52 protein-coding genes (2 of these 52 cut by a window edge) are annotated in these 57,671 nt (G+C 56.7%); 32 read left to right on the top strand and 20 right to left on the bottom strand.

Annotated features, from left to right (window positions below; all coding sequences use genetic code 11):
- On the top strand, positions 1-814 hold the 3' portion of the coding sequence (locus Q4D85_RS00800) for a 4-(cytidine 5'-diphospho)-2-C-methyl-D-erythritol kinase (RefSeq protein ID WP_303197543.1). It extends 92 nt beyond the left edge of the window; the window shows 814 of its 906 coding nt (coding positions 93-906); its start codon lies off the left edge, out of view; its stop codon occupies positions 812-814.
- A 116-nt stretch (positions 815-930) separates the two neighbouring features.
- On the opposite strand, the gene Q4D85_RS00795 is transcribed toward Q4D85_RS00800, so the two are convergent.
- Complete coding sequence (locus Q4D85_RS00795; protein ID WP_303197542.1) at positions 931-1,602, bottom strand: transposase family protein; 672 nt, start codon at positions 1,600-1,602, stop codon at positions 931-933.
- A 461-nt stretch (positions 1,603-2,063) separates the two neighbouring features.
- Between Q4D85_RS00795 and Q4D85_RS14500 the strand changes: the two genes are divergently transcribed.
- The 9 genes from Q4D85_RS14500 (at position 2,064) to ppk2 (ending at position 10,757) form a co-directional block, all read left to right on the top strand.
- On the top strand, positions 2,064-2,345 hold the full coding sequence (locus tag Q4D85_RS14500; protein WP_368502222.1) for a lactococcin 972 family bacteriocin: 282 nt from the start codon (positions 2,064-2,066) through the stop codon (positions 2,343-2,345).
- A gap of 94 nt (positions 2,346-2,439) precedes the next feature.
- Positions 2,440-4,440 (top strand): hypothetical protein, encoded by a 2,001-nt coding sequence (locus tag Q4D85_RS00790; protein WP_303197541.1) that lies wholly within the window; start codon positions 2,440-2,442, stop codon positions 4,438-4,440.
- Positions 4,437-5,078, top strand: coding sequence for an ABC transporter ATP-binding protein (locus tag Q4D85_RS00785; protein ID WP_303197540.1), 642 nt, complete (start codon positions 4,437-4,439; stop codon positions 5,076-5,078). Before Q4D85_RS00790 ends, Q4D85_RS00785 begins: the two co-directional genes overlap by 4 nt.
- Positions 5,079-5,575: 497 nt before the next feature.
- Positions 5,576-7,357 (top strand): ABC-F family ATP-binding cassette domain-containing protein, encoded by a 1,782-nt coding sequence (locus Q4D85_RS00780; protein ID WP_303197539.1) that lies wholly within the window; start codon positions 5,576-5,578, stop codon positions 7,355-7,357.
- 21 nt (positions 7,358-7,378) lie between these two features.
- Positions 7,379-7,705 (top strand): putative quinol monooxygenase, encoded by a 327-nt coding sequence (locus Q4D85_RS00775; RefSeq protein ID WP_303197538.1) that lies wholly within the window; start codon positions 7,379-7,381, stop codon positions 7,703-7,705.
- Positions 7,706-7,771: 66 nt separating this feature from the next.
- Complete coding sequence (locus tag Q4D85_RS00770) at positions 7,772-8,164, top strand: hypothetical protein (protein ID WP_303197537.1); 393 nt, start codon at positions 7,772-7,774, stop codon at positions 8,162-8,164.
- Between the two features lie 17 nt (positions 8,165-8,181).
- Positions 8,182-8,688, top strand: a complete 507-nt coding sequence (locus Q4D85_RS00765; protein WP_303197536.1) for an RNA polymerase sigma factor — start codon at positions 8,182-8,184, stop codon at positions 8,686-8,688.
- A complete protein-coding gene (locus Q4D85_RS00760; protein WP_303197535.1) occupies positions 8,681-9,841 on the top strand; it encodes a hypothetical protein in 1,161 nt (386 codons plus the stop codon). Before Q4D85_RS00765 ends, Q4D85_RS00760 begins: the two co-directional genes overlap by 8 nt.
- Before the next feature lie 49 nt (positions 9,842-9,890).
- Positions 9,891-10,757, top strand: a complete 867-nt coding sequence (gene ppk2, locus Q4D85_RS00755) for a polyphosphate kinase 2 (protein ID WP_303197533.1) — start codon at positions 9,891-9,893, stop codon at positions 10,755-10,757.
- Between the two features lie 45 nt (positions 10,758-10,802).
- Here the strand turns inward: ppk2 and Q4D85_RS00750 are convergent, their stop codons facing one another.
- Entirely contained in the window at positions 10,803-11,606 is an 804-nt protein-coding gene (locus Q4D85_RS00750; RefSeq protein WP_303197531.1) for an HAD family hydrolase, read from the bottom strand.
- 121 nt (positions 11,607-11,727) lie between these two features.
- On the opposite strand from Q4D85_RS00750, the gene Q4D85_RS00745 reads away from it, so the two are divergent.
- Positions 11,728-12,777 carry an enoyl-CoA hydratase/isomerase family protein gene (locus Q4D85_RS00745; RefSeq protein ID WP_303197530.1) on the top strand — a complete coding sequence of 350 codons (1,050 nt, stop codon included), beginning with the start codon at positions 11,728-11,730 and terminating at the stop codon, positions 12,775-12,777.
- On the opposite strand, the gene Q4D85_RS00740 is transcribed toward Q4D85_RS00745, so the two are convergent.
- The 5 genes from Q4D85_RS00740 to Q4D85_RS00720 form a co-directional block, all read right to left on the bottom strand.
- A complete protein-coding gene (locus tag Q4D85_RS00740; protein WP_303197529.1) occupies positions 12,766-13,746 on the bottom strand; it encodes a DUF6882 domain-containing protein in 981 nt (326 codons plus the stop codon). The two genes, Q4D85_RS00745 and Q4D85_RS00740, sit on opposite strands and share 12 nt — an antisense overlap.
- 113 nt (positions 13,747-13,859) lie before the next feature.
- Entirely contained in the window at positions 13,860-14,441 is a 582-nt protein-coding gene (locus tag Q4D85_RS00735) for a TetR/AcrR family transcriptional regulator (protein ID WP_303197528.1), read from the bottom strand.
- Between the two features lie 198 nt (positions 14,442-14,639).
- Positions 14,640-15,275 carry a hypothetical protein gene (locus Q4D85_RS00730; protein ID WP_303197527.1) on the bottom strand — a complete coding sequence of 212 codons (636 nt, stop codon included), beginning with the start codon at positions 15,273-15,275 and terminating at the stop codon, positions 14,640-14,642.
- 19 nt (positions 15,276-15,294) lie between these two features.
- On the bottom strand, positions 15,295-15,945 hold the full coding sequence (locus Q4D85_RS00725) for a hypothetical protein (RefSeq protein ID WP_303197525.1): 651 nt from the start codon (positions 15,943-15,945) through the stop codon (positions 15,295-15,297).
- Positions 15,946-16,053: 108 nt separating this feature from the next.
- Positions 16,054-17,484, bottom strand: coding sequence for a glyceraldehyde-3-phosphate dehydrogenase (locus Q4D85_RS00720; RefSeq protein ID WP_303197524.1), 1,431 nt, complete (start codon positions 17,482-17,484; stop codon positions 16,054-16,056).
- A gap of 488 nt (positions 17,485-17,972) precedes the next feature.
- Here Q4D85_RS00720 and Q4D85_RS00715 point away from each other — a divergent pair, with 488 nt between their 5' ends.
- The 6 genes from Q4D85_RS00715 (at position 17,973) to Q4D85_RS00690 (ending at position 24,293) form a co-directional block, all read left to right on the top strand.
- Positions 17,973-18,626, top strand: coding sequence for a GAP family protein (locus Q4D85_RS00715; RefSeq protein WP_303197523.1), 654 nt, complete (start codon positions 17,973-17,975; stop codon positions 18,624-18,626).
- A gap of 96 nt (positions 18,627-18,722) precedes the next feature.
- The gene (locus Q4D85_RS00710) at positions 18,723-19,898 is read left to right on the top strand and encodes an acetyl-CoA C-acyltransferase (RefSeq protein WP_303197522.1); all 1,176 of its coding nucleotides are present in this window, start codon (positions 18,723-18,725) and stop codon (positions 19,896-19,898) included.
- Between the two features lie 117 nt (positions 19,899-20,015).
- Complete coding sequence (locus tag Q4D85_RS00705) at positions 20,016-21,521, top strand: CoA-acylating methylmalonate-semialdehyde dehydrogenase (RefSeq protein ID WP_303197520.1); 1,506 nt, start codon at positions 20,016-20,018, stop codon at positions 21,519-21,521.
- Positions 21,518-22,561: an enoyl-CoA hydratase/isomerase family protein gene (locus Q4D85_RS00700; RefSeq protein WP_303197519.1), complete on the top strand. Its 1,044-nt coding sequence runs from the start codon at positions 21,518-21,520 to the stop codon at positions 22,559-22,561. The genes Q4D85_RS00705 and Q4D85_RS00700 overlap by 4 nt, the downstream gene beginning before the upstream one ends.
- A 41-nt stretch (positions 22,562-22,602) precedes the next feature.
- Complete coding sequence (gene mmsB / locus Q4D85_RS00695; protein WP_303197517.1) at positions 22,603-23,499, top strand: 3-hydroxyisobutyrate dehydrogenase; 897 nt, start codon at positions 22,603-22,605, stop codon at positions 23,497-23,499.
- A 17-nt stretch (positions 23,500-23,516) separates the two neighbouring features.
- Positions 23,517-24,293, top strand: a complete 777-nt coding sequence (locus tag Q4D85_RS00690) for an enoyl-CoA hydratase (RefSeq protein ID WP_303197515.1) — start codon at positions 23,517-23,519, stop codon at positions 24,291-24,293.
- A gap of 82 nt (positions 24,294-24,375) precedes the next feature.
- On the opposite strand, the gene Q4D85_RS00685 is transcribed toward Q4D85_RS00690, so the two are convergent.
- From Q4D85_RS00685 to Q4D85_RS00670, 4 genes are all read right to left on the bottom strand, one after another.
- On the bottom strand, positions 24,376-25,635 hold the full coding sequence (locus Q4D85_RS00685; protein ID WP_303197513.1) for an MFS transporter: 1,260 nt from the start codon (positions 25,633-25,635) through the stop codon (positions 24,376-24,378).
- 1 nt (position 25,636) lies between these two features.
- Entirely contained in the window at positions 25,637-26,146 is a 510-nt protein-coding gene (locus tag Q4D85_RS00680) for a MarR family winged helix-turn-helix transcriptional regulator (protein ID WP_303197512.1), read from the bottom strand.
- Between the two features lie 159 nt (positions 26,147-26,305).
- Positions 26,306-28,048: an AMP-binding protein gene (locus Q4D85_RS00675; RefSeq protein ID WP_303197511.1), complete on the bottom strand. Its 1,743-nt coding sequence runs from the start codon at positions 28,046-28,048 to the stop codon at positions 26,306-26,308.
- Positions 28,049-28,303: 255 nt separating this feature from the next.
- Positions 28,304-28,921: a TetR/AcrR family transcriptional regulator gene (locus Q4D85_RS00670; protein ID WP_303197510.1), complete on the bottom strand. Its 618-nt coding sequence runs from the start codon at positions 28,919-28,921 to the stop codon at positions 28,304-28,306.
- 257 nt (positions 28,922-29,178) lie between these two features.
- Here Q4D85_RS00670 and Q4D85_RS00665 point away from each other — a divergent pair, with 257 nt between their 5' ends.
- A complete protein-coding gene (locus tag Q4D85_RS00665; RefSeq protein ID WP_303197508.1) occupies positions 29,179-30,387 on the top strand; it encodes an acyl-CoA dehydrogenase family protein in 1,209 nt (402 codons plus the stop codon).
- 19 nt (positions 30,388-30,406) lie between these two features.
- Positions 30,407-31,183, top strand: a complete 777-nt coding sequence (locus Q4D85_RS00660; RefSeq protein ID WP_303197506.1) for an SDR family NAD(P)-dependent oxidoreductase — start codon at positions 30,407-30,409, stop codon at positions 31,181-31,183.
- A 48-nt stretch (positions 31,184-31,231) separates the two neighbouring features.
- On the opposite strand, the gene Q4D85_RS00655 is transcribed toward Q4D85_RS00660, so the two are convergent.
- Complete coding sequence (locus tag Q4D85_RS00655) at positions 31,232-31,459, bottom strand: hypothetical protein (protein ID WP_303197505.1); 228 nt, start codon at positions 31,457-31,459, stop codon at positions 31,232-31,234.
- Positions 31,460-31,613: 154 nt separating this feature from the next.
- On the opposite strand from Q4D85_RS00655, the gene Q4D85_RS00650 reads away from it, so the two are divergent.
- Complete coding sequence (locus Q4D85_RS00650) at positions 31,614-31,898, top strand: hypothetical protein (protein WP_303197504.1); 285 nt, start codon at positions 31,614-31,616, stop codon at positions 31,896-31,898.
- 28 nt (positions 31,899-31,926) lie between these two features.
- Here the strand turns inward: Q4D85_RS00650 and Q4D85_RS00645 are convergent, their stop codons facing one another.
- Both Q4D85_RS00645 and Q4D85_RS00640 read right to left on the bottom strand, forming a co-directional pair.
- The gene (locus Q4D85_RS00645; RefSeq protein ID WP_303197503.1) at positions 31,927-33,090 is read right to left on the bottom strand and encodes an acetoin utilization protein AcuC; all 1,164 of its coding nucleotides are present in this window, start codon (positions 33,088-33,090) and stop codon (positions 31,927-31,929) included.
- A 119-nt stretch (positions 33,091-33,209) separates the two neighbouring features.
- The gene (locus Q4D85_RS00640) at positions 33,210-35,852 is read right to left on the bottom strand and encodes a GNAT family N-acetyltransferase (RefSeq protein ID WP_303197502.1); all 2,643 of its coding nucleotides are present in this window, start codon (positions 35,850-35,852) and stop codon (positions 33,210-33,212) included.
- A gap of 242 nt (positions 35,853-36,094) precedes the next feature.
- Here Q4D85_RS00640 and Q4D85_RS00635 point away from each other — a divergent pair, with 242 nt between their 5' ends.
- Together Q4D85_RS00635 and Q4D85_RS00630 are read left to right on the top strand one after the other, a co-directional pair.
- Positions 36,095-36,622: a hypothetical protein gene (locus tag Q4D85_RS00635; RefSeq protein WP_303197501.1), complete on the top strand. Its 528-nt coding sequence runs from the start codon at positions 36,095-36,097 to the stop codon at positions 36,620-36,622.
- A gap of 348 nt (positions 36,623-36,970) precedes the next feature.
- Positions 36,971-37,906, top strand: coding sequence for a hypothetical protein (locus Q4D85_RS00630; protein WP_303197500.1), 936 nt, complete (start codon positions 36,971-36,973; stop codon positions 37,904-37,906).
- Positions 37,907-38,069: 163 nt separating this feature from the next.
- On the opposite strand, the gene Q4D85_RS00625 is transcribed toward Q4D85_RS00630, so the two are convergent.
- Positions 38,070-39,701, bottom strand: coding sequence for a peptide chain release factor 3 (locus Q4D85_RS00625; RefSeq protein WP_303197498.1), 1,632 nt, complete (start codon positions 39,699-39,701; stop codon positions 38,070-38,072).
- A gap of 187 nt (positions 39,702-39,888) precedes the next feature.
- Complete coding sequence (locus Q4D85_RS00620) at positions 39,889-40,737, bottom strand: SDR family NAD(P)-dependent oxidoreductase (protein ID WP_303197496.1); 849 nt, start codon at positions 40,735-40,737, stop codon at positions 39,889-39,891.
- A 358-nt stretch (positions 40,738-41,095) separates the two neighbouring features.
- Between Q4D85_RS00620 and Q4D85_RS00615 the strand changes: the two genes are divergently transcribed.
- The 8 genes from Q4D85_RS00615 (at position 41,096) to Q4D85_RS00580 (ending at position 52,344) form a co-directional block, all read left to right on the top strand.
- A complete protein-coding gene (locus Q4D85_RS00615; protein ID WP_303197494.1) occupies positions 41,096-43,516 on the top strand; it encodes a choice-of-anchor M domain-containing protein in 2,421 nt (806 codons plus the stop codon).
- 61 nt (positions 43,517-43,577) lie between these two features.
- Positions 43,578-44,384: a choice-of-anchor M domain-containing protein gene (locus Q4D85_RS00610; protein ID WP_303197493.1), complete on the top strand. Its 807-nt coding sequence runs from the start codon at positions 43,578-43,580 to the stop codon at positions 44,382-44,384.
- 83 nt (positions 44,385-44,467) lie between these two features.
- Entirely contained in the window at positions 44,468-46,309 is a 1,842-nt protein-coding gene (locus Q4D85_RS00605; RefSeq protein ID WP_303197491.1) for a TIGR03773 family transporter-associated surface protein, read from the top strand.
- Positions 46,306-47,904 carry an anchored repeat ABC transporter, substrate-binding protein gene (locus Q4D85_RS00600; RefSeq protein ID WP_303197490.1) on the top strand — a complete coding sequence of 533 codons (1,599 nt, stop codon included), beginning with the start codon at positions 46,306-46,308 and terminating at the stop codon, positions 47,902-47,904. Before Q4D85_RS00605 ends, Q4D85_RS00600 begins: the two co-directional genes overlap by 4 nt.
- 110 nt (positions 47,905-48,014) lie before the next feature.
- On the top strand, positions 48,015-48,959 hold the full coding sequence (locus tag Q4D85_RS00595; RefSeq protein ID WP_303197489.1) for a choice-of-anchor M domain-containing protein: 945 nt from the start codon (positions 48,015-48,017) through the stop codon (positions 48,957-48,959).
- 68 nt (positions 48,960-49,027) lie between these two features.
- A complete protein-coding gene (locus Q4D85_RS00590) occupies positions 49,028-49,774 on the top strand; it encodes an anchored repeat-type ABC transporter ATP-binding subunit (RefSeq protein WP_303197692.1) in 747 nt (248 codons plus the stop codon).
- The gene (locus tag Q4D85_RS00585; protein ID WP_303197487.1) at positions 49,767-50,660 is read left to right on the top strand and encodes an anchored repeat-type ABC transporter permease subunit; all 894 of its coding nucleotides are present in this window, start codon (positions 49,767-49,769) and stop codon (positions 50,658-50,660) included. Before Q4D85_RS00590 ends, Q4D85_RS00585 begins: the two co-directional genes overlap by 8 nt.
- Positions 50,644-52,344: a choice-of-anchor M domain-containing protein gene (locus tag Q4D85_RS00580; RefSeq protein ID WP_303197486.1), complete on the top strand. Its 1,701-nt coding sequence runs from the start codon at positions 50,644-50,646 to the stop codon at positions 52,342-52,344. Before Q4D85_RS00585 ends, Q4D85_RS00580 begins: the two co-directional genes overlap by 17 nt.
- 57 nt (positions 52,345-52,401) lie before the next feature.
- On the opposite strand, the gene pth (Q4D85_RS00575) is transcribed toward Q4D85_RS00580, so the two are convergent.
- Positions 52,402-53,034 carry an aminoacyl-tRNA hydrolase gene (pth, locus tag Q4D85_RS00575; RefSeq protein WP_303197484.1) on the bottom strand — a complete coding sequence of 211 codons (633 nt, stop codon included), beginning with the start codon at positions 53,032-53,034 and terminating at the stop codon, positions 52,402-52,404.
- 122 nt (positions 53,035-53,156) lie between these two features.
- Here pth (Q4D85_RS00575) and Q4D85_RS00570 point away from each other — a divergent pair, with 122 nt between their 5' ends.
- Together Q4D85_RS00570 and Q4D85_RS00565 are read left to right on the top strand one after the other, a co-directional pair.
- Positions 53,157-54,218 (top strand): nitronate monooxygenase, encoded by a 1,062-nt coding sequence (locus Q4D85_RS00570; protein ID WP_303197483.1) that lies wholly within the window; start codon positions 53,157-53,159, stop codon positions 54,216-54,218.
- 78 nt (positions 54,219-54,296) lie between these two features.
- The gene (locus tag Q4D85_RS00565) at positions 54,297-54,626 is read left to right on the top strand and encodes a hypothetical protein (RefSeq protein ID WP_303197482.1); all 330 of its coding nucleotides are present in this window, start codon (positions 54,297-54,299) and stop codon (positions 54,624-54,626) included.
- On the opposite strand, the gene pth (Q4D85_RS00560) is transcribed toward Q4D85_RS00565, so the two are convergent.
- The 3 genes from pth (Q4D85_RS00560) to Q4D85_RS00550 all read right to left on the bottom strand — a co-directional run.
- The gene (pth, locus tag Q4D85_RS00560; protein WP_303197691.1) at positions 54,607-55,185 is read right to left on the bottom strand and encodes an aminoacyl-tRNA hydrolase; all 579 of its coding nucleotides are present in this window, start codon (positions 55,183-55,185) and stop codon (positions 54,607-54,609) included. The genes Q4D85_RS00565 and pth (Q4D85_RS00560) overlap by 20 nt on opposite strands.
- Positions 55,186-55,277: 92 nt before the next feature.
- Complete coding sequence (locus Q4D85_RS00555; protein ID WP_303197481.1) at positions 55,278-55,904, bottom strand: 50S ribosomal protein L25/general stress protein Ctc; 627 nt, start codon at positions 55,902-55,904, stop codon at positions 55,278-55,280.
- A 236-nt stretch (positions 55,905-56,140) separates the two neighbouring features.
- Positions 56,141-57,671: the 3' portion of a cation acetate symporter gene (locus Q4D85_RS00550; protein WP_303197689.1), read on the bottom strand. Its footprint extends 92 nt past the window's final position; only the last 1,531 of its 1,623 coding nucleotides appear in the window; its start codon lies beyond the right edge, outside the window; its stop codon occupies positions 56,141-56,143.

Here is a 57,671-nt window from a genome sequence, read left to right as displayed (position 1 = left end):
CCTGGTGACGATCTTTCAATCTGTTGATCGACACGACGTAGTCACTTTAGAGGTTATGGACGGCTTGCCAGGTGAAATCCTGGAATTAACCTGCGCCACTCGTGGCGTTCCCACCGATGAAACCAATTTAGCGTGGCGAGCGGTGGCTGCTGTTTTTGCCGCTGCGCCGGATCCGGCGGCGCTGCCTGCAGTATGCATCGACATTACGAAAAAGATTCCTACCGCGGGTGGCATGGCGGGCGGCAGTGCTGACGCGGCTGCCGCGTTGCTTGCGGCAAACCACCTGATCGGCGCCCCGCTGACAAAGGAAGAGCTATTAAAACTTGCTGCTGATTTGGGTAGCGATGTGCCATTTACTCTGCTTGGTGGTACTGCGATCGGTACCGGGCGCGGCGAAAACCTCACCACGGTGTTAAACCGTGCCACCTTGCACTGGGTATTGGCGTTTTCCTCAGCTGGTTTAAGCACCCCCGATGTCTTCCGTACCTTGGATACTCTAGGTCATACCCCGCACCTAGATTCCACCGAATTGCAACAGGCACTGGCTGCAGGTAATCCAGAAACCATCGCGGGACTACTTCATAACGATTTACAGCCCGCTGCAATCAGTCTGCAACCAGAAATTCGCACGACGCTGCGGCTGGGCGAAGAAGCGGGTGCGTTGGCTGGCATCGTGTCAGGATCGGGTCCTACCTGCGCGTTTTTATGCGCCGATGCGCAATCAGCTCAGGAGGTAGCCGCAGAATTATCGCTGCATAGTGCCGTGGCGGTGACAACCAGCCCGGCTAAGGGTGCTTATTTGGAAGAGTATTAACTAGGAATTTTATTGGGTATGTGCATATAAATATTTATCAGTTGTGTCGTGGTTCTGGTGGGCGGAAACGGATAAAGTTGTTTTTCTTCGTTGATAGACATGTCAGTGAGGTTTTCTCACCAGAGCTTCTTGTGGTTGAGGCGTAGGACAACAAGTGCGGTTTTTGCGATGGCTGTAATCATCTTCGGGCATAGGGTTACACGGCGTAGGGCTTTGAGTTGTTTGAGCATGGCGTTTGCTCGTTCTGCTGGTGCCCGCAAGCCGTTTAGACGACGGTTGTATTCGTATTCTTCATCTGTCAGATTCTTCCCTTTGATTGGTGTATATACGTTTTGACCTGCGCCGATATAACCCTTATCGGCAAGGATGCGGATATCGACATTGTTTATCTCATCAAGGACGTGCTCGCGAGCTGCGGTGATGTCGTGTGTTGAGCCAGGAGATACTGGGGATACCCATAACGGGTACCCGCTATCATCTGTCAGTACCTGTACGTTGCCGCCAAACGCTTTGTGCTTGCCGGAATACCACAGGTCATGGCGGTTTTTTGGGTTTTTTACTGCTGCGCGATTAGTTCGGATGAGTGTTCCATCAAGGCAGACGAAGAGATTATTGTTGTCTTCGGCATATCGTAAAGCGTCTATCAGGGTGGGGGATTTGGCAGAAACAACGTCCAGTGCCTCATGGATATAGCGGTAGCCTGTAGCTTGTGAAACGTCTGCATCGCGAGCAATGGCAGCGATACTGGTTGCATCATAAAGCCAGCGTAGAAGCATGATCGTCTGCATCCAGCAGGTTGCAGCCCGCTGATGCGGGCGAAGGTCATGGCGCTTCCGATGAGTTTGAAGCCAAGCGCTGATGGTACGGACAGTAGAAGTTGGGACGAAAAAGTGTGGCACAATAGCAAAGCACGCGGTGTTCCTTTCAGTTTGATTTTCCTGTAACAAAAACCATTCTGAACCTAGAATCCCGCGTGCTTTGCTATGACACACCCACAAAACCCCCAAAACCACAGGTCAACGTTTCATACGCATTTTCCTGGTGAGAAAACCTCAGTAATAAATCTCTGTCTGACTTTGTTCCGGTGCGCTTGGATTTGGTGGCTTTATGCAATGCTGCAATATATAAAAATATTCATATTTTTTAGTGAGAAAATTTCACAAAAAATCACTTGAGCTATTGACTATGATTTACATTTAGGTAGAATGAGATTCGCTACATTCCTCCGATTTTGAAAGGATGCAGAGAAATGAAGCGAACCTTATCCATTGTAGCAGCCACTGCTGCTACCTTGTCAATTATGTCAGCTGCGCCCGCTATGGCAATCCCTGCAAGTGGCGGAGATTGGGTGTATGGATCAAATAATAGCCGTGTTTGGTCTAACTACTGGCACCCCAGTGTGTGGCATGCTAGCTCGGTGCAAGGACTGTGGCGTGGAGACTCCGGTTGTCAGCCACCGCATGCGTGGGCTAATTCTAGTGCACCAGGAAGATGGTGGGCTGCTGACCATTCCTACTACCGTTTCTGCTAATAATGTGGAGTTAGACTCCTCATGACATCAGGATTGTTAACCCTGGGCAACTGCCCAGGGTTAACAATCCTAAATATTAAAGTAGGGCATTTGCATGACTTCGCAACTATATAATCACAAACTGTTTCGGCTCATCTGCATAGCGGCGGTGGTGTGCTTTAGCGTCATTTCTGCTTTTTGGTCGTGCTTATTAGCATTTAGCAATGCCACCCCGCGCACTACTGCGGCGCTACAAATCGCTTCCGTTGATGCGGAAACGTCATCCGCTGAGATTTTTGCGGCTCTTCAACAACTTAGTGATGAGCACGGATACGATATTTCCGTGTTGGCGGCGCAGGATCTTGGCGGTGAATTCGCGCTTTATACTACCAACGGGCAATCTAGCTATGACGGAATTTGGCCTGGCCAGACGATGGCCGCATTACCGATTGACCAGCTGCCCGCGCACGACCCTCGGGTGACCTATGTTGTGGAAGGCGCTTCAGAGTTTCACCAGTTGGTGCGGGATGAACTTACATCCTTAGGGGCCACAGTTCAGTTTATTCACAATCAAGAGTGGAGCTTTTTACTTGGTGGTGACCTGGGCAAGTTTCTAGCACTTGGCGTGGGGACTGTGATTTGTGCTGCCTTCTTCTTGGCGTTTGCGCATGCCAAGGGCAGCGGTATTGCACGGCTGCACGGGCATGGAATCGCCCGAATCGTGCTTGGGATTTTTGCCCCAATTCTGGTAGCAACAGTGATAGTGCTTGCCGTTTCAACCGGGATTATTGGCATCTGGCGTGGTTTTGACATTGGCTATCAATTCGGACGTTACGTTCTGGTTTTTAGTTGTGTGTTGCTTAGCGCAATAGCGCTCACCCTCGTTCTTAGCATGGGATTGCTCTCCCTAACCCCGATCACGCCGCTGCTCAAAGGCCGACTTAAAGCTGGTCCCGTTTTGGGGTTTGCCGCAGTTCTTAGAATCCTGATGGTGGGGATTTGCCTGTCGTGGGCTTCGCTGGCGATCGCCTATAACACGGAATACCGGTTGCAAACGGAAGATTTCAAGGCCTGGCAGCAGCACCCTACAAGCTACAAAACCTATGTGAATGGGGCTCTTGACGCCGACACTGTGCGCGACGCTGTTGCCCCCATTTCCCAGCAGCTTCGTGCGATGTCGTCGGCTGGCGAATTGTACTATCACAATTTTCAAGTGAAACAGGCAAGAGGAGAAAATCAGTTATCTGCCGTTGATCTCAGTGCCGACGACGTATTTGATTCCATCACGTATAACCGCACTACGGCGGTAAAATCGCTTCCCACCGAGATCCTGTCCGCGATAGACACACACCCGGCTGATTCCATCGTCGTCATAGCACCACCGACGCAACCGCAGGCATTGGAAGATGTTCGCGCACATATCCCCTTGTGTGATGAACAACCCTCCGTGTGCGTCATGGAGACTGCTAACCAGGACTATAACGCTTTTAGCTGGCAAGCTGGGGAAGGTGTTTACCAGCCGCGAGCAGTGTTGATCTCACCAGTGGTGATAGTGGTTCCCGATGATCTTCGGGGGATCTCCGATTACAATGTCAGCGCCGGGTTGACCAATAATTCCATTAGCTTCCAATCGCTTGCGCAGCTCAAGCAGTTCACCGCCAGTGACGAACTACTGAAGAATCATTTCTACCAAGCAGTACCATTGGTTCAGAAATGGAAAGAAAACCACGATGATCTGGCAATTTCTCGGTCCATGAGCTTCGTCGGACTGATGTCAAGTCTGGTATTGATCTGCATTTTCGGCTTCGCCTACGGCGGCCTTTTGGTACTTAGTTACACCCAGCGAGCCCGCAACTATCGTATTTTTGGGCTACCGCCATCTCGTTTCTACCGAAAGGTGGCATGGTGGGATCTGGCAGTGATTATAGGTTCCGCGTTATTGCTGTTGCAGAAAATAATTGCTTATCGACGCTTCGCCGCCACGCCAGCGGGCATCTTTATGCCGGATATTTTAGCTTCTTATGTTTTAAGCCCGTGGGCGGTTGCCGCGATCGGTAGTAGCATTGCCACATCAGCTGCCTTGAGTATCTACACCATTTCTAGGAAACTGTCATGATTACTGCCACTGATCTGAATAAAGCCTTCGACCGCAAAACCCTATGGGAAAACTTGAGTTTCACGGCGCTTAACGGGCAGCTGACGGCACTGACGGGCCCGTCTGGTTGTGGGAAAACCACCCTGCTGAATTGCTTAGGCACACTTGATAAACCCGACAGCGGTTCAATCCTGGTTGAGGGGCGTGAGGTCACGACCATGAACGCTCGAAAAACCCGCAAGTTTCGAGCTACGCATTTGGGTTATGTCGCCCAAGACTACGCACTGATGGACAATGAAACCGTCGCTGCCAATATTGCAGTTGCTATCCCACTAGATCAATTACATAAAAGGAAACAACTGATCGCGAGTGCACTCAAAAAGGTTGGTTTGGCCGGATATGAGAAGTATCCCGCGCATTCGCTTTCCGGTGGGGAACAACAACGCGTGAGTATCGCTCGGTTGTATGTTCGTAAGCCCTCGCTGATCTTGTGTGATGAGCCCACCGGTTCACTCGATCAAGCAAATGCCGCAATCATCATCAACGCGTTACGGGAGCAAGCCGACGCTGGTGCCACCGTAGTGATTTCTACTCACGATCCGAAAGTGATGGATCTGTGCGATAACCATATCCAACTAGCTAAGAAACACAGGTCTTAATATTCGCATCACGTGGTGGTGGCTACCCAAAGTCAAGGGGGCGTATTTTCCTGACCTCCGACACTCTGGGTACTAGGGTGAGCGCCGAGTATGGTGACCTGGTGGTTTTATGGTGTGGACGTAGCTTTTCCCCACGAGCTTTTCTTAAGTATTTCACCGGGCAATGGCTGTTAGTCCGGTGGTCACACCGGCACTCGACTTTTTCTTTTCTTTGATTATAAAGCCGACCATCACGCCACGAATAGGTCGAGCTGTCCCGTTAGGAGTCCGCACCGGTTACCCATCACGTGGCAGTTGTGCGATGCTTGAGTCCCGAATCTATGCACTGACAGCATGGAAGCGGAGGTTGTAGAAATAACGAGAGTGAGTGTGTCACAATAAGACGGCACACCAGAGCTTTGCGGTGGATAAGGAGTGATTATCCACCGCTTACACTGAAATATTCACTGTGCGTTTTTATCTCGCTACACTTACAATTTTTTAATGAGAAAACCTCAATGGCCAATCTGATCAATCTGGAAAACGTCTCTAAAACCTTTGGTTTAAAAACCCTTCTTGATGGGGTAAGCCTTGGTATTCAAACCGGTGATCGAATCGGGGTGGTGGGCATCAACGGTGGTGGGAAGACCACGTTGTTGGAGGTGCTCACGGGGATCGAGCCGCCGGATTCTGGTCGAGTGAGCCATAATAAGCAATTGCGGATGGCGGTGGTGACGCAACGGATCAATCTCTCTGATTCGGATACGGTCGCAGACGTCGTTTTGGCTCCGCTTGGGGTGCCAACCTTCGAGTGGGCAGCGAATGCACGGGTGCGGGAAGTGCTTACTGGACTTGGAATTATAGATCTGGGGTTGGATACTCAGGTTGGGCAGTTATCGGGTGGTGAACGTCGTCGGGTGAATCTAGCGGCGGCGCTGGTTAAAGAACTGGATTTGGTGGTCTTGGATGAGCCCACCAACCACCTTGATATCGAAGGGGTGCAGTGGCTGGCGGATTACCTGTTGGCGCGCAAGATTGCGCTCGTGGTGGTCACGCACGATCGGTGGTTTTTAGATACCGTCGCCACCACCACCTGGGAGGTGCACGACGGCCAGGTGGATTCCTACGAGGGCGGCTACAACGACTGGATTTTCGCCCGAACTGAACGCGCCCGCCAAGCCGACGCCGCCGAACAGCGCCGCCAGAATCTTGCACGTAAAGAATTAGCGTGGTTGCGGCGCGGTGCCCCGGCGCGTACGTCGAAGCCCCGGTATCGGATTGCTGCGGCAGAGGCGCTGATCGCCGATGTGCCGGAGCCGCGCAATAAGGTCGAGTTATTGGCTTTTGCTAAGCAACGCCAGGGCAAAGTGGTGGTGGAGCTAGAGGATGCCCGCATAGAAACCCCGGATGGGCGGATGCTTGTCGACGATCTGACGTGGCGGTTGGCGCCGGGTGAGCGGATTGGTTTGGTGGGGGTTAATGGTTCCGGCAAGACGACTGTGCTGCGGTGCCTGGCGGGGGAGTACCCGCTTAGCGCCGGGAAGCGGATTGAGGGGCGTACAGTTCGGTTGGGCTGGCTGCGCCAGGAATTAGATGATCTTGATCCGCAGATGACGGTGCTGGCTGCGGTGGAGGACGTTGCGCATTACGTGCAATTAGGCAAGAAGGAATTGTCTGCCTCGCAACTTGCCGAGCGGTTGGGCTTTAGCGCTAAGCGGCAGCGCACCCCGGTGGGCGATCTGTCGGGTGGGGAGCGGCGTCGGCTGCAGCTTACGCGGGTGCTGATGGCGGAGCCTAATCTTTTGCTTCTCGACGAGCCCACCAACGACCTGGATATTGATACGTTGCAGGAATTGGAATCCTTGTTGGATAACTGGGCGGGTACGTTGGTGGTCATTTCCCACGACCGGTACTTGATCGAGCGGATCGCGGATTCCACCTGGGCGCTTTTTGGCGATGGGACGCTTAGTAATTTGCCTGGTGGTATTGATGAGTACCTGAGGCGTCGACAAGCGTTGGCCAAGGCGGATGCGCCGAGGCACCAGCCGCAACCGGATGCCCCGAAAGCGCCGGGACGTGACTTCGCGGCCACCCGTAAGCTGCAGAAGGAACTCAGTTCGATCGAGCGTAAGTTGGATAATCGCCGGGCGCAGGTGGCGGAGTTGGAGACCCAGATGGCGGCCGCGGCGTTGGATGTGGCCCGGTTGACCGAGCTCAATGCCGATGTGCAGCAGTTGCAGGCGGAAATCTCCGATTTGGAGCTGCGCTGGTTGGAATTGGGTGAAGAGTTGGAAAGCTAACTGAGACTAGAATGAGGACTCATGATTTTAATTAACGTGAAATTCACCGCCCGCCCGGAATGCGCGGCTACGTTTTTGGACACGATTCAGTGGTACACGGATGCCACGCGCGCCGAGGAGGGCAATCTCTTTTTCGACTGGTACGTCGATCCAGCCAATCCGCAGCAGTTCATTCTGGTCGAGGGTTTTGCCGACGATGGGGCTAATGCGCATGTGTCTTCGGAGCATTTCCGCAGGGCTTGCGAGGAATTGCCGAAGTTGTTGGTGGAGACCCCTCAGATCATCAACACGTTGATCCCAGGTAAGACCGACTGGGATCGCATGGCGGAATTTAAGGTGGAAAATTAAGGTGTAACGGTGATGGCCGCAAGTGTCACAAACTAGATGACATGTGATTTGATTGGAGGATCAATTATGAATTCGATCGTTGCGACCATCGCCGCAGTGGCGGCACTCAGCTCGAACACGTCGAGCATTCCGCCGGAATTGCCGTGGATCACCGGACAACCGTCACCTACGGTGTCGACGCCGGTGACCATTCACGATCCGTTGAAGCCGGGGGCCGAAATCCTGGTGTCTGCACCGTGTTCCGATCGGGACACCCGGGCGTTGTTGTTCACCTCTTTTGGGGCTTCCGCGATCATGAGTCCAGCCGCCGATATGGGTGAGCTGATCGGCTACGTCACAGCCCCAAGCCAGATTTCCGCAGGTCCTGTGGATGGTCGACACACCGCGACGGTTGTGTGCCAATCGGGCTATTCCGGAACCGTGGTTTTCCCAGATTCCGGCAATGGCGATAACCACTAATTGGTGCGAGGTTAGTCGTGTCCATTCGGACTACTGATAGGCGAGCGACCTTTATCGCGACCTATAACGACGATTACCCGCAGGTACTCGCCTATCTTCGACGCCGCAGTGATTATGACCACGCCGCCGAGCTGGCGGCGGAGGTTTTTCTGCGTGCCTGGAGCAAATGGGAGGACGCCGCTGATCCGCCGTTGCCGTGGTTGTACGGCATTGCCCGAAACGTGCTTTTGGAGTTTTACCGTAAACGGGAGCAGGATCAGAAGCTACACCGTAAAGCGGCAGCCTGTAATACTGTGATCGCGCTTAGCGCGGTCGATGCGGTGGTCAGCAGGTTAGACGTGCTCAGTGCACTGCACGAGCTTCCCGAATCCGACCAAGAAGTGCTCACTCTGCATACGTGGGAAAGCCTAAGCCCCAAAGAAATAGCCCAAGTGTTACATATTTCGCCGGAAAACGCCCGGGTGCGGCTTCATCGCGCCCGGCAGCGGCTTGCGGAAAAACTCAAGGAACCCTCAGATGGATAACCACGACGACATCCTAGAACAATTGCGTGCAATGAATCCGGTGCCGTCTTGTCGGTTAAGCGAGGCGGATAAAACCCAGCAACGCGAAACCCTCGAACGAATACTGCCGAACGAACTGGCCGAGCGTCGACAAGCAACCCCGCGGAATCCCCGCACCCGGCACCACACGGTTAGCCGGTGGCTGTCCGCGGCCGCGACCATCGCCATTCTCGCAGGCGGCGCGTTTATGTTCCCCCGACTATTTCCCGCATCTGCCACCGCCGAAGAAATGCTCGACCAAGCTGCCAGCGCGGCGGCCAGCCAGCCGGACAGCACCGACTTCGCCGTCGGCAGCGCGGACTTCTTAGTGCGCACCGACGCCGACGACACCGGCAGCGTAACCGTGGCGTATCGCACCGGCCAAGACGGCACCACCGCCGCCGAAACCCAAGCCAGCGGTACCTTAAGCGAGGAGTTGCGCGCGCAGCTGGACAACCCACTACCAGAAACCGATACCGCGGCCGTCAACGAAACGGCAGACGTCGCCGCACTTGCGGCCGCGATCTCACCGGACTCGCCAGCGCGCGGTGCGCTGCGCCTCTTGCTTACGCCGGGGCTTGATAATCGGCAACAGAAAAACCTGTACCACTTCCTGTCCGAATTGGAGGGCAACGAATTAGCCACCGTTTATCCCGCGCGTACCCCGGCCGGGGCCGACGATGTCGTTTCCATCATCCGGGAAACCGATCGGTTGAGCTTCGATATTCTGCCCGCCACCGGGCAATTGGTGCGGGTACATGGCCTACTCGGCGAGGGGATCACCACTACCGTCACGGCCGCAGCGATCCTCAATTGCGTATCGGTCGACGGGCTAACCGGCCCGAAGGAAGTGGTTCTAAGCTGCGGCGATGCCAATTATACGGTGGATAACTTACGTTGGGACACCTGGCGTGCCGATACCGCCACCGCGCACGGTACAGCGCACATCAATGACTGCGACCCGTTCTGCGCCGAAGGGACCTTCCATCAGGCACCCGTGACGGTAACCGCTCGTGACCTGCGCGACTGCGGATACAACACCAAGGTCTATTCCAAGCTCGACATAGCCTACGAACAGCCCTGGCCGTTTACACCGGAATTCGAAACGATCGACATCGGTTGCGCAGCAAATTAGCCACTGGAATTCCTTGTATCGCTACCTATTGCGAACTACATTTAAAACCATGGCGAAAGATAAAAAGGATCCGAAAAAGCCCAAGAAAAAACACTCCAAACCCGCAAAACTGTCGAAACAAGCCTACGAAACCGAACTCAAACGGCTGCAAGCTGAATTAGTCGACATGCAACAATGGGTGGTGGAAACCGGCGCCCGGCTCGTCATCATCATGGAGGGCCGCGACGCCGCCGGCAAGGGATCGGCAATCAAACGCATTACCCAATACCTCAACCCGCGTACCTGCCGCATTGAGGCGCTTCCTGCCCCCAGCTCGCGGGAACAAGGACAGTGGTATTTCCAGCGCTATATCGAACGGTTGCCCACCAAGGGGGAGATCGTTATCTTCGACCGATCCTGGTATAACCGCGCCGGGGTAGAGCGGGTGATGGGCTTTTGCACATCGCAGGAATACCGGCGGTTCCTGCACCAGGCCCCGATTTTTGAGCGTCTCCTCGTGGAAGACGGAATCATGTTGCGCAAATACTGGTTCTCGGTGTCCGACGATGAACAAATCGCTCGCTTTAAGTCCCGCCGCAACGATCCGCTGCGCCGGTGGAAGCTATCCCCCATGGATTTGCAGTCGATTACCCGCTGGGAGGATTACTCGCGGGCGAAAGACGAGATGTTCATCCACACCGATATCCCCTCCGCCCCGTGGTACACGGTGGAATCGGAGGACAAGAAGCGATCTCGGATCAATGTGATTTCTCACCTGTTGTCGACCATTCCGTATGAGAAAATCGACCGACCGCTTCCAGAGATTCCTAATAGGCCAAGCTCCGAGACCGGTTACGAACGGCCACCGCGTTCGGATTTCCGCTATGTGCCTGATGTTGCCTCGGAACTGGAGCTTAAGAAAAACCGCGAAAAGTAACTCGTGACTATAGCCGGGTGTGGTGCTAGTAATGCCGCACCCGGTTTAATAATTCCCGGCTAGGAGCTTTTGCAGTTCGGTAACCACTCCGTTGTCGGTATTGGCAGGCGCGAGGAAATCCGCCGCTTTGATGATGTCCGGATGCGCATTAGCCATGGCATACGACCGGCCAGCGGCAGCCAGTAGCTCGGTATCGTTAAGATAATCGCCAAATGCGACCGTCTGCGCCATCGGTACGCCAATGGCGGCGGCCAATTGGGTAAAGGCTATTCCTTTATTCGCGGCAGGGTTGAACATATCAATCCAGTGGTGGCCGGATATCGCCACCGTCAGGTCTTCGGCCACCTCCCGCATGATGGGGGCAGCAACTTTCTCGGCATCGTCGAAGATTAGTAAGGCGATTTTAATGACCTCATCATTGATGCATTCATTGAGGTCGGCGACTGTGCGTAACCGCGCATAATACGGTTCGCATTGGTCGAGAAACGGCCGGTCGGTTCGATTGATAAACGCCCCGTCGGTGCGGCATACAACCAAGCCCCAATCCAGAGAATCAGTGGCGGAGACGGTATCAATGATGGCACCTGCGGATTCGGGGTTGATCGTCGTGGTCGAGATGATTTCGCCCTCGTGGTAGACCACGGTGCCGTTTTCCGCGATGATCGACACTGGGAAACCCGCAGGTTCAAACTGATCCATGAGGGTGTAGAGCTGTCTGCCGGATGCTGGTGCAAAATGCACCCCTTCGTCATGCAATTGCCTCAGTACGGGCCAAAATTCTGAAGGGATGCGCCGCTGGCCGTCCAGTAACGTTCCGTCCATATCGGTGGCCACCAACCGGTAATGCATATGTTGTGATCCTTTTTGAATTGTTTTGATTATTTCCAGTTGTTTTTAGTTCTGGGGTTACGCTCAAGACTACATGCATAAATCGCTGCACGAAGAAAAGTGATATGGAACACTGGTTGCCATGACCGAAAACTTTATTCTTAGCCGAGTAGACAACCAGACCGGGATCTTGGAACTCAATCGCCCGCGGGCACTCAATTCCCTCAACCCGGACATGATCGACATCATCGACACCCAGTTAAAAAAGTGGGCAGCGGACGACACCGTCACCCAGGTGATCGTGTACTCCAATTCCGAAAAAGGGTTCTGCGCTGGTGGCGACGTTCGATTCGCCCGCGACGTTGTCGTGGCTGGCACGCCGGAGTTGGCCGATAAATTCTTCGCCATCGAATACGAAATGAACGGCGACCTGGCGCATTTCCCCAAACCGTATATCGCCATCATCGACGGGGTAGCGATGGGCGGCGGCCTCGGGATTTCTGCGCACGGTAGTCACCGCGTCATCACAGAAAAGGCATTCGCCGCTATGCCGGAAATGGCTATCGGCTATATCCCAGATGTTGGGGTGCCATACATGTTGCAGCGCATGGTTGGTGAACGCGGCGTCGCCTCACCGGCGGTGGCATTGTTCCTGGTGCTCACCGGCTGGCGGTTAAGCCCCGCCGACATGATGTGGTCGGGGTTGGCCACCCACTTTGTGCCCCATGCCGACATTGCTCGTTTCCAGCAGTTGGCCATCACCGAGGGCATTGCTGCGGCGGTGGCGCGGTTTGCCCAAGAGGAGCCGGAGTCTTCGCAGCTCGCCGAGCTTGTCGACGACATCGAGGCGACGTTCAGCTTCGATAGCTGGTCGGAAATCGAGGCGGCATTGGCACACCACCCGAACCAGGATTTCGTCCGCATCGTTTACGAACACATTGACAAGTCCAGCCCCTCGGCGATTGTTGCCGCCACCGAATTGATGGCTGCCGCCGCGAAATGCAGCGACATTCGTCAGGAATTAGCCCTAGAAACCGCACTCGGTGAAGTGATCCGACGGGAACCAGACTTCGCCGAGGGCATCCGGGCGGTTTTGGTGGATAAATGCCGTAACCCGGAATTCCGCCCGGCGACGTTTGCCGAGGTGGATCCCGAAAAGTACCGGGCAGTGCTGAAGCCGCTAACCCCGTAACTGGTGGTAGCTGGCGACTGCCCGCTCATGGTCGACATGCGGCGGTGTTGGGATGGCCAACACCGCTTGGGTGGCCTCCATGTTTTTAGCGGGAAGCCGAAGCGTCGGGCCATCGGCGAGCACCAGCGCCGTGGTGTCGTCGTCAAGCTGGACGAAAACGTGCGTCCAGTGCCGCAGAATACGTTTCGCAGCGCAATCCAGGCCCATCTCGGCGGCTTCCGAAACGGGGATTTCGGTGCGAAGAAATTCCGACACCCCGTTATCCACCGCGAACTGTCGCAGCACCGGCTCATCCGCCCACCGGAACACATTGTCGGTGATCGTACCGACTAAAATGCCGTGGGCAGTAACGGAATCGTTAATGATCAGAGTACTGGTTTCCGGCTGGAAAGCGACAAGCGGGGCGGGGTAATTTCCGTCGAAGAACAATTGATGCTCGGCGGAGAAATAAAACGCGTCGGCAACCACATCCCTAAACGACAACTGGCCCCGGACTCGACGCTCCTTCAGGTCGACGACGGTGCCATCTTCAAAGGTGATCGTGTCGTCGTCGACGTGAATGCTGAGCTGATTTACGGCACTGAACGCTAAAATGGCCCGTTGAATATCCATCGTCTCAGGCATCGCGGCTAGGCCCACGCACAGCGCGGTACGCGGATGCAACGCGGGAAATTCATGACGATCGATCAACACCACATCAGTGGAGCCATCGGTTTGGGGGACTAAAAAGCTAGGGCCGTTGTTATGCAGCGTGCGGGCGGCGGCGATCATGTCGTCACTGGGCCAGGTTCCCAAGAAGCCGAATTGCGGTTCCTCAACCCAGGACCAGGTTGTGCGATCGGCATCGATGCGAGCAATCACTGTGGCGTCGAAAACCTGCGTTTCCTTGCCGTAATGCAGGACTACTTCATAACCATCACCTTGTGGATTGTATTCCACCTCCGTGATGGTGCCTCGCAGCCGGAACATATCATCGATGCCTGCTTGAGTGATAAAACCATCGGTAACAACATCACTCAGTGATAAAGGCGCACTTAGAAACACCGGAGATCACCATAACCTTTCCCTATTGGGTTTTAAGTTTAGCGCCGCAACTGGGCGAATGCTTCATGAACGAGGGAAACAGCCTTCTGCTTTCCCTCGTTGTGATGGTACGAATAATAGAAATCCAACGCTAGCTTTGCGGTGCTGGCCGCAGCTGTCAATTGCGCCCGTACCCCCAGCGGGCTTAACTCCGGATACAATGCCTGGGTTTTCTCCAAAACCCGCTGTTGCAATTCCATGACTCCATCGAAGCGTCGTTCCTTATTGTAAACGTCGAACTGTTCCCGCATGAGCTTCAAGGAGAAAAAAGACTCAAGATCCTCATCGGCCACCTCTAGATGCTTCACCACGGCCTCCTCCACCGCATCAATGAGATTGCCTCGCTGCGTCAAACCGGTGATGGTGTCGATGAGATTATCAACGCACAGGATCGCGAACTCGATGATCGCATCGTTTTTGGAATCGAAATAATTATGGAACGTGCGTTGCGATACCCCCACCTTCATGGTGATCGCGGCGATACTCATTGCCTCCACCCCGCGATCTCGCGCAATTTCGGCGGCGGCGCGTGCGAGTGCCTTGCGGGTTGCAGCTTTCTTCGCTTCTCGGATTTCTCCCACGCGCTAGCTCCTTGATTGACGATGAACAATAGAGGTACTGGATGTGACGAAAGAAAATGGTAATCGAAAGTTGTCCCCTCATGGGGTGGTCAAGCCTAAAAAATTTTTCCACCGCCTATTTCAGCACTAAAGGGTAGCTTTTGTGCTTTTTATTGTGGTGTTCGGGGGTGAAGGGCGGGGGATAACCAGCTCTCATTCCTAAAAGTCGGGCGCTAGTGGGAAGCCGATGGCGATCGCCTCTTCTTTGAGCATCGCCCAGTCATCAAAATCCGGTGCCAATTGGGTAACCTGCGCCCGGCTGAGTGGGTGGTGGGCATAAATACCGGCAATGACATCAAGTGCACCGGATTGCTCCAGCCCGGGTTGCTCGTCATAATAATCCACCGCCCAGTCACGATAGGTGGCCGGATCGCCGTCGAAAAAGCCCAACCAGAAATCGCTGACCCCCGCTTCTGCTTCGGCACCCTGCCACTTTCCGTCAGATAATGAGTAGAAACAGAAGGAACTACCAATCGTTGAAACCGGCTCCCCGAAATAGAATTCAGAGAAACAGTCCGGGACATCACCGCCGACCAGGTCACCGGTGGCTGCCGACGTCCCATCTATGCAAAAGCCATTGATGGCTACACCTTCCGGCTGGAAAACAATCAGCAGGCTATCGCCCTCGCCATCGCGACCCTCCACCGATTGCTCGTTATCGGACCAGTCCGGGGTGAAGGAAAAATAGCGATCCGACCATTCGGGACCATTGATCGCCTCCACTATCGATAGCGCTTGGGCGCGGCGATACAGTTCGGACGTAGTGAGTTGGGATAATACTGGCGGAATAGACATTAGGTTTCGCCTCCTAGGGCTAGCTGGGTGGAGCTGACAAAAGCTCATGATAATGCCGCACGCAGGTATCCAGGAACACTGTGAATTTCGACGCATACACAACACCCGCAATGGGGTTGATTATCTGCCCACACACCCCACCTGGGCCGGGGTGAAAATCGATAAACAGTTCCGTGCTCACACCATCGGTTCCAAACCACAACCAATGAGAGAGCGGAACAGTGGGATCGATACGAGGATCGAAATGTTCCGGCAGTCTGGCGTCGAAAAGCTCACCAATAGTGCCAGCCGACTTGTCACCCCGGGATCGGGGATGCGAGAAATCGGCGCCGTCGAGTACTGCCCAGCTGGGCAGCAAACTTGCCGCGTTGTTGGTTGGCCACCGAAAAAGCGGAAGCCCAGGCCCGGAGGTCGATGGTGGCGGCCACGTGCCGTCAACGTGGCGGTACAAGTCCAGCAGCTCCGGTGGCGCAAGCGGGTAACGGTTTAAAATCGCCGCCAGATTCGCTGCGGTGGCAGGTGGCGGTACTTCCATTTCGTGGCCGCTGCGGCAGCTGGCGGCGTAGGCCAAGCCGTAGCGCAACAGTGGCGGGGTGGGAGAAGACATGGTGGGAGAAAGATGAAGAACGCTACTCATAGCGCCAGTAGGCGGCGCTGGTTTCGGTGACATCCACGAAATCTGTCGTTACAATGCGGCAAGCCGCCCCGCCATAGGAACTACGGCCGTAGCTTAAAAATGGTTGGAGACGACGGGGCGGCCGTGAAGGAGAAGAACTAGCTAGAGCTCCTTTTGATCGATGCGCTGCGGCAAGACGATGGGGCGTGCGCCAGCTACTTCCTCAACGATGCGTACTACCTGGTTGGAATAGCCGAACTCATTGTCGTACCAAACATAGAGCACCAAGTGGTTTCCGTTGGCGATGGTGGCTAGGCCATCAACGATGCCAGCGTGGGTGGTGCCCACGAAGTCGGTGGATACCACCTCCGGGGACTGGATATAGGAAATCTGCTGCCGAAGGTTGGAGAAAAGCGCCACCCGATCCATCAACGCGTTGACCTCATCGCGGGTTACTTCCTTTTCCAAGGTGAGGTTGAGCACCGCCATGGACACATCCGGGGTAGGTACCCGAATTGCATTACCGGTCAGCTTGCCTTCCAACTCTGGAAGTGCCTTAGATACCGCCTTGGCTGCACCGGTTTCGGTAAGCACCATGTTCAAACCGGCTGCGCGGCCGCGTCGTTCGCCCTTGTGGAAGTTATCAATGAGGTTCTGGTCGTTGGTAAAGGAGTGGACGGTTTCCACATGCCCATACTTCACGCCGTAGTGGTCGTTGAGCACCTTCAGAACCGGGGTGATTGCATTGGTGGTGCAGGAAGCTGCGGTGATGATTTCATCAGCATCGGTGATGTCATCGTGGTTGATGCCATACACCACGTTCTTCAAATCGCCCTTACCCGGTGCGGTGAGGATAACGCGGGCAACGCCCTTGGACTTCAGATGCTGGCTTAAACCTTCCCGATCGCGCCACCGGCCGGTGTTATCAACGACGATGGCGTCAGAAATGCCGTAGGCGGTGTAATCGACGGTTGCCGGGTCATTGGAATAAATCACCTGAATCTTGGTGCCGTTGGCCCAGATAACATTGTTTTCCTCATCGACGGTGATGGTTCCGTTAAACGCGCCGTGCACCGAGTCGCGGCGCAGCAGCGACGCCCGCTTCTGGAGGTCCTTATCGCCATTCTTGCGTACGACGACCGCCCGTAGTTTCACGGAACCGTAGGCAGCCTCCCGGGAAATGAGGATCCGTGCCAGAAGGCGACCGATGCGGCCGAAGCCGTAAAGAACAACGTCGCGAGACTCAGGCGTGGACGTACCGTCAATGACGTCCGCCAATTCGGTGCGGAGGAACTGGGTGAGGTCGCCGCCGGTTTCGGCGTACTTTACCGCCAGGCTGCCGAGATCGATGGAGGCGGAACCGAGATTGAGCTCAGCTAGCGCCTGCAAGATCGGCAGGGTGTCGCGGGGAGAAAGCTCAGTGTCGGTTGCGAGCCGCGAATAGCGGTGTGCTTTGATGATGTCGATATCGGTGACGTCGATCAGCAGCCGACCAAAGATGGAGGTCACAACGTTATTGGTGCGGTGTAAGGTGTGAATCAGCGGCAGCATCTGTTGCGCCGATTCGAGTTTTTCATTCCAGTCCTGAGCCATGTGGGAGTTTTTCCTTGCAGCTTAAAAGTGTGGATAGGTGAGAATCAGATCGGACTTACAATAGTGAAAAAGTCCAGTGCAGGTGCGACAGTGTGTGCCGCACGTACCCCCAAGATATTAGTGCACTTTAAGGTTTTAGTGTTTGGAATGGGGGTATTAGTTTCCAAAGATTACGGGTTTAATCCGTCACACCTTTTGTGCGCGGTGTGAACCATATAGTGCGGTTTTCGCTTTTCGACGCTGGCGTGCCGGACCGAACGGGGGTGCGCCGCAGCGGCGTCGACAAGCAAGGGGGCCAAACGGCCCATCGAAGCAGGGGCTTTCCCGCCCAATGTTGTGGTGGCGTGCCGGGGGCTACACTATGGGGATACGTCAAGGCGCAGTCAACGTCCGCAGTGTGGATTTTCGGCAGTGTCCTGGCTGGTGTGGTCATACTTAAAAAGTCATGGCCACGAACCGATTAAGAGAAAGTTTAAGGATTAGCTTCTATGTGGCATGCGGTGACCTACGCCCTGTTAGATTCCATCAACGTATTACTTATCGGGGTCATCGTCGCCATCGGCGTTATGCTGCCAGCCGCAGCGCGCTACAACCGAATAGCTTTTCTTTTGGTAGTGGGCGACTGGCTGGGGGTCTTCCTGCTGGCCCTGTTTACAATGTTCGTCTTCGATGGGATCGGTGAACCCGTCAAACGGCTGGTGGAATCGCCCGCGTTCGGCATTATCCTCATCATCGTGGGTGTGGCAAGTGCCATTCTTACGTGGCGGGGCGGGGATTCCTCGGCGCTGATGGCGAAACTGCTGCCGCCGCTGCAGCGCCCCTCGATCAAGACGTTTGTTGCAGGTTTGATCTTAGGTCTGGTGCAATCGGCAACCTCAGCTCCGTTCTTTGCCGGCATCGCGGTGCTCAGCGCCGGAGATTTCTCAGTCGCCGTGCGCTACGTGGGAATGATCTTCTACGCAAGCCTGGCGCTGTCGCTCCCGGCGGCGACCGCAGTGGCGGTGGGGATCGTGCGTCGGGCACCAAATAGTGGATTAGGCCGACTATTTGAACGAGTACGGACCCATAAAGAACAAGCCAACGCCGTGGCTGGTTACCTGGTGGCGGTGGTGCTCATCGTGATGGGTATTCTGCATCTGTAAAAAACAATCCGTAGCTAAAAGCAGTGGCGCGCACCACACGGTAACTGTACGATAAAGACAAAATTCGTACACATTGAAGATTGTGAGGTGGCGTGCATGACGCACCAAAGTTCTGACGTCGTAATCGTGGGGGCGGCCCGAACCCCCTTTGGCAAACTGCTCGGCGGATTATCGACAATCCCGGCCACGGAGCTCGGCGCGATCGCGATCCGGGGCGCACTGGAACAAGCGGGCGTGCCGGGGGATACAATCGACGCGGTCATCATGGGACAGGTTCTCCAGGCGGGGGTGGGGCAAAACCCGACCAAGCAGGCGGCGCTCGGCGCCGGGGTGCGTGAAGAGGCTCATACCTTAACCATCAATAAAGTCTGCCTGTCCGGGCTGACCGCAGTAATCGACGCGGCCCGGCTGCTACGAACCGGCGAAGCGCAGGTGGTGGTAGCTGGCGGAATGGAATCAATGTCGCTCGCGCCGCATCTGCTCTTAGGGGCGCGCCGGGGATATAAATACGGGCCAGCGGCAACCGAAGACCACATGGCCTTCGATGCGCTCTCGGCCGCCGGTAGCGGCGAATCGATGGGGGTGCTCACCGAATCCTTCAGCCTGACGTACCCCCTCGACCGGCAGGAGCAGGACGAATGCGCGGCACGATCCCATCAGCGGGCGCACGCGGCACAGGAGGCCGGGCTCTTTGATGCTGAGATCGTCCCAGTGATAACGAAAAAGGGCGAGGTGCTTGTCGACGAAGGCGTGCGGCCGGAAACCACAATCGATAGCTTAAGTAGCCTGCGGCCAGCGTTTACGCCGGATGGGACCGTGACGGCGGGAAACTCTTCGCAAATTACCGATGGTGCCGCAGCCTGCGTGTTAACCACCCGAGAAGTGGCTCAAGAAAACGGCTGGCCGGTGCTGGCAACGGTGCGCGCGCCGGGTCAGATTGCAGGACCGGATCATTCCTTGCAGGCCAAACCGGCACGCGCCCTTGAGGTAGCCTTGGCCCGCCAAGGGTGGGATATCGCGGACCTGGATGTGGTGGAAATCAATGAGGCATTTGCTGCGGTGACGGTGCAAAGCGCCATGGAACTCGGGGTCGATGTAGAAAACGTTAATGAAGAGGGGGGAGCTATCGCGCTGGGGCACCCGGTCGGGGCATCCGGGGCGCGCCTGGTTGTTCACGCAGCTCATATGTTGCAGCAAAAGCGCGGTACGAAGGCTGGGTTGGCGTTATGCGGGGGTGGTGGGCAAGGGGAAGCCTTGCTATTGGAGGCGTAATTTTAGGTTTTTTCGAAAACCCTAGTATTTCAACTTTGAAATAGTTATACTGTGACTCAAGTCGCAAGACGTTGTTATCTGAAACACATAATTTGGCCCAAAATTTGGAGGTTTTCCATGACCCGTGAAGTCCACCACTATATCGGCGGTGAAACCGTAACCGGCACCTCAAACCGCTTCGGTGATGTCTACAATCCGGCGGAAGGCGCAGTGCAAGCGCGGGTGGCGCTGGCAACCCGCGACGAAGTAACCAACGCAATCGACGTTGCCGCAGCTGCGCAGCCTAAGTGGGCGGCCACCAACCCGCAGCGCCGGGCACGCATTCTCGGAAAATTCGTTGAACTCATCCGCGAGAACATGGATGAATTGGCTGCGCTGCTGTCCTCTGAACACGGCAAGGTTCTCGCCGACGCCAAGGGTGACATCGAACGCGGCCTGGACGTTCTCGAATTTGCAATGGGGGCGCCGCACTTGCTCAAGGGCGAGTATTCCGACTCGGTGGGCACCGGAATCGACACCTATTCCATGCGTCAGCCTCTCGGCGTGGTTGCTGGCATCACCCCGTTTAACTTCCCCGCGATGATTCCACTGTGGAAGCTCGGGCCTGCGATTGCTGCTGGTAACGCCTTCATTCTCAAGCCATCGGAGCGCTGCCCAAGCGTACCATTCCGGTTGGCGGAGTTAGCCTCCGAAGCAGGCTTGCCTGACGGTATCTTCAATGTCGTCAACGGCGATCGCACCGCAGTCGATGCGTTGATGGAAGACCCACGGGTTCGCGCCTATGGCTTCGTCGGTTCCACCCCGATTGCGCAGTCGATCTTCTCCCGCGCCGCTGAACTCGGCAAGCGGGCGCAGTGCTTCGGCGGTGCAAAGAACCACTGCATCATCATGCCGGACGCAGACCTCGACCAGGTGGCGGACGCCCTGGTCGGTGCCGCTTACGGTTCCGCCGGTGAGCGGTGCATGGCGTTGTCGGTGGCATTGCCGGTAGGAAAGGAAACCGCAGACGCACTCGTCGAAAAGCTCACCGAACGCATCGCCAACCTCAAGGTCGGCGCATACGATGACCCGAACGCCGACTACGGCCCGCTGGTTGGCCGCGACGCCCTCGACCGGGTACGTCGCTACATCGGTGAAGGCGTCGACGCCGGCGCTGAACTCGTCGTCGACGGCCGCGACCTGGTAGTTCCAGGACACGAGGCGGGCTTCTTCATCGGCCCAAGCCTGTTCGACAACGTAACCGCCGACATGTCCATCTACACCGACGAAATCTTCGGCCCAGTGCTGTGCATCGTCCGCGTATCCGACTACGAAGAAGCCCTCAAGCTGGTCAACGACCATGAGTACGGCAATGGTGTTGCGATCATGACCAATAACGGTGGTGCCGCCCGCGACTTTGCCGCCCGGGTGCAGGTCGGCATGGTGGGCATCAACGTCCCCATCCCGGTGCCGATCGGCTACTACACCTTCGGCGGCTGGAAGGCATCCGGCTTCGGCGACCTCAACCAGCACGGCCCGGACGCTTTCCGCTTCTACACCAAGACTAAGACCGTCACCGAACGCTGGCCGTCCGAGCCATCCACCGGCGCGAAGTTCATCATGCCGTTAGGTGACCAATCATGACCGACGCCCCAGAAGTCTTAACCGAAATCCGGGGCAAAGCGGGAATCATCACCCTCAACCGACCCAAGGCCATGAACGCGCTCAACCACAACATGGTGGGGCTCATGGCGAAGGCTCTGAAGGATTACCAGGACAACGACGCCGTTGAACTCGTAATCCTTCAGGGGGCGGGGGAGCGGGGCCTGTGCGCCGGTGGCGACATCATCGCGCTCTATAACGATGCGCGTGACAACGGCCTTGAGGGGGCGAAGTTCTGGCACGACGAATACCAACTTAACCTCGCGATTTCCGAATATCCCAAGCCGTATGTCGCGCTCATGACCGGAATCGTCCTCGGCGGTGGCATCGGGGTTTCGGCACACGGCTCCCACCGGATCGTGACCGATAACACCCGGGTGGGTATGCCGGAAACTGGGATTGGATTCGTCCCCGACGTGGGCGGTTCATTCCTGCTATCGCACGCCCCAGATAACCTGGGCATTCATTTGGGGCTTACCGGAATCCACGTCGGTGCCCCGGAGGCGATCGCAGCGAACATGGCGGATTACTACGTTCCGCAGGATGACCTCCCGGCGCTCGTCGACAAGCTGTGCCAAACTGGTTCCCCAGACAGCATCGCGGAATTCGCCCGCCCGGCAGGCGAAGCATTCGACGGCAAGCAATCGGAGATCACGGCCGCCTACCAGGCTGGTTCCGTAGCCGAAATCCTTGAACACTTAGATGCCGTGGATTCCGATTGGGCACGCGATGCCGCACAACGCATTCGCCGCAATAGCCCAACCGCCGTGAAGGTTACTTTGGAATCCATCCGCCGCGCCGCCACCATGAGCCTCGCCGAAGCCTTGGAGGAAGAATACCGGGTTTCCAATAACATGCACCGCGAACCCGATTTCGTCGAAGGCGTGCGCGCCCAAGTGGTGGACAAAGACCGCAACCCCACATGGCGTCCGGCCACACTCGATGAAGTCAGCGACGACAGCGTGGCCGCCATCGTAGGCGAGCTGCGCGACAGCAGGATTCCGCCGCTGAACCTGACCTAACAATCAGTGCACCAGTAAGCAACAACAGATAAGGAAAAAGTATGGCTAACAATGTAGCTTTCATCGGTCTGGGAAACATGGGCGGCCCAATGGCTGGAAACCTGGTCAAGGCTGGCTACACGGTCTACGGTTTCGACCCAGTCGAAGCCGCCCGTAACAATGCCGAAGCTGCTGGGGTCATTGCCTGCGCCACCGGCGCGGAGGCAGTCGCGAACGCTGATGTCGTGATAACCATGCTGCCCAATGGCAACATTCTTAAAGCCGCCTACGGTGGCGAGGACGGTTTCCTCAAGGCCGCACCCGCCGGGGCACTGTTTATCGATTGCTCCACCGTGGACGTCGCCGACGCGCGGGAAGCCTCGCACATGGCGGCCGACGCCGGTCACCGACCAGGCATCGACGCCCCCGTTTCGGGCGGCATCGTCGGGGCGCAGAACGCCACCCTTACCTTCATGGTCGGGGCCAGCGACGAAGGCTTCACCGCCGCGAAACCAGTCCTGGAAGCAATGGGCAAAAACATCATCCACTGCGGTGAATCCGGGGCCGGTCAGGCGGTCAAGATCTGCAATAACATGGTGCTGGCCATCTCCATGATCGGAGTGTCGGAGGCGTTTGTTCTCGCTGAATCCCTCGGCGTGGACCCCCAAGTATTCTTCGATGTTGCCTCCACCGCTACCGCAAGCTGCTGGGCGCTCAATACTAACTGCCCGGTGCCTGGTCCGGTACCAACCAGCCCCGCGAACCGGGATTTCCAGCCCGGTTTCGCCGGTGCGTTGATGTCCAAGGATTTGGGATTGGCCGCGAACGCCATCTCGCAAACCGGCACCGACGCGAAGATGGGTAGTCTGGCAGTGGAAATATACAAAGCGTTCGCGGACGGCGAGGGTGCCGCTAAAGATTTCTCCGGCATTATCAACACCATCCGGGAAAACTCTTAAAAGATAAGGTAAAACCGATGAGCGATTATGAGAATATTCTCGTTGAAACCCGAGGCCGGGTGGGGATCATCACCCTCAACCGTCCCAAGGCACTCAACGCCCTCAACGACGCCACCATGCATGAGGTGGTTGCCGCCGCCCGCGCGTTCGATAACGACATCAACATCGGATGCATGGTGCTCACCGGCAGTGAAAAAGCCTTCGCCGCCGGCGCAGACATCAAAGAAATGTCCGAAAAATCCGCCACCGACATGTACATGTCCAACTGGTTCAAAGGGTGGGAGGACTTCACCCGCCTGCGCACCCCGATCATTGCGGCGGTCAGCGGATACGCCCTCGGCGGCGGCTGCGAACTGGCGATGATGTGCGACTTCATCATCGCCGCCGAAAGCGCCAAATTCGGCCAGCCGGAAATCAACCTCGGCGTCATCCCCGGAATGGGCGGTTCGCAACGCCTCACCCGCGCGGTCGGGAAATCTAAGGCGATGGACATGTGCTTGACCGGGCGGATGATGGGCGCCGATGAGGCTGAACGCTCCGGCCTGGTCACCCGGGTGGTTCCGAACGAGGAATTGCTTGACGACGCCCTCACCACCGCCGAACTCATCGCATCCAAGTCGAAGGTCGCGGCAATCATGGTGAAAGAAGTGGTCAACGCCGCTTTTGAAACCACCTTGGCGCAAGGAATCGACTTTGAACGTCGGGTATTCCACTCCGGATTCGCCTCGCATGACCAGAAAGAAGGCATGGCCGCCTTCGTGGACAAGCGGGACCCGAACTTCACCCACAGCTAAACCCCAATACGAAACCCACCGACAGATACACGTGTCGGTGGGTTTCGTATTCTTGATTGAGCCTTGGCACCATTGGCGATGATTAATTCTGGTCTTCCATTGAGGCCGAAGTAGCCGAGGGGATCTCCCGGAGAACTGGAAGTGACCGAACCGCTGGGGTTGCTAAGAACGCCACAGCAGCGAGAGAGAAAACACTTGCAAAAGAATAGAAAGCAACCATGGGGGAGCAGCTTTCAATGAGGATTCCAGAAACCCACATCCCTATCGGCATGAAACCCATGGCGGTTACTACCATGATGGCTGTCGCTTTTCCTACGAAATGGTGAGGAACTTTGATGACGAAATAACCACTGAGCACCGCGTTGAAACATGGTAGTGCTATCGCGAAACAACCGAATACACCAGTGGCAAGTAGCCACCCTGTAATCCAGGGGGCAGTGAGAAAAACCACGGCAAAAACCACAGCACAGCAGCATAAAATCACCCCACCACGAAACCGAGTGATAATGACTGTAGCGATAAGCGAACCTAGTAACCCGCAAAGCCCATAGCTGGATTGAAACCATCCAAGTTGGGTGCTGCCAGCTGGGTTCTGTGCGAGTACCACGTGCATGGAATTAAGGCTGCCTGACATCGCGAAGTTCAATACAGGCGTAAACCAAACGACTGTCCACAACAACGGATCAGATTTGATCCAGGTAATGGTATCAAGGTAACTATCTGCTTTCTTGGGCCCAGATTCACCCGCATAGTGGAGCTGTGATTGGGGGATCGAACGAAACATCCATGCAGCAAAGATATAGGTCAACAAATCGAAACCAAAAGGTGCTGCTTTATCGCGTGCGTACATGATCGCACCGACCAGCGGGCCGCCTACGGTTCCGATGGAATATCGCGCCTGATTAATCGCCATTGCCGATCCCAGGAGTTCCGGAGCTATCATGCGTTTTAGCGCGGCACGTTCAGCGGGGGCGAAAAGTGCAGTGGCGCAGCCAAGAAGGAAAGAAATGAGACATAAAAATCCCACTGGTATTACGCCAAAGAGATAGTGAAGACAGACGGCAGCCGTGGTGGTAATGATCCCGCACCACACGGATGCGAAAATTGCCGAAAGTGGATTGATCCTGTCAATCCACGCCCCGGCCGGAACCGAAACTAGTAGGGTAGCGATGACACTGAGACTGCTCACGATCGCCGCGAGTGATGCCGAACGAGTCGTGTCGAAAGTGTAGATGAAAAGCGCGAAAGTGGAGACGCTAGAGCCTAAGGTGCTGGCGGTTTGACCAGCCATGAGGCGTCGATAAGCGGGTTGTGCGAAAAGTTGGTGTTTCTTCGACGCCATGTCACTTTTCGACGTTTTCGCCCAGGGCGTCGCGCAACGTGTTGCAAAGGGCGAAAAGCTGGTCCCGGTCGGCAGCGTCAAGTCCGAAGTCGGTGAAGAACTTGTTTAACTCAGGCGTTGCGGCGTTGACCAGGGTGATTCCTTGGTCGGTGATGGAAACGAGGGTGCCACGGCCGTCGTTAGGGTCCGGGATACGCCGGACGAGTCCTTCCTTTTCCAGGCGGCTTACCGTGTGGGTCACCGACGCGGGCGGCACGTTTAGACGGGTGCTTGCTTTCGACATCGGTAGGGCGCCGGTGCGGGAGAACATTAAAAGCGCGAGTAACTCGTAACGGGAAAAGCTAATGCCGAACGGGTCAAGGATTTCCTCAGCGCGATGCCGCAACAACTGGGCCACCCGGATGGCGGCTGTGACGGTGGCCATGCCGGGTGCGGCTTCTTCCCAGCCGTGGGCTTGCCAGTTGCGTTTTGCTTCGGCGATGGAATCGATGGGGGAACGAGGCGTTGGCATTGTAGTCTCCGCTGCTCACTAATGGTCTTCATGTGATGTAAAAAATTCTAATCCATGGAATCGAATGCACTAAAACCGATAACCGGCGGTGATGGTGAAAAAATCACCTCTTGCCACACCACCTGTGCGGTGGCGTAGGAAGAGGTGAGAGGGTGCGAACTAGCCCTTTAGCGATGGGAAGTCGGCGTCGCAGAATTCCGCGCCCACCTTTGCCGCATCTGGGTCGCTGGCATGGATTTCGATCTCCCGCTTGCGCAGGTCCACGCGGCGGATCTTGCCGGACACCGTCTTTGGCAGGTCATGGAATTCCAAGCGGCGAATGCGCTTATACGGTGCCAGTGCTTCACGGCAGTGCTTGAGAATTGACTCAGCGGTTTCGGCATTCGGCTCAAAACCGGCTGCTAGCACCACGTATGCCTTAGGGACTGCGAGGCGAATCGGGTCGGGAGACGGCACCACGGCGACTTCGGCCACGGCTTCGTGTTCAATGACTGCGGATTCCAATTCGAACGGAGACAACCGGTAATCGGAGGCCTTGAATACGTCGTCGCCGCGGCCGATGTAGGTGATGTATCCGTCCTCGTCCTGTTCCGCGATGTCGCCGGAGTGGTAGAAACCGTCCCGGAAGGTATCGGCGTTTTTCTCTGGATCGCCGAAATAGCCAGGGGTGAGGCCGACTGGGCGCGGATCGATGCGCATACAGATTTCGCCGTGGTTGGATACCTCACCGGTGACTGGGTCGACCAAGACGACGTCCATGCCGGGAAGCGGGCGTCCCATTGAGCCTGGTTTGACCGGCTGGCCGGGGGTGTTGGCGATCTGAACCGAGGACTCGGTTTGGCCGAATCCGTCGCGGATGGTGGTTCCCCACGCCTTTTCCACCTGGGCGATCATCTCGGGGTTGAGCGGTTCGCCCGCCGCCACCAGCTTTGTTGGCGGCTTCTGCAGCCGGGAGAGGTCGGCCTGGGCGAGCATGCGCCACACGGTTGGTGGTGCGCAGAAGGAGGTCACGCCCTCGGCGTCCATGGTTGCCATCAGCGCGGCGGCGTCGAAACGCGCGTAGTTGTACAAGAACACGGTCGCGCCAGCGATCCACGGGGCGAAGAAGTTGGACCACGCATGCTTGGCCCAGCCTGGTGCGGCCACATTGAGGTGCACGTCGCCGGGAGCCAACCCGATCCAGTACATGGTGGTCAGGTGACCTACCGGATAGGAGGTGTGGGTATGTTCGACCAATTTCGCCTTGGAGGTGGTGCCGGAGGTGAAATACAGCAATAAGGTTTCGTTGGCGTCCGTGTCCTGGGTGGGGGTGTAGGTTTCGCTTGCATCGTAGGAATCGGAATACCGCAGCGTCGGGTGGGAATCTTGGGCGTTCGGGTCGTCGCCGACTTGGATGACAGTGAAGTCGCCGGTCACGGCTTCGAACTTAGCCGCGTCGTCGCCGTTGGCGATAACCCAGGAGATGTCGGCGCGTTCCGTGCGGTCTTGGAGGTCTGCTTCGCCAAGCATGGCGGTGGCTGGGTTAAGGACGAAACCTGCTTTGATGCACGCCAACATGGATTCCCACAGTTCCACCTGGTTATTGAGCATGAGCATGACCCGGTCGCCGCGTTGTACTCCTACTTCCGTCAACCAGTTGGCGAGCTGTGATGAGCGGCGCGAGAGTTCGGCGAAGGTGCGGCGGGTTTGGCTGCCGTCGATTTCGCAAATGACCAGTGCTTCCCGATCGCGGGAGGCTTCGTCGGTGCCGAGGTAGTCGAACCAGTCGAGGGCGAAGTTGAACTTTTCAAATCGGGGCCATTCGAATCCGTCGCGGGCGGCATCGTAGTCTTCCCGCTTGTCGACGAGGAAGTCGCGGGCGGCTTTGAATTGTGCTGTGTTGGTCGTGGTTGTGTCAGTCATGTGGACTAAGACCCTCCTTGTGTGGTCAATTATTGGCCTGAGATGAAACCTAAAAACTGTGTTCTAAATCAGTCACAGCCAATAATGTGGCGTGCGTCTCACTTGACTATAGTTAAACTTCGAAATAAATGGGAGGGTTTTTGCCGGAATTTTTTACACTTTTTTCTTCCGGGCAGGTAGCGGCGACAGATCCCGGCTGTATGCACAAGTGCTATCGGTCTGTAGGGTGAGTGGGTGACACTATGTGGCGTGTTGCTAGTGGTTACTTAACCCGTGGAGTAAAAGCGTTCCGAACTGGCGATATGCTTGGTGTGCGTCGATTGTTTCCGAGAAGGTTCCTTGTTGGATCTGTTCGAGGCTGGTTGCGATAAGTGCTGCGATGAAATCGGGGTTTTCTGTTCTGAAGTCACCATTTGCCACGCCTTTTTCAATGAGTGCCGCGATCTTTTTGGTCGCGGCCTTGGTGTTGGTGTCGTAGATTTCTTTGGCTACGGGCTCTTTCGCGAGGTCGCGCATGAATGCCTCGCTCGCCGGTTCTAATGCGGTACCGATCGCATGAAAGTAGTGTTCAAGCGCGGATTTGGGTGACTTGTAACTGCGCAACGCGATATCGGTGCGGCGGGTAACTTCCCGGAAAAAGCTTATGAGAACCCGCCGGATAACCTCATCGCGACTGCCGCCCAATGCGTAAATGGTGGACTTGGAGCAGTGGAATTTCCTGGTTGCGCCATCAATGGTGAAGGATTCGAAGCCGTCGGTGAGGAATGATTGCAAAAGATCGCTAAAAAGTGCCCGCTGTCTGGGGGTGAGGGTGGCGGGGGCGGTTGAGGATTCGGTCGGTTTTGAGGTTTCGTGCTGGGTTTTTGTCGTCATGGCTTCATTGTTCCATGGGGTAAATGTGAAAGAAAATTACAGAAAGTAGTGACGTGTGCCATAGTTGACGGTACACTTGCGTACATAATCGTACTGCCGATGGGGGCGATTATTTCACTGGGGAGTCCTGCCACACGGTAACAACCGCCCGCCATGTCACTGGACTTTCGAAAATATCCCTACCGCACCGGCGTGATTTCTTCTTCACAATCCACCCTCGACCGCCACTTCTACTACAAGTAAGGAATTTTCAACTCATGGCACCGATCCTTTCCACCAGCATTCCTGGCTGCGAGTACCTGGACAACATTCCGTTTCCCCACGCCGACTTCTTCGGCGTAGCAGACCGGCTCACCCAAGAAGAACAAGAAAAACTGCAGGAAATCCACACATTCCTGCAAACCGAAATTCGACCCGTCGCGGGCGAATATTGGGACCGGGAAGAATTTCCGTTCCACCTGCTGGAGAAACTCGCCGACCTCGGGTTAGGGGAGCTGGAATTTTCCGGCTATTCCCGCCTTTTCAAAGGCCTCGTTTACGCCGAAGTAACTCGGGCAGATGTGTCGCTTTCGGCGCTGGTGGGAATCCATAATGAGCTGGTGCTGGAACTAGTCCACAATCTTGGTTCGGACGAACACCGCGCCACGTGGATCGAGGGTTTGAGAAAGTTCAAGAAGATCGGCTGCTTCGCGCTTACGGAACCGGACCACGGATCCGATATCGCAGGTGGTCTGGCCACCACCGCCACCCGCACGGATGAGGGTTGGGTTATCAACGGCAAGAAACGGTGGATCGGCGGCGGAACCTTCGCCGATTTCGCCATCGTCTTTGCCCGCGACGTTGCCGATGATGAGATCAAAGGCTTCATCGTCGAACTGGACCGGCCCGGGGTGACCAGGGAGAAAATCGCCCGCAAGATGGGACTGCGGATCATGCAAAACGCCGACCTTGGGTTCAATGATGTTGTCATCCCGCACGACAATCTTCTGCCGGGGGCGGAGTCCTTCAAAGCAACCAACACCTACCTGAAAAACTCCCGCGCCTGGGTGGGGTGGCAAGGCGCGGGAATCCAATTAGGAATCTTCGATAAAGCCCGCGAGTTCGCCCTTAAACGCGAACAGTTTGGAAAACCAATCGCGAAATTCCAATTGATCCAAGAAGCACTGTCCAGGATTCTCGGCAACGCCACTGCGTCGTTAAGCATGATGGCGCAGCTCGCCTGGGTGCAGTCCGAAGGGAGGTTGGAAATGCCCTATGCGGCTTTGGCGAAAGCCACCACCACCCGGCTAGCCCGGGAATCGGCGGCGGCGGGCCGCGCCATCGGCGGCGGTGACGGCATTCTCACCCAGAACGATCTGTCCAAGATGCTCAATGACGTGGAGATTCTGTTCACCTACGAAGGGACCTACGAAATTAACTCCCTCATCGTCGGCCGGGCGATCACCGGTCAGTCGGCATTCGTTTAAAAAAGAAAAGGTCTTTGACATGAAAATTACTGATGGAAACTTCTCCGCAGTGGTCACTGGTGGCGCATCGGGGCTAGGCGCTGCCACCGCTAGTATGCTTGCCGACGCCGGGGTCGCCGTCGTCGCCTTCGACTTAGAATCCAGCATCGCCAAAGCACGCGAAACCGGCACCGCCAAGGATTCGATTACCTACCTGCCTATCGACGTCACCGACTTCGAACAAGTCAAGCAGGGCGTGGAACAGGCCGCCGCACTCGCACCGCTTCGGGTGGCAGTCAACTGCGCCGGAATCTGCCCATCCATGCGAATCGTCGGCCGCAAAGGCTCCCACGACCCACAATTGTTCGCAACCACCATCAACGTCAACCTGATCGGCACCTTCAACGTGCTAAACGCAGCCGCCGGGGTGATGGCTAGCCAAGAACCAGCCGACGCCGATGGGCAGCGCGGCGTCATCATCAATACCGCATCGGTCGCGGCATTCGAAGGGCAGATCGGCCAGGCCGCCTATGCGGCGTCGAAAGGCGGGGTGCATTCCCTCGCTATCTGTGCCGCTCGGGACCTCGCCGGAGTGGGGGTGCGGGTGGTCGCCATCGCGCCGGGCATCGTGGAAACCCCCATGATGGCGTCCATTTCCGACGAATACCGCACCGAACTGGAAAACTTGGTGCAATTCCCGAAGCGCATGGCCAAGCCAGAGGAATACGCGGCTCTCGTTGCCGCCATCATCGACAACGGCTACCTCAACGGCGAGACCATTCGTATCGACGGCGCGCTGCGCATGCCGCCGAGATAGAAAACACGAAACCGGCGATCTGTCAGACGCGGATGGCCGGTTTTATATTTACAACTTGTCGTTGCGCGGCCTGCCATAGACACCAATGAGAAACAGAATCAGCGTGCCTAACACAACCACATTTCCAAATTGTTCCCAATCGAAAGCGGCAGTGACCCCAATCAGTTTCAAAACATACATGTACACAAACATGCCGACGACTAGCGTGACCCACCGGAATAACAGGCTCTTCCACGAAATGCTAAACGTCCAACGGGAGGAACGATTCTCAGCCATACTTCGTCTCCTAAACACGGTCGGAAAGACACCGGTTCCACCAGTATAGCGAAAGCTATATAGTGGAGTGGCTCACATGATACTGGGATAGCACGGCATGCAACGTGCCAGCACGCATACATTCGTGCCGCTTGACGACGAAGGATAAAGCGCAATGCTTGATTGGTTTGGCTTCAAAATCACCTCAACGTTTTCATCAAAACGCGGCTTCTTTTCGGCAGCTTCACGTCGATTTATAACCATCACGCTGTTGAGCTCGTTGATTCTCTACTCCGTGATAGGCACCGTGCTGCGCTGGCTCCTCCCACCTGAGCTCATGGCCGATGACCTCGGCGCAGTGATGCCTACAATCATCGGAATGTTGGCCGCAATCGTCTACATCATGGTGATCGAACGATATTGCCTAGAGAAAGCACTCAACCGTAACGACGGTGCCTAGTGAGGCGTCGACAAGCAAAAACTTTCGCTTAAGTCGCATGGCCCCGGTAGGGCTCCAACCCCCAATACGGGAAAATCGACTTTGACGTGGCCACCATCGGCGCGCAGGCGGCATTCGTCATGATGCGTTCTGGCCGAAAATCCACCAAACCTGCTTCCGCATCCATGTCACCTAAGGTCATATCGGATGCGCAGCGGGCGCGCTCCTGCCAGTTCTGCGGCAACTTCGCGCGCGGATCCAGCTCTGCACCCGCGACCGTAGCCAATACCTGGGTCCAAGCACGTGCCACCGAATCCCGGTAGTAGCCACCGCCGCCAATCGCCACCCACTTACCGCCCGCGAATTTCTCCGCCCACCGGGCAACGCTGCGATACGCCAACGTCATGGCGTTGATGGACAAGTCGAGATCAGCGAGCGGGTCGTTAATATGCGGATCGGCCCCATGCTGCGAAATGATGATCTCCGGGCGGAACCGCTGCAACAGCGGCGGAATAATCCCATGTACCGCCTGCAACCACTCCCTATCGGTTACGTGGCGGGGCAGGGCGATATTAATCGCCGTTCCGGCTGCATCACTACCGCCAATATCGTGAGCAAAACCCGTGTGCGGAAACAGATACAACCCCGACTCATGCGCCGAGAACGTCAATACCCGTGGATCGTTCCAAAACATCTCCTCCACGCCATCGCCGTGGTGGGCATCCAAGTCGATATACGCCACCCGCGTGGCGCCATTATCTAGCAACCACTGGATCGCGGCACCGGCATCGTTATACATGCAAAACCCACGCTGGGCGTGGGCGCTGGCGTGGTGCAACCCACCCGAGAGATTCACGGCACGGCTGTGGCTTCCCAACCACACCGCCTGGGCGGCGGCAACGGTCGCGCCAACCACCCGGGCCGCAACTTTCGGCAATTCCGGCACCACTGGGTGCTCATGATCGCCGATACCCGCCTCCGGGTGCGGCTCGCCCGACTGCAGGGCCGCAATGTACTCATCGGAATGGACCAACCGGACGTATTGGTCACAATCACTTGGCGGCTCGGCAATATCGAAAAGATCCAACACCCCGAAGTGATCGGAAAGTTCCATGGCAAGCCGCACCCGATCGGGCCCCATCGGATGGTCGTCGCCGAAGGAATACTCCAATAACTCGGCGGTATGGATTAACAACGGTTTCGGCGACGTCATGGTCGTCCTCCTCACACCTCTTGGCACATCGTGTGGTTGGTAGTTTGTGCGGCACCTAAAGTTATGGCCATCGAACCGGGTGCCGCATCAGCGGGGCAGCGGGTTGACTTAGGGGTTTGCTACAGGGAACGCGCAAGCGGATCCCGTTCGGCAGCAAGCGGTGCTATCCGCAACCGGGCACCCACGATCGCGGTGTCGTCAATACCCGCAATAACCGGATTCAGTTCCACCTCAACGATGGAAGAAATATCGTCCTTGAGCTGGGCAACCCGCATAATCACCTGTTCCAAGGTATCCAATCGGGTTGGTTTCGTACCCCGATAACCATGCAACAGCGGTGCCGCACCCAGCCCATCCAACATGCTGCGCGCGTCGATGCGGCGTACTGGCGGCACGCGCCACGACAAGTCACCCAATAAATCGGTGGAAATACCGGCGATTCCGGCAGACACCATCGGACCCAATACCGGATCTTCAATAGCACGAATGGTCAACGACGCCCCCGGCTTCACCGTGGGCTGAACCACCGGCAATAATGCGGTGGGGGAATCATCCGCCGCGTCAGCTACCCCGAGGTTATGGGCCAATTCCGTTAACGACGCCCACGCTTGGCGCATCATCTCCGCATCGGCGATATGGCGAATGACGGCGTTTAACTCCGGTCGCCCCCGCACGACCGGATGCACCGACTTCAACACCACATTCCAGCCGTATTCCTCAGCAGCACTGATCGCCGCGTCCAGCGAATTAACCGGCTGCCACGGCACGATATGAACCCCATAAGCAGCAAGAATTTCAGAGGTCTCCGCATCGGTTGCCCACCGGCCGTTCGGTGAATCGGCGACAATGCCCGCCACAATCTCTTTCGCCCGCACGCTATCGCCAGCGCCGAGTTCATCGTCGGGATGCGGTCGGGCTGCCGCCCGCAATTGTTCGTTGTCCACGATCGCGGACACCGCCTCCAACGCATCGGCATAGGTGGCATACACCGGCAATTGCCCCTGGGTTTCCTCGACAGCAGTTTCCGGAGGTGAGAATTCCCGGAAACCCACGAACGTAGCCATCAACGGGGTACCAGTATCAGCAGCAGCCAACTCGCTCAATCCCTGCCAGGCGCGCTCCAAGACGGGTTCGTTGATCTCCACGATCCCGCTAAACACCAGGTCGGTGCGCGGATCGTTGAGGGCTGCCGCCGTTTCGTCGATAATGCCCAACGGGTCACCGGTTACCGTTATCGAGGTCGGTGAGAAACCGAATCGCTCGGCCGATTGCCGCATTTGTTCACTCAGCCCAGCTGAATTGGAAATCAATGTCACGCACCGGCCCTTTGGCACCGGTTGCCGGGCCAGGAACTGTGCGATGTCGTACATTGCGTCGCGTCGGGTGACAACCATGGCGCCGGTTTCCCGAATCACCTTATCTAATGCCTCCGGCGAGGCGGTCGCCAACCCCTCTAATTCGTAATGGCGCGCCGATTTCAACGCCCGGGACGGGATGAACACCACCACGTACTTTTCCAAGGCCAACCGGCGTAGCACCCGGAAGAATTTGCGCGGGTTACCGACCACGTCGAGGGAGAGTAAACAAATCTTGGTGCGCTCGTCGTTCGCCCAGAACTGGATAACATCGTTGCCGGTCACATCGGCGAAGGAACCGGCTGAGATAAACGAGCTGAGACCGCTGCCGCGATTAAGAGCGTGCGATAGCGTCAATGTGGCCACCCCAGCGGATTGGGTGAATAGTCCGACTGAACCGCGCCGGGGCATGGGCGCGGGGGAGGCATTGAGTCGCACCTCAGGATCGGTATTGATAAGCCCTAAGGCGGCTGGCCCTAAGGCGCGCAGCCCGTAGGACCGAGCCTGTTGGATGAAATGCACCGCGTCTTCCCGAGAAACTTTGGGGTTATGTCCTTGGGCAAGGAAGATCACTCCGACGGCATTCTTCTCCGCGGCGGCGGCCAAAATGTCATCGACATGGCTGGCATCGTGGCTCATGACTACCAGGTCGATATCGCCGACGATGGTGCGCAGGTGTTCCGCCGCGGTCATTGAGTCGTGGTCGTGGGTGGCGATGTGGATTTGCCCGGAGAACCGGGCGGAGACGATCTGCGGGACGATGCGTTGCAGATCATCAACATCACCTACGATGGCGACGGATTTAGGGTTTAACAACCGCCTAATGGAGCTGGCTTCGGCACGTAATTCCCGACGTTCCATCACTTCTTTGGAGGTGGCGGAAGCTTCGATGGGGAAGTCGACCACGATGAAGCCGTCTTCTAACTCGGGTTTTACCTCGTAACCAGCGCGGATGAATACCTGAACCATGGAGCGGTTTTCGGTCAGGATTTCCGCAAAGAACCGCTCGATGCCGCATTCCCGGCCAATCTGGGCCAGGTGTTCTAGCAAGATATTGCCAGCGCCCCGGCCGTGGTGGTCGTCTTGTACCAGGAAGGAGACGTCGGCGACCCGGGCAGGCAGGAATTGCTCAACGACCTCGTAGCGGGCGGTGGCGACGATTTTTTCCCGCTCGACCAGCACCAAGGTGACCGAGTTATGGAAATCAATGTCGAGCCATTGCTTGAGATCGTCGTCGGAGAGTGTGGGGTGGGTGGAGAAAAACCGCAGGTATTTCGATTTTGGTGATACTCGCGAATAGAAGCTGATTATTTCCTCGCGGTCTTCTGCGCGGATTGGGCGTAATGTTGCGATGCCGCCGTCGTTGAGGATGACGTCGGCTTCCCAATGCTTGGGGGCGGTGGGCATAGGTAGATCACATCCTACTGCTAGATTTTGTGATCTATACTACATTCCAGAAAAGTATTTCGGTGTCGAAATAACTTAGGAATTGTCTAAATTTATTCAAGGCGTAACAGGTGTATCGACGGGGGTGAAAAACCTGCTGTAAATCTGCGTTTTCCCCTGTTTGAGGGGCGTTTTATAACAAAGCGGCATACTTTTGATTTTCAAGTTCCTAGTGGTGTGAGTTTTATGACAAAGTAAGGGGCATGATTCGCCGTTTATTCACCGCAGCCACACTGGCTGTAGCCGTAGCATTTGGTGGCGCTCCGCTAGCCGCCGCGCAACCGCTGCCTGGAAGCAGCACTGTTCAATTTGTACTTCCTAACGATGTTTTGGCTTTCGCGGATCAGCACCACATTGCGGTGCCGGAGCAATTGCGCCCCGACGATACCCCTGTGTTGACCTCCGATCTGCGGGCTCGCCTGAAGTCTGCAACCGAGAAGCACCTCACCCAATCAGGGCATAAGCACGACCTTCACGCGCAGGCGATCGCTCAGGAATGGGCGCAGCAAGCGGTCAATGGTCAAGTGGTTTTCTATGGAAACGCTGGCGATGGTGTCACTCATTTGGATAAGGGCAGCGGAAACGTCTATAAGATGACTCCTGCTGAGGCAGAGGCCCATATTGCGTGGCTGAGCCGCACCCCTAACGATTTGCCAGGTGGCAAGCATTTCGGTGTAGCTACTGCTGCGAAGAGTGGGCATGTTTACTTGGTGGAGTACTTCCTGAACTAAAACTTCACAACGATATGGTGGTTCTGGTGACAGAGCCGCCATTTTTCGTTATTGACCCTATTTGGGTGGGAAAGTCGCATTATTGCGACATTAGTGCGGCAAATCGCTACGAGTAACCGTTTCTTATCAATCAGCTTGGTTACACTTATGGCTTGCACAACCCAAGTTCGATAATCATCTATTCCAATCGGGAGTTGGCTTTCGCCGTATGCCTACCGTCGCGGTAAAACTAGACGGGGTAACAGCTTACGTTGGTGTGCGTAACCACACCGCATGCCAACAACCGGGCACTGCACATAGGTGCTGCTCATGACGCCGAATGGAACGGGGAGGAAAGGCACTCGACCCATGCGAAAGTCACTGATTGCACCGATTGCGATCATCACGGCAACCGGGATGATATTCCCGGCAGTAAGCCAGGCAGACCCCAATGCCGGCCAAGAAGAAAGCGTCTGCGCTAATAAAATGCTTCTGCATGAGGGCACCACCGCGCTGCGGGTGGAGCGTATCGACGATAGCTTCACCATGAAACTACAGGACGAAACCAAACACTACAGTCCCGAGACACAGATGCGGGAAGTTGAAGATGTGGTCATTGGTATCAAGAACAATAGCTATTTCGAGCGCGGTGAAATGGAATTAGGCGATTCGAATCTCGACTTTATGGGGCCCGTGGGTGGCCGCTTCTACAATATGAGTGAGGGCAAAAACCACCGGGTTGAAGTTGAGTTCGATACCACCGCCCTGGATTTCGCCCAATACAATAACAAGGTCACAACCCACCTTGATCCGGTATCAGTACCGGCTGATACTTCTTTCGGCATTTATCTTTACATTTCGCCCCGGGTGGAACGGGAAGTGCTTATGGACTCGTTGCGGGGTGACTACGATTTCGACATGAAAAAGCCGTTCCGGAATTCCTTTACCTGGGCTTTCTGGAAGCCGGGTGTGTATACATTCGACGCGTATTACAGCGCCGAAACCCCCGTGGGTGGCAAGATGCAAAGCCCGAAGAAGCGGCTGACGGTTGTCGTCGGCGATGAGCACTTTAATAAGTGCAAGCAGGTAGCGCTTCCAGAACCAGGAGCCAACAATCCGGCACCGACGGATCGGCCTACAGAAACTAGCCAACCGAATTCCAGCACGGACACTTCCACCCCCAGCCAACCAGATACGCCGAAGTCGCAGGATAAATCCTCGTCCCAGGCGTTGGCCAAAATCTTTGGCGTCCTCGGCGGTGCCTTGACTAAGGTGTGGGAATTTATCCGCAAGGTTTTTGCCTAGATTTCCGCCCGTTTTCACAGACCGCATAACCGCTGAAAATCTATATAAATAATAAATACGGCCGCTGGCCCAGAGTCATCATCAGGTATCTGGGCCAGCGGCCTTGTCATTAGCCTAGCCGTCGAGCAGCCGTTAGCAGCCAAACGTAACGGCGTTGCGGCGATTAGTCCGCCACCATGGGGAATAGCTCAAATTCGGGGTGCTCTTTCTCAATGAACGCCAGCTTCCACTTATCGCCGAACAAAGCGACCAGTTCGCCGTCGGCGCGGGTGAAGATTTCCACGCCGCGCTGTTTGCCCAATTCCGGTGCGGTCGCGGCGGTGGTGCGGCGCGCCACCGAATACGGAATAGGGTCGGCCACGGTTTCCACGTTGTATTCGTTTTCCATGCGGGCCATCATCACTTCGAACTGCATGGGGCCCACCGCCGCCATGACCGGCGCGGCGTCGCCACGTGCATCATTGCGCAGGATTTGCACCACGCCTTCGGCCGCGAGTTGATCCAGGGCTTTGCGGAATTGCTTGTATTTGCCCAAGCTTTTCGCCCGCAGCGTGCGGAAATGCTCCGGTGCGAATTGCGGCATGGGCGGGAATTGGACCTTGCGCCCCGCGTAAATGGTGTCGCCCGGCGCGAGGGATCCGGCATTAACAAGGCCGACGATGTCGCCGGGGAAGGCAGTCTCGACGGTTGAACGGGTGCGGCCGAACACGGTCAACGCATATTTGGTGGAGAAACTGCGGCCAGATTGGGCGTGGGTAACCTGCATTCCGCGGTCGAATTCGCCGGAGACGATGCGCATAAACGCCAGAGAGTCGCGGTGGTTTTTGTCCATGCCTGCTTGCACTTTGAACACCACGCCGGAAAAGTCGTCGTCGATGCTGCGGTGTTCGTCAATCGAGCTGGTTGCCTGCGCCACTGCGGCGGGATCGGAGTCGCGGCCTGCGGGGGCGGGGGCGAGTGCACACAATGTGTCGAGGATTTGGTGGACGCCGAAATTGAGCATCGCGGAGGCGAAAATCAGCGGCGAGGTGGTGCAGTCGAGGAAGAGTTCTTGATCGTGAAGCGCACCGTCGGCGGCGAGCAGTTCGACTTCTTCGGCTGCGGTTTCCCACACGTCCGATTCCTTCGAGTGCGCTTCGTCTGGGCTGTAGTGTTCTTCCGGGGCGATGGTGGAACCGCCGGCAGTGCGCAGGAAGTGGATGTATTCTTCCGCCTCGCCGTCGTCGTTGATGCGGGCTAAGCCCCGGAAATCGCCTGCTTCGCCAACTGGCCAGAATAGCGGGGTGGGTTGTAATCCGATTTCGGTGACGATTTCGTCGACAAGCTCTAGTGGGCTGCGTCCGGGCCGGTCCCACTTGTTAATCACGGTGATGATGGGTAGCCCCCGTGCTTTACATACCCGGAACAGTTTGAGGGTTTGGGGTTCGAGGCCTTTGGCGGCGTCGATAAGCATGACGGCGGCGTCGACGGCGGTGAGTACCCGGTAGGTGTCCTCGGAAAAGTCGGCGTGACCTGGGGTGTCCACGAGGTTAATCATGTATGGTTCGCCCTGGTGCCCGTCTGGGGCGTATTCGAATTGCAGGGCGGAGGAGGCGATCGAAATTCCGCGGTCCTTTTCCATTTCCATCCAGTCGGAAACGGTGGCTTTTCGTCCCGCTTTACCGTGGACGGCGCCTGCCTCGGAGATCACGTGAGCGTGCAGCGCGAGAGCTTCGGTCAGGGTTGACTTACCAGCGTCGGGGTGAGCAATGACGGCAAATGTGCGACGGCGGGCTGCCTCGGCGAGTGTGGACATGGGTTCCTTTCAAAAATCAATGCCTACTACACATTAGTGCATTGCGGGGTCATCGTTATGACCGGAGGATTACATGTGCGCACACTTTAGCTTTTCGACGCCGAAGGTCGCCGCCGGTCACGGTTTACCGGGCATTCTTTCGTCCGTTTTGTCAACAACGGACATAGGTGACCGAAGCTGGTAGCTGTCAGTTTTCGGCGGCGGGTTTCCACTCGATGCCGAGCATCTTGGAGCACACCTCGAAATGGCGTTGCGCCAAGCCGGGTTTCTTTGCGGTGAGACTGATGCGCCCTGGTTTGCGGTTGTCGGAGTAGTATTCGCCGGACTTCCACATGATGCCGGGGGTGCCGTCGATGAAGTAGGCGAGGTTTTCTCCGCCTTTCTCCGGTGAGGAGCCGAAGGAGGACATGAGGGGGGAGGAGTAAAGCTTGCGGAAAATGGTGTGGGAATCTAAGGAGAAATTCGTGGATACCACCCCCGGGTGAAACGCCACGGTATTGAGTCCAAGTGAGTGGTAGCGGCGGTGTAATTCCTGGGTGAAGAGGATATTCGCCAATTTAGCGTTCGCGTAATTAAAGCCGCTGTTGAAATTCCGCAGCCCATTCAGGTCGGTGAGATCCAACTTGGCTATGGCATTGATCTTCGATGCGGTTGCCACCACTGATGCCTGGGACTTAATGAGGGTGTCGAGCAATTGCCAGGTTAAGACCATGGGGGCGAGGTGATTGATCTGGAAGGTCAATTCAAATCCATCGCGGGTTAAGGTGGGGCCGTCGAAAAGCCCGCCCGCATTGTTGGCTAATACGTCAATCCGGTCGGTAATGCCCCGAATGTCGCTGGCCAGCGCAATAACATCCGCGAGGTCAGCGAAATCGGCGGTTAACCCGATCGCCCCTAGTTCTGTGGCTATTTCTTCGGTGCGTTGTTTATTGCGGCCGACCAGAATAAGCCGATCTTTGGGGTGGGCGTTTGCTAATTGCCGCGCTGCGGCGGCACCAATTCCAGCGGAAGCTCCGGTTATGACAATTGTTCGCATGAGTATCAGTGTACGGCCACCACCGCAAAAGATGCAGAGATTATTCGGCAGTGTCGCGCCTAAGTGGCAACCACATAGTCGCCCTAAGGGAACCTGAAATCGACATAGATGAATATCGAAAGGGGTTTAAGTTAGCGAAAGAAACCGCTATCCGAAAAGCCTGTAGCGCCGTTGCAATACCCCTTGTTGGGGGAAGGGGAATGCTGGTGAAAGTGCAGGAAGGAACGGGAAATTGGGTGTTGTAAAGGTGGGCTTAGAAAGTAATAAATCCGATTCTTTGCAAATGAAAATCAATAGCTTTAAGGTATGAGGGGTTCTTAATTGGATTGATTTTCAATTGCTTTTGGGAGGCAAAAGAATGTCCCGCACAACAATCACTTTTCTCGCTACACTAAGCATCATCGCGGCAGGGGCTCCTGAAATTGCCTATGCCGGTCCAGATGATGGCAAAACTGTAATTGCCAAAACTCACATAGACTCGCCGAAAACGTTTTGGGATTCCGAATCAAAAACTTTTGACCAGAAATCCTCTGCTGGTGCCGGGGTGCTCCATGATTTTGAATCTTCGGTTATCTATCTCGGAAAAGGGTGGAGCCGTCGAGGGATAAATCAATATCAGTTCACTATTCCCGATAGCGGGCACCTCACCGAAATCGGTGCGCCGGGCGATGTTTTTTACGCTGGGCCGCAATTAACTGAGGGGCAGCATCATCCGTTGTGGTGGGGATTCGGTGCTGATGCTTTACCTCTCAATGAGTTTCGTGATGGAAACGTGGCACTAGAACTGCTCAATGTAGATGGTCCCGGTGAAGTACACCTGTTTAGCCATTATGACGATTTTCCTGCAGGGCTCAGAAATTTCTTGGGATCAACAGCCCAAAGCCCCCGCATTTGGCCGCTCAATAGTGGAGAACACACTCATAACACGATTTTATTTACCAAACCTGGCCGCCACATCTTAACGTATCGCACGGTGGCTCGGTTAAAAGACGGAACAGTCGTGCATTCGGGAGAAAAACAACAGATTGTTCAGGTGGGGGGCACCGAGCCGCGAGCGGAGGTATCGAAAAGCTTGGAAGATCTCTACGCTGCTGCCCCGGAGGGCAACCTCGCCGAAGCTGGCTATGAACTCAGCGTTGCGCCGTATAAACCAGCACAGCAAAAAGACGGCGATAAAAACCTGGAACTGGTGCAATTCCGGGCGAAAGACGCCACCTTAAACGGGACGCTGACATTGCTTAACGACGGATACCACCTTGCGGATATCAATGTTGTTGGTGGGCGTGCCGAATGGCCGGAATTATTTGGAAGTAAGCCTTCCAGACTGCAAGCAGTGTTTCTTCCGGCTACTGGATCAGGCACCCGTTGGGTTTCGCCTGTGATTGAGCGTAGCTTTTTGAGCAGTCACACAGTGCAATCAGAAGAAAGTTCCGGGCAACTTTTTGCCCCTACCAACAACTCCGCAAATACTAGGTTCTTTCCTCCAACGACGATTAAGCAAGGTAGCACCGCCGCGGTGGAAATCACTGATGTTCCTGGGAATAGTGATTATGCCAAGGTAAGCGTTAAAGTTAGTGATCCGAATTTCGTGGGTTTTTTACGTGGCGGAACCGTATCAAAGGTAGGTGATACTGCAGTGGACCAAATAATTGAGGCACCTATCATTGATGGGCGGGGCGATTTTTATATCAGCCGCGACGACATTTCGGGTCAGTACCCTTTCATTAAGGTCATTCCACACCCCACTCTGGATGCGTATACTGCCACCATCACATCGGATCAAGCGATTCCGGATTCGGGCAGAACCATGTATCCACCAGCAGGATTGACCCGTTTTACTGATTCTCCTGATGATAATCCGAATGGGCAGCCTGAGCAGCCGCAACGATGCGGCGAATCCTTGCTTTTGGCATCCGGTCACACTGACCTTGAGGCCCAGCGTAACGGCAATGCCTTTAGCATGACCTTGCTGGATCAAACGAACACGGAAGGTTTTGACACCTACCGTCGAAAGGTCAGTGACGTGGTCAACGTGGTTCGGGACAATGCCTTAAGCAAACGGGAAAAAGGACTGGCGAAACCCGAACTCGACTTCCTGGTACCGGCCGGTGAGAAGTTCTATCACCTGCCGCAATCACCAAAACAGGACGTTTTGTGGCCCGGCTACAACACTGAGAAGCTCACTTACGATGAGTTCTCCGGCCCAGTCGGCCTGCACTTGGAACCAATCACCATGCCTGCCGACGCCGTATTCGGTGTCTTTAGCGAAAACGGCCTGTCTGGCGACATCAAAGTGTTGGCCAATTCGGTGGCGAAGGACCACGTGATCGAAACTGACATTGCCACCCACGCGCACGTCGGTTGGGCGTTTAGCAAACCAGGTGTCTACCGGTTTGAGACCTTCTACAAGGCGACCACGAAAGACGGCACCAATGTGTCCTCTGCACCAGAAACCATGACGTTCGTGGTCGGCGCACAACCCGGCACCGAGTGCGAGCAGCTGGGCAACGCCCAGACCCCTCCGGCACCGAAGCCACCGACTCAGACACCGCCAACGCAGACGCCACCGACGCAGAATCCTCCGGCACCGCAACCGCCAACCCAAACCCCACCGACGCAGACGCCACCGGCGAATGAGGGCAGCGCGACGTTGAAGGGCGGGCATATTGCGGCGATTGTGGCTGCCATCATCGGTGTGATTGCTGCTGTTGGTGCGGCGGTTATGAGTGATCCGGTGCGCAATATGCTGCAGTCCGCGCTCGCACGACTGCGGTTCTAAGCACACGCAAACTTCCAGTTTTCTTGTTGGTTACCCCACTAGTTTTCATAAGGAGAAAAAAATGAAACTTCGTACCCGATTCACGGCGACTGTCACCGCCGTAGCCACCGCAGTGGCGCTCAGCACCTCCGGTGTCGCAGATGCCCAGGAAACAACGTTGACCCAGGGACACGTGGACGTCTTTCACGTATCAGCCACCGATGATGGTGGCTTGAAGCTGAATATGAAGGAAGACATCACGGGAATTAGCGTTGAACGTGATGCGGAATCGGCGGTACTGGAGGCAAACGCCGCGGCCTGGACCGAACAGACGAAGAAGCTGAGCTTCGTTGGCAAGGAGGCTGCCTACTTGCCACTGTCCCAGAACGAAAATCCTAAGGTTTTGTTCCCCGGCTGGGATACCACCAAAGTTCGAACCAAGAACTTTAAGGAAATCGACCTAAAGATCAAGGAGCTTTCCGGCCCGGGTGAGCTGTACCTGTTTAACCGGGACGGCGGCGACACCAACCCTGTGACGGCCGACGGGAACTACAAACTGTCCAGTGGTTCGGTGATTTCGGTTAAATTCCCAACCCACGCGCACGCCGGTTGGGTATTTACCAAGCCCGGTACCTACACCATGAAGGTTGAAGCAACCGGAAACGGCAAGACCAGCAACACCGCGACCTACACCTGGAAAGTAGCGGAGAAGAAAGACGCTGCCCCGAATCCCGCACCAAAAGATCCTGCCCCGAAGCCTGCACCAGGTGACACGTCGAAGCCGTCCTCCATTAGCACTGGCGGCATCATTGGCATCGTCGTCGCTGTGCTTGGCGTGATCGGTGCTGCGATCGCAGCATTGCTGGGCGGAAAACTGCCCCGGTTCTAATCGCCATCTTTCTACCCCGTCACCGTGATGTCGGCGGTGACGGGGACTCGCCCCGTTAGTATCTTGTTGGGAATATTTTTCACATGTTTATTTTGAAAAACCCCACCATGACGGCTATCCCGCAAGGCGCACCTTCTGCCGCAACCAGCCTGATTTCGTTGCGGAGAGTGTGTGCCGTTGTGGCCGTTATGGGCCTATTCGTGTTGTCGCTCTTTGCACCTGCTGTTTCGCAGAATTTACGGTTAAGCGACGGGCACGTCGATGCCTTTACCGTCACCGCAGAAGACGGTGATTTGAAACTGGCCTTAAAAGAAGACATCACTGGCAGTGGGGTGCTCCGTGCCCCGGAATCCGTTGTGTTAGTTGTCGCGGACAGCGCTTATAGTGACGCCACCTCCGCGGTTCCCGTGATTGGTGGTGCGAGTTACTACCTACCGCAAGCTCAGCAGTCCGGTTTGCTCTGGCCGGGCTGGGATACCCTGGCGGCGCAGTCGATTGCGCAAAATATTGATCTGAATTTTGAATCCGTCTCCGGGCCGGGTGAGGTTTTCCTCTTTGAAAACAGCGGTGGCGGCGGTGTGCAGTCCGTTACCTCGGACGGGTCGTTCAGCTTATCCAGTGGTTCGGTTATCAATCAGCCGTTCCCGGCGCACCGGCACGTCCATTGGGCGTTTACTCAACCAGGTACGTACACCATGCAGGTAACCGCCACGAGTGGTTCGCTGACAAGCAATACCGCAACGTATACCTGGGAGGTAGGAAGTGCATCATCGGGTGGGAGTCAGGGCAATGCTTCCGCAGGCACTGGAAATTCGCTGAACACCGCGCAGCAACCAGCAGCACCTGGAAACCGGAACAACGCACCTGCCAGCGCGCCGCGAGGTCAGGCGTCTGGTGGTACCGCCACGCAACCAGGACGAGCAGGCGGTTCAGCGCCCGCAGGGAGCGGAGGTACAGCAAACGGAGGCGGCGCGGCAGCTGGCGGCACAGCGAGTGGTGCGGTAGCCGGTGGCGGTGCTAGCGGGGGGAATTGCAGCCCAGCGGTAACGCCTATGTTGAAAGACGACCGCACCGTTCCGGCCACGTGGCGAAACCTCAGCGAGATTCAGTTTGAGCTCGGTAGTGCGGCGAAAAAAGATCTGCCTGTCGCGATCGGGCCGGTTCCGAAGGGACCTGTGTGGATGATCGGTTCCACTCAGGAACCAAACGTTCCGTGGGTGGGGGCCAATTCCCAACACCCCAGCATGTTAGAGCACACGCAGGGGCCGGTGACGTGGGAACTGGTGGGATTCTCTGGGCCTGGTCCGATGGTTGTGTATAGCCAAGGCGGATTAGGACAGGTAGTGGGCCAAGAATGGTTCCGGGGAGCAAACAATCAGGCGCAAGGCAGCTACACCATCGGGGCGAATGCCCACGTGCACCCCAATTGGGTGTTTGGGGCGCCCGGGGTTTATCAGGTATCCATTCGGCAAACCGCGACCTTAAACTCCGGTGAACAAGTTGCCGGTACCGGCACCGTGGTGTTCAAGGTGGGCAGCGGTAGCCAAAGCGGACACTTCGACCTCGGTGCGGCAATTGACCCGACCGGCGGCAATTGCGATCCGGGATTCGCCGCAGCCCAAGCGATTGCGCCCGCAGACCAGGCCGCGGGCGGCGCGGCCGGTGCAGGTGGTGATACAGGTGGCGAGGTTGCCGACGTGGCGGGCGGAATGAGCGCGGCGGCGAAGAAAGCAGCTGCCGGTGCCGACACTGACGAGCCCGCCATCACCTTGGCCGCGCATATCGTCCAGACCTTGCCATATGTGATTTTAGGTTTGGGATTGTTCGTCCTTGGCGCGGGAACGAGTAACCTCAGCGCGGCGGTGCAGCGTCGAAAAGCAGCGAACGCGGGTGCGGCCGACACCACGGCTAAGGACGCTTCATGAGCCGAGCAACCCGAGGCACCCGTATGCCCGCCCGGACGTATGTCGGCATCGCGCTTGGCCTTGCCGGGGTGACGCTGGCCGGTTGCGCGGTTGGCGCGACATCGACCACGCTGGCGGGCGCGCCGAACAGCAACGATAGCGTGGTCGATGTCGTCGCCACCACGCCGATCATTGCGGATCTGGCCCAAAACGTCGCAGGTGATCGGGCACGGGTGACCTCGGTGATGCCGCTCGGTTCCGACCCGCACAGCTTCGAGCCGGGGCTGCGCAGCGTTCGCACTATCGCACACGCGGACATTATTTTCAGCAACGGCCTGCTGTTGGAACAGCAATCCCTCGTGCGTACCGCCCAAGAATCCCGACTCCCGGAGGTGCCATTCGTGGAATTGGCTGACCAGTCGCCCCGCCACGGCGGCGAGCTGATTCCCCTGGTAGAAAACGTCGCGTTGGATACCGTGTGGTTGGGGATGCGCATTGCGGGTGACGGCGCGGAATACGGTGCCACCAAAACCAGCGGGGTAGACATGCGCCTGAAAACCGCCACCGGGCCGGGCGACGCCGCGGCCTACGTCACCTCAACGTTTGGCTACCCGGAGGTGTTGTTTAACACCAAAGACGGCATCGATGCGGATGACAGCACCACTTTGCCTGTCGACGCCCACACCCACGTGTCCTGGGCGTTTAGCAAACCCGGCGAATATCGGTTGACCTTCGGGGCAACCCTTGACACCCCCACCGGGCCGGTGCCGATCGACGACGCCACCATAACCCTCGCCGTCGGCGTGGATCCGCACACTATTGCCGCGAAAACTAATGCGCATATCATCGACTCCGGTCACGTGGACGTCACCGCAGACATCACCGAGAACAGACTAGTACTGCGCGGCGACGCCCCCACCGGCACCGACACCACCTATACCTACGAGCCCGACGCGACCGTCGTCGTGGTGCCGCCGAGCGTGCTGCAAACCATTCCCGGTGAGCCCGCGTTTAGATTCCTTGGCAACCCCGGCGCAGAGGTGTACCTTTTGCCGCAGGCGGTGTTGGGAAAACACGTCCACGGGGAAGTGGACCCCCACCTGTGGCATTCGGTGAAAAACACCATCGCTATGGTGCGGGTGATCCAAGACGAACTCATCGCCATCGACCCCGGTGGACGGGCTGAGTATGTGGATAACGCCAATGAGTACGTCGAAAAGCTCGAAGACCTCGACCGCGACATGCGGGAAACTATCGCCCAGATCCCGCCGCATCGCCGACACTTGGTGACAACCCACGACGGCTACGCCTACTTGGGCGACGATTATGACATCAATATCGCTGGATTTGTCACACCCAACCCGGCCATTGAGCCGTCCCCGCGCGACGTGATTGCGTTAACCCGAACGTTGGAAAACCTGCACGTTCCGGCGGTATTCTTAGAGCCGAAACTCGCTGGTCGCGCCGGGGTGCTATCGGAGACTGCGCTGCGGTTGGGTATTGAGATTTGCACGATTCGCGGCGATACCCTTGATGCGGAGGTGCCCACCTATCTGGCGCTGATGCGCACCAATGTTGACGAACTTGCCCGGTGTTTGGGGCAACCAGGAACCTAACGCAGTCAGCCCGTAGCAAAAACCGAAAAACGCTGAAACCTGCCTGTGTTTTACGGCCAATATCCGCTAGTGAACATCACAACTTAAACCAACAAAACAAGAGGAAAGCTATGATGAGAAAACTCACCCGACGTACCCCGTTCCGATCAGCTGCGGCCGTCATGCTGGCGGCTGCGTGTATTGCTACCAGCGCCGTGCCGGTTGCCGCAGGCGATCTTAATCAAGTTGTCAGCGCCGACGAAGCCATCGCCCCAGCCGGTGAGCTCGTCGAGTTTCGCTCCGGCCACGCCGACATCGGGCCGCTGATGGTGCCGAAGAAAGACAACCCCGACGTGCCGTTTTCCACCTATATCCGGGACGATTCCAACACCCCGCCGGTCTGGCGCAGCCCGGAGGACGTGTTATTCGTGGTGGGGGATAACGCCAAACAAACCCTGCCCGATACCCAAGACTTCGCATTCACCGGCGCGACACCGGGTTCTTCCGTGTGGGTTGTGCCGCAGGTGGAGCAGGTCGGCGTTCCGTGGGTGGGGTGGAATACCCAATCGCCAGCCTTTGTGGAGGCGATCACCGGTGGCATAACCATGAGCTTTGCAGGGCACCACGGGCCGGGGCAGTTTACGTTATTCCTGCAAAACGGCGGTTTTGAAAAACCACAATTATTGTGGACCTCGGCGGAAAAAACCGCCCAAGATATCTACGTCGATGCCAATACCCACACCCACGCTAACTGGGTGTTTACCGAACCGGGAATCCACCAGGTAGCGGTGAAAATAACCGCCGAGTTGAAAGATGGCGGCGTGAAAGAAGACACCCAGATTTTAAGCTTTGCCGTGGGGGAGGAAGCGGACCTTCCGGCGGCGCAGGCGGTCACCTGGGACGGGGATTTCTTAAGCGAAGGTGACGATAGCGGGGTCGCTGCCGTGGGCACCATCGACCGCACGGGTGACAACCAAGCGGTGTTGTGGGCAATCATCGCCATTGTGGCGGTGCTGGTCATCGGCTCAATCGTCGTGGTTATCCGGGCACTAAGCCGCCCGCGGGGTGAGAAGTGACGATCGAAACCCAACCACAGCCACAGCCACAGCCCAAACCGCAGTCGCGGCAACGATCATCGGCCGCGCTGCTCACCGCCCGTGATCTTTCGGTAACGCTTGCGGGGCGTCGGATCTTCCATTCCCTCGATTTTTCCATGACGGCGGGGGAGTTTGTCGGCCTCGTCGGGCCGAACGGCGCTGGTAAAACCACGTTTTTACGTGCGATTTTAGGCTTGGTGCCAACGTCGTCAGGTGTGGTGGAAGTAGCAGGCAACCGCGGGCGCAAGCTACGCACGGCGGTGGGCTACGTGCCACAGCGCCACGAATTTGCTTGGGATTTTCCGATTTCGATCCGCGACTGTGTCTTAAACGGCCGCACCGGACTAATCGGGTGGGGGCGCCGCGCGGGCCGCGCCGACCAGGAGGCAGTAGATGAAGCCATCGCCCGGGTGGGCTTGGAATCGCTTGCGCACCGCCCGATCGGGCAACTTTCGGGCGGCCAACGGCAACGAGTGTTGGTAGCCCGGGCGTTGTCGACCAAACCGCAAGTTTTGCTTTTCGACGAGCCCTTCACCGGATTGGACATGCCAACCGCAGAGCACTTAACCCGCCTGTTTTCCGACCTGGCGGATGCTGGCACCGGCATTATCATGTCCACCCACGACATCGGTGAAGCGCTGCATTCCTGCCACCGGCTGGTGTTGTTTAAAAACGGCATTCGGGCGGACGGTAATCCCGCCGAATTATCAGACGAAACCCTATGGCGTGACACATTTGAGGTCGGCGAAAACTCGCCGCTTATAACCCTGGTGAGGGCACATACCCATGCTTGATATTTCTTTCATCGACTTCATCCATGATTTAAGCAACCCCGCGTTGGCCTTCTTACCCAAAGCCCTACTGATGTCCGTCATGTCCGCGGTGGTCTGCGCCGTGGTGGGGACGTTTGTGGTGCTACGCGGCATGTCGTTTATCGGTGATGCGGTGGCCCACGCCGTTTTCCCCGGACTGGCCATAGCGTTCGCCCTTCAGATTTCGGTGCTTGTTGGTGGGGCGGTGGCCGGTGCGACGGTCGCCCTGCTCATCGCTGTGTTTTCGCAGCGCCGCCGGGTGAAAGAAGACGCCGTGATCGGTATTTTCTTCGCCGCAGCATTCGCGCTTGGCTTGGTGGTGATCTCCCGCACCCAGGGCTACACCGCCTCTTTAAACAATTTCCTCTTCGGTTCCATCACCGGTGTCTCCACCACCGACCTGATCGTTGCTGGCGGGGTAGGAGCGCTGATTATCAGCGTGATCTTCCTGGTATTGCCGCAATTAACAGCCGTCGCCCTTGACCGGGAGACCGCCTTTGCCATGAACCTGCCGGTTTTTATCCTCGACCTCATTATCTATTTGGCGGTGACCGCCGCCGTGGTGATGTCGGTGCGAACCATCGGCAATATTTTGGTTCTGGCGTTGCTAATCACCCCGGCCGCCACGGCCCGCTTGGTCACGGATTCGCTCAAATCGACGATGGTGATCGCCTCCTTGGTGGGGGTAGTGGGGGCTATCGCGGGTATTTATTTCGCCTGGTCGATTGACTTGCCTGCCGGTGCTACTATCGTATTAGTTTTGACAATGATTTTCTTTATCGCATGGTTGCTATCGCCCAGGCAAGGGCTCGTGGCAACGTGGCTGCATAAACACAAGGTGGTTGACTCACATGACTGCATTGCATAAACCGCGTACCGTCGTCGCACTCGGGTTTAGCCTCGGGCTCATCTTAAGCCCCACCGCGGCCGTGTACGCCACCGATCACGCGGTTGGCGGCGGCGAATCAGCACCAATAGCCAATGAAGCCATCGGCGGGAACACACCAGCACAACCACCCGTCGGCACCGACGACGACGTTGCAATCCCAGCCCCACCGCTCGAAGGGGTTCAGCCGGGGACACCCGAAACCGGGGCGCAAGCTCCTGGCCTGCAAACCCCTGGCACGCAACCGGCACCCAATGAAACCCCACTGCCGGACGTGGAATCAGCCCCTAATCCCGCAACCGCCGCGGAACCAACCCAGGTTCTTACCGTTACTGCGCCAGCGGAAACAGCAACGGATACGTTCATCATCAAAGAATCTCACCAGGATATTCATCTTCAATTGGTTGACGGCTATCCGCACGTAAAAATGCGCGACGACGGCTCGCAGTCGGCATCGGGCAAAAGCGCCTACCGGCCCAGCGGCAGCGCCTATATTCTGGTCGATCACCAGAGTGAAAAGACACTCAAACGGGGTGAATTAGCAGCTGATACTGATTTGCCCGATTCCAGTTACGTCATGCCCGAGAACCAGATTCCAGGTGTCCCCTGGGTGGGGTTTAGCACCGTCGGGCTCACCGGCGACCATGTCGCAGGCCCCGAAAACGTTCTGCTAAGTATCGCCAAAGCGGAAATCCCAGACGGCGGCCGGATGCTGTTATGGACCGAAAGCGGGTTGGATGCTGAACCGCAACTGAGGCTTGATACCGACGACCTAGCCAAGGAATGGGAATTCGGGCTGAAAAGTCACGTCCACACCGGATACGCTTTCACCGAGCCGGGCCGCTACGACATCACCTTCCAATACGCCGGTGAATTCCACGGCGTGAATTGCGAGAAAACCACGCCGGTGACCTACACGGTTACGTTCCTCGTGGGCGAAGAATTCTTCAGCCAAGCACCAGCAGATGCCCGTGAGCAGGGAACTCCTGCCGATCACGAAACGGATTTCAGCCACGGTTTTAGAAAACCACAGTCAAACGGTAACTGCGACGGCAAGAGCGGGCCGGGACGATCCCGGAAATCCGGGGGCGGGGATGGGCTCACCGCCAAGCCCATCGACGACGCCTTGAAGAAAATCGACCAAGAGCTACAAAAACTAGGCAAAGCGCCAAGCGGTGATACTAAAACCACCACTAATGCTGGCACTGGCGGGGCCTCCACCAAATCAACCCAATCACCATCGCAAGCCACCCCAACCACAACACCAACCGGTTCAACTGCCACAACCGCGACAGCAACCACAGCAACTGGTACCACCAGTGGGGTGCAATTCATGTCCGCGCCGGGCCGTTCGGTGGTTGCTTCCGCCCCTAAGCCCGCTGCCGCACCAGGAGCTGGCGCAAAAACTGCGACCGACCCGGCACCAACAGCTGCAAAGCCCGCCGATAATGGGCCGGTAGCCTCAGATGCGGAACCGGTGGTGGCCGCCGCCGAACCTACCACCGCGTTTGCCGCATTGGGCGATGAGACCGCGACGGAAACCGAAGTGAAAGCGACGGCTAATGTGTTAGACAACATGGGCATGTCCCACGGCTTCGCGCTAGGGGTTGGGCTGACAGCCTTAATTGCGGGTTTCTTTAGCCTGCATCTATCCCGCCGCATGTAACCTGGCGCGCACTCACCATGTCCCGGCTAGCGCAAACCTTGTGCTAGCCGCAGCGTGTTAATTGCGGTGAATGGCGTTCTGCGCTTTCGTTAATCCCTCGGTACAGATCAGCCGCACCGCTTGGGCAGAGGCGGAAATCATCTGCGCAAGCTGCTCGTCGTGCGGGATGGTTGAAAGCACGTAATCGGGAACCGGTTGGCCTTTCGGTGGTCGGCCGATTCCCATGCGCACCCTGATGTAGTCGCGGCTTGATAACTCGGCGGTGGTGGATTTCAAGCCATTGTGGCCGTTTTCGTTCCCACCCTGTTTGATCCGCACCTTTCCGTGCGGCAAATCTAATTCGTCGTGGACAACGATGACTCGTTCCGGTGGGATTCCCAATGCGGAACATAACGGCGCGACTGCGGTGCCGGAAACGTTCATGAAAGTGGTGGAGCGAACTAAAAGCACCGGGCAGCCATCGATGTGTACTGAGGCGACGGTTGCCGGGATTCCCTTGACCGGGTGCAGGGATTGGCCTAATGAATCAAGCAACGAATCGATTGCCATATATCCCACGTTATGCCTGGTGTTGGCGTATTTTTCGCCGGGGTTGCCAAGCCCGATCACCAGCCACTGGGCAGGTTCGGGCGTAACGTAGCCGGGGGAGCGGCGGGTAACCAACGATGTGAGACGCTGCCAAAGATTCATGTTCTTTATGCTCTCATAGTTTTATCCGCGCACCTAGAATTTTTTAAGCGAGCACCACCTCAAGGATTGTTTGCCGGGAACCTGGCATTAGATGCCTGATGAAAGCGGGGAAGCACATGTTGATGAGAACATCGACCGTCCTAGCCGAGCTAAAACTGCCGATCATTGTTGCGCCGATGGCGGGCGGGCCGACAACCCCGCAGCTGGTGGCGGCAGCACACGCTGCCGGTGGGTTGGGGTTCCTCGCCGCAGGTTCGGATACACCAGAAAAACTCATAAGCGACGTGCGCGCTCTACAGGATCACCCACATGTCAGGTTCGGGGTGAATCTGTTTGCCCCGCAGAACCAGGTGCCCACTGCAGCCGATGTGGATTTTCTGTTGGAAGTGCTCCGCCCGGTCTATGCCGCCGCAGGGAAGCAATTGGTGCCCGATGCAGAGCAGGTTATCTCTGCCACGGATTTCACCAATGGTTGGGAGGAGAAACTGGAGTTTCTTCTCAACATTGGTGGTAAAGATTGTGGGCTGAAAGCCGTATCGGTTTCCTTCGGTTGTTTTAGCGCGGCGGAGATAGCCGCACTTCACGAGGTGGGTTTGGAAGCGTGGGTGAGCGTGACAACTGCACACGAGGCGAAGATTGCCGCCGAGCGGGGTGCTGATGTTCTTATCGTCCAGGGGTTTCACGCAGGTGGGCATCGATTGTGCTGGGACGCAACTATCACGCCACAACACCAACCAACCGCCGAGCTGATCGTTGACGTTCTTCTGGCGGCACCGAATATGCCGCTGGTGGCGGCCGGTGGGGTGCGTACCCCGCAGCAGGTGAGCGAATTACTATCGCAGCCAGAGGTGGTTGCGGTGCAATGCGGTTCGGCGTTTGTGCGTTGCGACGAAGCTGGTACCAGTGACTTCAACCGGAAATTGCTTGCCGATTGTGCTGATAGGCGTGCAGGGGATTCGGTGACTACCCGCGCGTTTTCGGGCCGCTTTGCCCGGGGATTAGCCACCGCGTTCACGAAAACCCACCCGGATCTGCCGCCAACGTATCCGCTGTTAGGCAAGCTCCTTGCCGGTTTTCGATCTGATCCGCGGACGGCTTATTGCCTGGTGGGTAGTCATCCGGAGTTGCTGCGTACTGGCACGGCGGCGGAGATAATCGCCTATCTCATGCGTGATTTCTTATAGGTAGCGCAATTCCGGTTGTGAGAAAAGATGCGACTAAAACTTAGTGCTTTTAGCTAAGGCTGTGCTATGTTGTTGGCTATGGGTGCGAAGACCAAGCGAAGCAAGCTGAAAGTCATTGACAGTTTTTTCGTTGATTCGTATCGAACTTCCACCAAGCAGCAAGCCGCCGAATTAGTAGGGGCGGCATTTTCGCAAGCGATGGGGCAGCTTGATGCTGGTCACTGTGATTCAGAGATGCGCAAGCTGCGCGCCCAAATCGAGCGCGGTAGCGCCAAGAACAAGTGCTGCCGTTCGAAGCCGCGGTGTAAAAAATGCCCGACTGTCATGCATCGGCTGCGCAAGCAAGGGGCGCTCCAGCTTGATGATGCCGCATTGCGGGTGGCGTTAGCTAAAGCGCGGAAGTGGTAAGGAAGCGTTCGACCTCATCCGCTATATCGGCGCACATGATCGGAATGTCCGCTTGTTCCTGCTTGGAAAACGGTTTGAGTACGAAGCTGGACACGTCCATTCGCCCTGGTGGTCGCCCGATTCCGATTCCCGCCCGAATGTAGTTTTTCCCCATAGCTTTGGTGATAGACCGCAGCCCATTGTGGCCGTGGTCGCCGGTTGCGTGCTTGTCGACGCCCGGCGCCCGTAGTTTCACCACGCCGAAGTCGAGCTCAAGGTCGTCGAAAAGCACGATGACATTGCCGAGAGGAACCTTGAAGAAATCCGCCACCGCTTTAACCGGCCCGCCCGAGAGATTCATAAAACTACGCGGCCTGGCAAGAATAACCTTCCTACCGGCGAGGGTGGTTTCGGCGATCAACGCATTGGACTTTTTATGCGCGCTGAATGTGGCGGGCATACCACTCGCGCGGCTTGCGAGCTCCTCTAGCGCCTGCACGCCGATATTGTGCCGGGTGTTGGCGTATTTTTCGCCGGGGTTGCCAAGGCCGACGATTAAGACGGGGGAATCTGCGTTCATGCTCACTCAGGACATAATAGTGTCATCCGCCCCCATGCCGACATACGATACGCGGCGTGGGGGCGGATGATGGGTTTGAAGGTTAAGCGATATTACTCAGCAGCTGGCGCTTCTTCGCCCTCAGCGGCTTCTTCGCCTTCAGCAGGCTCGTCTTCTGGGACGTCTGCAACTTCTTCATGGCTGACGGTTGCCAGGACGGTCTCTGGATCAGCAACCAGGGTGGTCTTTGCAGGCAGAGCAAGATCGGAAGCGTGGATCTTGGAATCAGCCTCAAGGCCCTCGATGGAGTGGGTGATCTCTTCAGGGATGGACAGAACGTCTGCCTCAACCAGGACGGTGTCGAGATCCTGAACCAACATGGTGCCTGGTGCTGGCTCGCCTTCGAATACCACAGGAACTTCAACCTCAACCTTTTCGCCGCGCTTGATGGCGAGCAGGTCGATGTGGTCGGCGTTGAGGGTGATCACGTTCTGGTCCACGTGCTTGACCATCACGAGGTGCTTGTCACCTTCGATGTCGAGCTCGAACACAGCGTTACCACCGTGGTGGCGCAGCAGTGCGTGAATGTCGAGACGGGAGGTAGCGAAGTGGATTGGGGTTTCCAGATCGGCCGAGTAGATCACACCTGGGATCTTGCCTTCGCGGCGCAGGCGGCGGGCAGCACCCTTACCAAATTCGTTGCGTGGTTCGGCGGCAATGATAATAGCTTCGTTGGACATTGCAATCTCCTTACTTTTTTCAACTTCAGTGTGGAGTGCGATCCTGAAACGGCAAAAGCCTTGCGAACCGCGACTCTACGGTGGACATTGTCATCGGAGAGTCTTCGCAAGGCTAAAGTACTTAGCTTTGGTGAAACACTATCGCGTCGATAACGGCTGTGCAGCATATGCACTGGCCCTCGCCGAGACGAGTGAAACCATACCACACGGGTATGGTTTCACCAAGTCAAACGATGTTAGTGCGAAATGGCCTTCGCCATTCCCACGCCGGTCAGCGAACGTACTTCCATCTCGGCAGCCAGCTTATCCAGATCGTCGGGTTTGCCCAGCTTGGAGCCGATGATGCCGAGGAGGAAACCAGCCGGAACCGAGATGATGGCCGGATTGGTCAGCGGGAACCAGGCGAAGTTCACACCCGCGCCCAGCATGGAGGTTTCCGCGCCGGAAACGGCAGGGGAGAAGATGATGAGGGTGACTGCGGTAATCAGGCCACCGTACATGGAGAACAATGCGCCGGTGGTGTTAAAGCCGCGCCAGTACAGCGAATACAAGATGGTGGGCAGATTGGCGGAAGCCGCGATGGCCAGTGCCAAGGTGACCAGGAACGCGATGTTCTGGCCCATCGCGCCGATTCCTAAGATGATGGAGAGAATGCCGATCACCACCACGGTGATGCGGGATACGCGGACCTGCTCTTCTTCGGTGGCTTCGCCATTGCGTAGTACCGAGTTATAGAGGTCGTGTGCCACCGACGCCGATGCGGAGATTGTAAGGCCAGCTACCACGGCGAGGATCGTCGCAAAGCCAATGGCCGACACTACCGCCATGAAGAAGGAACCGCCGACCCGTGCCGCCAGCAACAACACAGCGGAATTGCCGCCGCCAGGGGCGCTTTGGATGGTTTCGGTGCCAACAAGGGCGGCTGCGCCGAAGCCCATGACTACGGTAAGGAGGAAGAACAGAGCGACGATCGCGATGGTCCACGTCATCGAACGGCGTGCTACCCGGGCGGACGGCACCGTGTAGAACCGCATGAGCACGTGCGGCAATCCGGCGGTGCCCATGACGCAGGCGATGGCGAGGGAAATGAAGTCGATCTTTGTCAAGGTTGATTTTCCGTAGCGCAAGCCGGGGCCAAGGACATCGGTTCCCTGTGGGTGGGTGGTTGCGGCGGATTCCAACACCGCGTTGAAACCACCTTTAATCGCGACGAACGTGAGTATAGAGATGATGACCGAGCCGCCAACCAAAAGCACGGCCTTAATCATCTGAACATAGGTGGTGCCTTTCATGCCGCCCACGAGGACGTAGATAATCATCAAAACACCCACCACGGCTACCACGGCAGCCTGTGCCGCTTTGCCGGAAACCCCAAGCAACAGCGCGACCAAGCCGCCCGCGCCTGCCATTTGGGCGATGAGGTAGAACAGCGACACGCTCAAGGTGGTCACGGCTGCCGCGGTGCGCACTGGGCGTTGTTGCAGCCTGAAGGACAACACGTCAGCCATGGTGAAACGGCCGGTATTGCGCAGCGGTTCGGCAACCAAAACAAGTGCCACCAGCAGCGCGATGAGGAAGCCGATGGAATAGACGAAGCCGTCGTAGCCGTATAGGGCGATGGCGCCGGTCACGCCGAGGAATGCGGCGGCGGACAGGTAGTCGCCAGAAATTGCTAGGCCGTTCTGCCAGCCGGAGAACGCGCCGCCGCCGGTGTAGAAATCGGAGCCCTTCTGCGAGGTCGTCTTTGAGGTGCGGATAACGATGGTG

Origin of the sequence: Corynebacterium sp., assembly GCF_030532965.1 — a bacterium.
Lineage (GTDB): Bacteria > Actinomycetota > Actinomycetes > Mycobacteriales > Mycobacteriaceae > Corynebacterium.
Note: the sequence above shows the minus strand (reverse complement) of the source record. Positions and strands in the feature narration are given on the sequence as shown.

Coding starts and splice junctions, on each gene's coding strand:
- Q4D85_RS00795 (WP_303197542.1), bottom strand. CDS start 1,602: ATGCAGACGATCATGCTTCTACGCTGGCTTTATGATGCAACCAGTATC.
- Q4D85_RS14500 (WP_368502222.1), top strand. CDS start 2,064: ATGAAGCGAACCTTATCCATTGTAGCAGCCACTGCTGCTACCTTGTCA.
- Q4D85_RS00790 (WP_303197541.1), top strand. CDS start 2,440: ATGACTTCGCAACTATATAATCACAAACTGTTTCGGCTCATCTGCATA.
- Q4D85_RS00785 (WP_303197540.1), top strand. CDS start 4,437: ATGATTACTGCCACTGATCTGAATAAAGCCTTCGACCGCAAAACCCTA.
- Q4D85_RS00780 (WP_303197539.1), top strand. CDS start 5,576: ATGGCCAATCTGATCAATCTGGAAAACGTCTCTAAAACCTTTGGTTTA.
- Q4D85_RS00775 (WP_303197538.1), top strand. CDS start 7,379: ATGATTTTAATTAACGTGAAATTCACCGCCCGCCCGGAATGCGCGGCT.
- Q4D85_RS00770 (WP_303197537.1), top strand. CDS start 7,772: ATGAATTCGATCGTTGCGACCATCGCCGCAGTGGCGGCACTCAGCTCG.
- Q4D85_RS00760 (WP_303197535.1), top strand. CDS start 8,681: ATGGATAACCACGACGACATCCTAGAACAATTGCGTGCAATGAATCCG.
- ppk2 (WP_303197533.1), top strand. CDS start 9,891: ATGGCGAAAGATAAAAAGGATCCGAAAAAGCCCAAGAAAAAACACTCC.
- Q4D85_RS00750 (WP_303197531.1), bottom strand. CDS start 11,606: ATGCATTACCGGTTGGTGGCCACCGATATGGACGGAACGTTACTGGAC.
- Q4D85_RS00745 (WP_303197530.1), top strand. CDS start 11,728: ATGACCGAAAACTTTATTCTTAGCCGAGTAGACAACCAGACCGGGATC.
- Q4D85_RS00740 (WP_303197529.1), bottom strand. CDS start 13,746: ATGTTCCGGCTGCGAGGCACCATCACGGAGGTGGAATACAATCCACAA.
- Q4D85_RS00730 (WP_303197527.1), bottom strand. CDS start 15,275: ATGTCTATTCCGCCAGTATTATCCCAACTCACTACGTCCGAACTGTAT.
- Q4D85_RS00725 (WP_303197525.1), bottom strand. CDS start 15,945: ATGTCACCGAAACCAGCGCCGCCTACTGGCGCTATGAGTAGCGTTCTT.
- Q4D85_RS00720 (WP_303197524.1), bottom strand. CDS start 17,484: ATGGCTCAGGACTGGAATGAAAAACTCGAATCGGCGCAACAGATGCTG.
- Q4D85_RS00715 (WP_303197523.1), top strand. CDS start 17,973: ATGTGGCATGCGGTGACCTACGCCCTGTTAGATTCCATCAACGTATTA.
- Q4D85_RS00710 (WP_303197522.1), top strand. CDS start 18,723: ATGACGCACCAAAGTTCTGACGTCGTAATCGTGGGGGCGGCCCGAACC.
- Q4D85_RS00705 (WP_303197520.1), top strand. CDS start 20,016: ATGACCCGTGAAGTCCACCACTATATCGGCGGTGAAACCGTAACCGGC.
- Q4D85_RS00700 (WP_303197519.1), top strand. CDS start 21,518: ATGACCGACGCCCCAGAAGTCTTAACCGAAATCCGGGGCAAAGCGGGA.
- mmsB (WP_303197517.1), top strand. CDS start 22,603: ATGGCTAACAATGTAGCTTTCATCGGTCTGGGAAACATGGGCGGCCCA.
- Q4D85_RS00690 (WP_303197515.1), top strand. CDS start 23,517: ATGAGCGATTATGAGAATATTCTCGTTGAAACCCGAGGCCGGGTGGGG.
- Q4D85_RS00685 (WP_303197513.1), bottom strand. CDS start 25,635: ATGGCGTCGAAGAAACACCAACTTTTCGCACAACCCGCTTATCGACGC.
- Q4D85_RS00680 (WP_303197512.1), bottom strand. CDS start 26,146: ATGCCAACGCCTCGTTCCCCCATCGATTCCATCGCCGAAGCAAAACGC.
- Q4D85_RS00675 (WP_303197511.1), bottom strand. CDS start 28,048: ATGACTGACACAACCACGACCAACACAGCACAATTCAAAGCCGCCCGC.
- Q4D85_RS00670 (WP_303197510.1), bottom strand. CDS start 28,921: ATGACGACAAAAACCCAGCACGAAACCTCAAAACCGACCGAATCCTCA.
- Q4D85_RS00665 (WP_303197508.1), top strand. CDS start 29,179: ATGGCACCGATCCTTTCCACCAGCATTCCTGGCTGCGAGTACCTGGAC.
- Q4D85_RS00660 (WP_303197506.1), top strand. CDS start 30,407: ATGAAAATTACTGATGGAAACTTCTCCGCAGTGGTCACTGGTGGCGCA.
- Q4D85_RS00655 (WP_303197505.1), bottom strand. CDS start 31,459: ATGGCTGAGAATCGTTCCTCCCGTTGGACGTTTAGCATTTCGTGGAAG.
- Q4D85_RS00650 (WP_303197504.1), top strand. CDS start 31,614: ATGCTTGATTGGTTTGGCTTCAAAATCACCTCAACGTTTTCATCAAAA.
- Q4D85_RS00645 (WP_303197503.1), bottom strand. CDS start 33,090: ATGACGTCGCCGAAACCGTTGTTAATCCATACCGCCGAGTTATTGGAG.
- Q4D85_RS00640 (WP_303197502.1), bottom strand. CDS start 35,852: ATGCCCACCGCCCCCAAGCATTGGGAAGCCGACGTCATCCTCAACGAC.
- Q4D85_RS00635 (WP_303197501.1), top strand. CDS start 36,095: ATGATTCGCCGTTTATTCACCGCAGCCACACTGGCTGTAGCCGTAGCA.
- Q4D85_RS00630 (WP_303197500.1), top strand. CDS start 36,971: ATGCGAAAGTCACTGATTGCACCGATTGCGATCATCACGGCAACCGGG.
- Q4D85_RS00625 (WP_303197498.1), bottom strand. CDS start 39,701: ATGTCCACACTCGCCGAGGCAGCCCGCCGTCGCACATTTGCCGTCATT.
- Q4D85_RS00620 (WP_303197496.1), bottom strand. CDS start 40,737: ATGCGAACAATTGTCATAACCGGAGCTTCCGCTGGAATTGGTGCCGCC.
- Q4D85_RS00615 (WP_303197494.1), top strand. CDS start 41,096: ATGTCCCGCACAACAATCACTTTTCTCGCTACACTAAGCATCATCGCG.
- Q4D85_RS00610 (WP_303197493.1), top strand. CDS start 43,578: ATGAAACTTCGTACCCGATTCACGGCGACTGTCACCGCCGTAGCCACC.
- Q4D85_RS00605 (WP_303197491.1), top strand. CDS start 44,468: ATGTTTATTTTGAAAAACCCCACCATGACGGCTATCCCGCAAGGCGCA.
- Q4D85_RS00600 (WP_303197490.1), top strand. CDS start 46,306: ATGAGCCGAGCAACCCGAGGCACCCGTATGCCCGCCCGGACGTATGTC.
- Q4D85_RS00595 (WP_303197489.1), top strand. CDS start 48,015: ATGATGAGAAAACTCACCCGACGTACCCCGTTCCGATCAGCTGCGGCC.
- Q4D85_RS00585 (WP_303197487.1), top strand. CDS start 49,767: ATGCTTGATATTTCTTTCATCGACTTCATCCATGATTTAAGCAACCCC.
- Q4D85_RS00580 (WP_303197486.1), top strand. CDS start 50,644: ATGACTGCATTGCATAAACCGCGTACCGTCGTCGCACTCGGGTTTAGC.
- pth (WP_303197484.1), bottom strand. CDS start 53,034: ATGAATCTTTGGCAGCGTCTCACATCGTTGGTTACCCGCCGCTCCCCC.
- Q4D85_RS00570 (WP_303197483.1), top strand. CDS start 53,157: ATGAGAACATCGACCGTCCTAGCCGAGCTAAAACTGCCGATCATTGTT.
- Q4D85_RS00565 (WP_303197482.1), top strand. CDS start 54,297: ATGGGTGCGAAGACCAAGCGAAGCAAGCTGAAAGTCATTGACAGTTTT.
- pth (WP_303197691.1), bottom strand. CDS start 55,185: ATGAACGCAGATTCCCCCGTCTTAATCGTCGGCCTTGGCAACCCCGGC.
- Q4D85_RS00555 (WP_303197481.1), bottom strand. CDS start 55,904: ATGTCCAACGAAGCTATTATCATTGCCGCCGAACCACGCAACGAATTT.